We start from the raw sequence: 54,588 nt of genomic DNA on the forward strand, positions 1-54,588 counted from the left end.
GCCGCCGGTCAAGTGTACGACTCCGGCGCGTTCGCGCACATGATGCAACGCGCGTCCGATCTGGCGGATTGGGACGGTTTTGCCGCGCGCAAGAAGGCGGCGAGGAAAAAAGGCCTGCTCTACGGCCGCGGCCTCACCAGCTACATCGAATGGACCGGCGGGCGCGCGCACACCGAAAAGGTCTCACTGCACGCAACGGCCGAAGGCCGCATCATCCTGCATTCCGGCACCATGGCGATGGGGCAGGGGCTGCAAACCACCTACACCCAGATGGTGTCGGATACGCTCGGCATCCCCATGGACAAGATCGACGTCGTGCAGGGCGACACGGATTTGGCCACCGGTTTCGGCAGCGTCGGCTCGCGTTCGCTGTTCGTAGGCGGCACGGCGGTGGCGGTTTCCAGCAACGACATGATCAACAAGGCGCGCGAGAAGGCGTCGAACGTGCTGGAGACCGCGGTCGAGGACATCGAATATCGCGATGGCTTCCTCACCGTGGTCGGTACCGACAAGCGCATCAGCCTGTTCGAGATCGCGAAGAACGAAGCCGGCGCGCGGCTCAGCGTCGACTCGGAAGGCGAGGTCGACGGCCCGAGCTGGCCGAACGGCACGCATATCTGCGAGGTCGAGATCGATCCCGAAACCGGCGTCAGCAAGGTGGTGCGCTACACCACGGTCGACGACGTCGGCATCGCCGTCAATCCGATGCTGGTCACCGGCCAGGTGCATGGCGGTGTCGCCCAGGGTATCGGGCAGGCGCTGTATGAGGGCGTATCCTACAGCGAGGAAGGGCAGCTATTGACCGCGAGCTATCAGGATTACTGCGTGCCGCGCGCCGACGACATTCCGCCGATCGAGGTGACGCTGGATGATTCCGCGCCGTGCCGCACCAATCCCTTGGGCGCCAAGGGCTGCGGCGAATCCGGCGCCATCGGCGGCCCGCCCTGCATCGCCAATGGCGTGATGGACGCCTTGAGCGAACTCGGCATCAAGCAGCTCAACACACCGCTGACACCAGCCAAGGTCTGGCAGGCGATAAGGGATGCGAGGGGGGCGGGGGCGTAACCCACCCGTCGTCATTCCGGGATGCGCCTCTTGGCGCAGGCCCGGAATCCATACTCATTATCGTGGTTATGGATTCCGGGCTCGTGCTTCGCACGCCCCGGAATGACGGCTAGTAAGCGAGATGCGACTCGATGCAGCACGCCTCAAAAATCAGCAGCCCTCACCGTTGCGAGAATCCGCCGAATCAAGCCCAATACGCACAGCAAGAAGCAAAAAACGTCGTCAGACTCTCGGGAGCGATCCGATGTCGATTGAAGCTGCGATGCGCACACTGTCTGCTCGTGTGATCGTCGTCGGCAATGAAAAGGGCGGGTCCGGAAAATCCACCGTCGCCATGCATATCGCGATCGCCCTGATCAAATCGGGCCAGGCGGTCGCCACCATCGATCTCGATACCCGGCAAAAAAGCCTCACCCATCACATCGAGAACCGGCGCGCCTGGGCGCGTCGTGTCGGCCGCGACCTCGGCATGCCCCAGCATTTTTGCTTCCAGCAACTCGATTATCCCTCGGCCGACCAACAGGCCGCCGGCTGCCGGGCGCTGGAAAAGACCGTCGAGACGCTGGCCGGGCGATATGGCATCGTCATCATCGACACCCCCGGTCACGACGATTACCTGACGCATGTCGCGCACGCGATGGCGGACACCCTGATCACGCCGCTCAACGACAGCTTTGTCGATCTCGACGTGCTCGGCGCCGTCGATCCCGAAACTTTCCGCGTCACCGGCACCAGCCATTATGCCGAGATGGTGGAGGAGGCGCGCGGCAGGCGCCGGGTGCGCTATCTCGGCGTCACCGACTGGATCGTCCTGCGCAACCGGCTATCGACGCTCGGCTCGCGCAACAAGCGGCTCGTCGGCGAAAGCATCCAGCAATTGTCACAGCGGCTGAACTTCCGCTGCGTCGACGGCCTGGCGGAGCGGGTGATTTTTCGCGAGTTCTATCCGCGGGGTCTCACCGCGGTCGATGATCTCGACGAGATCACGCTCGGCAGCCGCCCCACCATGTCGCACGTCACGGCGCGGCTGGAGATGCTGAAGCTGCTCACGGCGATTGGACTGGGTAATGCTGTCACGGCCCATGAAATCGTCGGCCGCAGGTTGGAGGTGGCTTGAAAGTCACCTCGCCCCGCTTGCGGGGAGAGGTCGGCGCGAAGCGCCGGGTGAGGGGGACTCTCCGCGAGTCCGTCTCTCACCATTTTTGTGGAACGAGCCCCTCACCCCAACCCTCTCCCCGTAAGAACGGGGAGAGGGAGAAGACTCACAACCCCAGCACCATCTTCGCGACGATGTCGCGCTGGATCTCCGACGAGCCGCCGAAGATCGTGTAGGCCCGGCTGTTGAGATATTCCGGCACCACCGGCAGCATCGCTTCGGGAATCCCAGGTGCCTCGTTGAGCTTGTAGAACGGCCGCATCGGCTCGACATAGAGGCCGTCATGGCCGATCACCTCGACGCCCAATCGCGTCACCGCCTGGCGGATTTCGCTGACCCGCAACTTGAGCAGCGACGACACCGCGCCGGGATTCTGCCCGGTCTGCAGCGCCGACAGCACGCGCAATTCGGTCATCTCAAGCGTATCGATGTCGACCTCGATCTCGGACATCTGCAAGCAAATATCGGGATCGTCGATGGCACGGCCGGTGGCCTCGGATTCTGCAAGGTCCGATACCGTCTTCAGCGCGTCACGCAGTTTGGCCGAGGCGATGCCGGAGCCGCGCTCGAACTCCAGCAGATATTTGCCGTAGGTCCAGCCCTTGCCCTCCTCGCCGACCCGGTTGGCGACGGGCACGCGGACGTCGTCGAAGAACACCTGGTTGACCTCGTGGTCGCCGCCGATCGTGAGGATCGGCCGTGTCGTGATGCCCGGGCTCTTCATGTCGATCAGGATGAAGGATATGCCGTCCTGCTGCCGCTCGGTCTCGTTGGTGCGCACCAGCGCGAACATGCGGTTGGCGTGGTGGGCATGCGTGGTCCAGATCTTGGTGCCGTTGATGATGTAATCGTCGCCATCGCGCACCGCGCGGGTTTTCAGCGAGGCGAGATCGGAGCCGGAGCCGGGTTCGGAATAACCCTGGCACCAGTAATCCTCGCCGGAGCGGATCCGCGGCAGATAGAAATTCTGCTGTTCGGGCGAGCCGAATCCGATGATGACGGGGCCGACCATCTTGACGCCCATCACGTTGACGTTCGGCGCGCCGGCGCGCGCGCACTCGGCCTCGAAGATCCAGCGCTGCGCCGGCGTCCAGTTCGGCCCGCCATGCTCGACCGGCCATCCCGGCGCGCCCCAGCCCTTATTGTTCAGCGCCTTCTGCCAGGCGATGCCGATATCCGGATCGGAAAACACTGATGGCGTCAGCGATTGCGCGTGCTTGATTTCCGCCGGCAGATTCTGCGCGATGAAGTCGCGGACTTCCTGTTCGAAGGCGCGCTCTTCGGCGCTGAAGCTGAGATCCATGGTGCGCTCCCGCTAGATTTATACGGTTCGGCCGCCGAGTGCGGCGTGACGGCGATAATGATGGGCGCTGCCGCCGAACAAGGTGTCGAAGGCGAGCAGCCGCTTGAAGTAGGAGCCGATGTCGAGCTCTTCGGTGACGCCCATCGCGCCGTGCAGCTGCACGGATTGTTCGGCAACGAAGCGGGCACATTTACCGATCTTGGCCTTGGCGCCCGAGGCGGCGCGGCCGCGCGCGACCGGTTCGGCGTCGAGCATCAGTGCGGCGCGCAGCGCCATCGAGCGGGCCTCGTCGCAGTTCATCGCCATGTCGGCGAGCCGATGGCGGATCACCTGATTGGCGGATAGGGGACGGCCGAACTGCTTTCGAATTTTGGTGTATTCGAGCGTCTGATCCAGCAGCGTCTGCATGATGCCGACGGCTTCCGCGCCGAGCGCGGCCATCGCGCGGTCGACCACCGCCTCGATCGCCGACAGCGCATCGCTGACGTCGCCGAGCAGCGCATCGGTTGGCAGACTGACATCCCTGAGTTCGAGGTTGCAGGCCCGGCCGCCGCCGAGCCGCGGGAAGTCGCGCTTGGTGAGACCGGGCGCATCCGCCGGCACCAGGAACAGACAAAGCTTCCCCGCCGCGCGATCATCGTTCGCGACCCGCGCGGAAACGATGATCTGTCCGGCCGCGTTGCCGTCGAGCACCGCGGTCTTGCTGCCATCGAGGCGCCAGCCCTCCGGCGTCTTCCTGGCCGTGGCCGCAACCTCGGCCAGATCGAAACGCGCCGCGCGTTCCGAATGCGCGAAGGCGAGGTAGAGCGAGCCGTCGGCGATCGCAGGCAGCAGCGCCTGCTGCTGCGCCTCGCTGCCGCATTCGGCGATCAGTGCCGCGCCGATCACCACGGTGGAGAGATAGGGTTCGGAAACCAGCCCGCGCCCGAACGCCTCCATCAGGATGCCAATCTCGACCGCGCCGCCGCCAAGCCCGCCGTGCTCCTCGGCAATCGGCAGCGCCAGCCAGCCGAGGTCGGCAAACTGCTTCCAGATTTTGGCGCTGAAGCCGAGCGGATCGTTCGCCGACCGGCGGCGATGGTCGGCGGTATAGGTCTCGCTGACAAAGCGTTCGGCACTCTCGCGCAGCAGCCGCTGCTCGTCGCTCAATGTAAGGTCCATCTGATCTACTTCACCACAGCCGTTTTCCTCACCGATGGATGCAGCCCCGCAGGATCCACCACCATTCCGAATTCCTGAAGATTATGCGCGTGGCAGAGCTGATGCAGCGCGAATGCCTGCTCGATCGCCGCGGGCTGTCCCATCACGTCGACCGAGCGGTTGACGGCCTCCTTGGTCAGCTTCAGCGCGAAGGCAGGCTTCGCCGCGATCCTCTGCGCCAGCGCCATCACGAAGGAAGAAAGCTCGGCGCGGGGCACCACATGATTGACCATGCCGAGCCGGTGCGCCTCGTCCGCGCTCCAGGCATCCGCCGTGAACAGCAATTCCTTGGCCTTGCGCGGGCCGAGCTCCCAGGGATGCACGAACCATTCGACGCCGCAGACTCCCATCGTCACCACGGGATCGCAGAACTCGGCATCAGCGCTGGCGACGATCATGTCGCAGGCCCAGGCCAGCATCAGCCCGCCGGCGATGCACTTGCCGTGCACTTCGGCAATGGTCGGCTTGGCCAGGTTGCGCCAGCGCCGCGTGATCTGCAGATAGATCTCCTGCTCGCGGGCAAAGCGGCCATGGGCGTTGGGCTCGGCAAAGCCACCCCAATTTCCGACCGGCGGAAAATCGACCCCGGCTTCGTTTTTGGCGCCGGGGCGCAAATCATGCCCGGCGGAAAAATGCGGGCCGGCGCCGGCGAGAATGATGACCTTGACCGCGTCATCCTGCACGGCCGCATCGAAAGCGGCGTTGAGGTCGTAGGTCATCTGCAGGTTCTGCGCATTGCGCGCCTCGGGCCGGTTCATCACGATCCGCGCGATGCGCGGTTCCGGCCGCTCCACGACGATGGTTTCGAACGCGGTCATGGACCCTCCCATTATTATTATGCGGCCATGTGACTATTTCAGCTGACGATAGGCAAGGGCTAACCCGGAATGACTGTGTCAAAGCATGCCATTCTGATACCGTGCCGCGAAATTAGACCGGGAGAATACGATGCGCAGATTTTGGACCGTGCTGGCGGCGCTGGCGACGCTGAGCCTGACCAATTGCGGCTACAACGCGATCCAGAGCAATGATGAACAGGTCAAGGCGGGTTGGTCGGAGGTGGTGAATCAGTATCAGCGGCGCGCCGATCTGGTGCCCAACCTGGTCAATTCGGTGAAGGGTTTCGCGCAGCAGGAAAAGGACGTGCTGCTCGGGGTCACCAACGCCCGCGCCAAGGTCGGCAGCATCCAGGCCACGCCCGAGGTGCTGAATGATCCTGCCGCGTTTCAGAAATTCACGGCCGCCCAGAGTGAACTCTCCAGCGCGCTATCTCGACTACTGGTCGTGACCGAGAACTACCCGCAGTTGAAATCCGATGCGCTGTTTAAGGATTTGATGGCGCAGCTTGAAGGCACCGAGAACCGCATTACGGTGGCGCGCAACCGCTACATCAAGTCGGTGCAGGACTACAATGTCGGCATCCGCACCTTCCCGAACAACATGACGGCGATGATGTTCGGATACAAGGAAAAGCCGAACTTCTCGGTCGAAAACGAGAAGGAAATCTCGAAGGCGCCGAAGGTGGATTTCAATCCGACACCGGCTGCGCCCGCAAAGTAGCGGATCAAAAAGACCAATCGCAATGAACGCTGCAAGAGTTTCCATTCTTGCGCTGCTCGTGTTCTGGGCTGCGTCAGCCCTGGCCGTCGTCGCGGTGCCGCCGCTGGTCGGGCGGGTGGTCGACCGGACCGGGACGCTGAGCAGCGGCGATATCGCCTCGCTGAACCAGACCATCAGGACTTTCGAGGCGAGGAAAGGCAGCCAGATCGCGGTGCTGATCGTGCCGACGACGGACGGCGAGGCGATCGAGCCATTCTCGCTCCGGGTGGCGGAGGCCTGGAAGATCGGCCGCAACAAGATCGACGACGGCGCGTTGCTCGTCATCGTCAAGAACGATCGTCGCTTGCGAATCGAGGTCGGCTATGGCCTCGAAGGCGCACTGACCGACGCCACCACCAAGCGCATCATCGACGAGGAGATCACGCCGAAATTCAAGTCCGGTGATTTTGCCGGCGGCGTTTCGGCCGGCGTCAACAAGATGATCCGGATCATCGATGGCGAGAAACTGCCGGAGCCGGAGCCGCCGCATTGGCATCAACAGACCGGGTTGTTCGACGTCGACGCCCTGTTCAATCCGTTTCTCCTGATTCCGGTGTTCTTGTTCGGCGGATTGATGCGGACGATGCTCGGGCGGCTGGTCGGCGCCGCCGTCGGCGGTGGCGTGGTGACGCTGATCGCATGGTTCCTGTTCGGCTCCATCGTCGCGGCGATATTCGCGGGGCTGATCGCAGCGCTGTTCGTGCTGTTCAGCGACGCCATTACGTCGTCGACGTCAGGGGGCAGCGGCAGTTGGTCCGGCGGCAGCAGCGGCGGTTCATGGTCCAGTGGCGGTTCGAGCAGCAGCAGTGGCTCGAGCGACAGCGGCGGCGGGGGCGGCAGTTTCGGCGGCGGCGGCGCGTCGGGGAGCTGGTAGATATGGATATCAAACGCATCGGCAGGCATCTGCTCCAGCACCGCTGGCGGGAGCGGCGCGACTTTCCGCCGAGGGTGCTGGCCGCGATCGAGGCAGCGATCAAGGCGGGCGAGGCCACGCATTCCGGCCAGGTTCGCTTCGTCGTCGAGGGCGCGCTCGACGGCGCGCCGCTGTTCCGCAACCAGCCGGCGCGTGAACGCGCGCTGGATGTTTTCTCGCAACTGCGGGTCTGGGACACCGCGCACAACAACGGCGTGCTGATCTACCTCCTGCTCGCCGACCGCGACGTCGAGATCGTCGCCGACCGCGGCATCCACGCCCATGTCGGGACTGCCGGCTGGGAAAAAATCTGCGTCGAGATGGAAACGGAGTTTCGCGCGGGGAATTTCGAGCGCGGCGTGGTCAAGGGCATCGAGGCGGTGTCGCGGCAACTGGCAACGCATTTTCCGCGGCAGGGTGGCGGGACGAATGAACTGCCGGATAGTCCGGTGGTGATATGAGTCGTCATTCCGGGGCGCGCGCAGCGCGAACCTCAGATGCGCAATTGCGCATCGGGGAATCTCGAGATTCCCCAATGCGCAATTGCGCATCTGAGGTTCGATGCTTCGCATCGCCCCGGAATGACGAAAGGGTCTACGCCTTCACCGAAGGCCGCTCCGCAACCCGCGCCATCCATGCCACGATGTTGGCATTGGCATGGTCCAGCGGCTGGCCGACCGTGCCGGCGAAATCGAGCCAGCCATAGAGCAGGATATCGGCCAGCGTGAAGCGCTTGCCGCAGATGTAGTCCTTGCCGGCCATCTGGCCGTCGAGCCATTGCAGGCGGTTGGCGGCGATCATCTTCAGGCCGGGCGAGGCTTCGGGCGCGCAGGGAATGCGCTTCTCGAAGAACTTCAGGCCTTCGCCGAAGCGAAAACCATTGCCCATATGTTCGCAGATGTTGAGATCGACACGGCGCGTCCACATCCGGCATTCGGCGCGCTCTTCCGGTGTCGTTCCGATCATCGCCGGGCTCGGGTTCTTCTCCTCGAGATATTCGCAGATCGCGATGATTTCGGAGAGGTAGCTGCCGTCGTCGAGTTCGAGCGCCGGCATCTGGCCGTGCGGGTTGCGCTTCAGATGCTCGGCCTCGCGGTTTTCGCCCTTGCGCAGGTCGACCGTCTGTTTCGGCATCTCGATGCCCTTCTCCGCCATGAACATCCGGACGATGCGCGGATTCGGTCCGACCGAGTCGTAAAGTTTCATGGTGCCCCGCTCCCTGTGCCTCTTGGAGGCGTCATTGTTGCTGCTGTTGAACAGGCCGCCATGATTTTTGTCAAATGGCTGAATCGCGGCGCTCGCTGTCGGACGCGATCGGGGGCTGCATCCTTCGAGACGCATCGCTTCGCGACGCTCCTCAGGATGAGGTCTAGACCCTCATGGTGAGGAGCGCGGCAAAGCCGCGCGTCTCCGGACGATGCTGCGCATCGCCGTGCGAACCATGAGGCCAGCAGCGCCCTAACCGTCATCCAGCTTGTTGAGGTCGCGCACCGACTGCATGATCGGCTCGAAATTCGAGCGCGCGTCCAATGCGTCGAACAATTGCGCGGTGTCCGACAATAATCCGTGCGAGCGCTGGATCGCGATCCGCACGTCGTCCTGCGGCGTGTCGGACAGCCGGCCGTGGCCGGACAGCAGGATCTTCGAGTTCAAACCCTTCAGCCGTTCAAGCGACTGGATGTAATCGCTGATGCTGCCGGAGCCGAACACGCCGCCCATCACGCCGCCGGGCATCAGCGTGTCGGAGGCGAACAACAGGCCCTTGTCCGGCTCGAACAGCGTGATGCAGGCCGAGGTGTGTCCCGGCGTGTACATCACGTTGAGGCGGAAATTGCCGAGGTCGAGCAGATTGCCTTCCTCCAGCCAGATATCGACATTGATCGGCACATTTGGCTCGTTGAACATCTTGCGCAGCATCGAGAAATCGTCGCGCAGCATGATCTTGTTGGCAGCCAGCCGATGCGCGGCAATGAAGCTGCGGCCGGCGAATTGCCAGGCCGCGCCGATATGGTCGAGATGCTCGTGGCTCAGCACCACCATGTCGATCTTCTCGGGCGGGCACCCGACGTGCTGCATGCAGGTTACGAGATGCGGATAGTTCGACGACAGGCCGACATCGATCAGGATGGTCCGCGAACTGCCCCGCACCAGATAGGCGTTGGCTGCGCGGTTCTTGAAGCGGATCTGGTAGACGTTCTCGGCCGCTTCGATCAGCGTGCAGACGTCGCTGTCGAGCAGGGTCTTGAACGGGCTTGGTCGGCGCTCGCTCATGAGTTGGCCGCGGCGCGGAAGGTGACGGCGTTCGACGCGCGCAGCCGCTTGCTGAGCGCATCCATAATCATCAGTGCAAACGCCGGCTGCTGGCTGACCAGGTAGACGAAGCGGGCGTGATTGATCCGCATCACGCGGGTGTGCGGCGCGGCGGCAATCGCCGTCGCCGAGCGGGACGAGCCGTCGATCACGGCCATCTCGCCGAAGAACTCGCCCTTGCCGAGCGTGACGATGACGGTCTTGCTGGCGCCGTTAACCTTGGCGATCTCGACCTGGCCGTCGAGCACGACGAACAGCTCACGCCCGGTCGAGCCTTCCTCAAAAATGACGTCATCCACACCAAACTCGTTGATGCATTTTTCGATGGTCATGGTCGGCCCCCTGCCTTCTGGCTGGTCGGTCAGGCCATGTTAGTCGGGAAATGAACGGGTGGAAACCGAGCTGCCGGGGATTGCCGCAAGGCAGCATGGCGAGGGGTCAGAAACATCGGCCGCGCCGCCGTCATGTTGCAGCCGCAAACAGGCCCGGATGAACGTCTTAAATTTCGGTAAGGCGGAACCCGGTAACGATTTCGCAAGCAATAAAAGTTACCAAAAGGTCAACCCATTCTGGAGAATTGAACGTGAGCGAACAACAGCCCGAGCCCACCAAAGGTGAAACCGGTACCGTCGGCACCGGGCCGGCCGCTCCCGATATGTCGGCGGCCAGCGAGCAGTTGACGCCGGCCCTGGTCGAGTCGACGATGTTGGCGCCCGATCAGGAAGAGACTTCTCCCAAGCCGGACGCGCCCGAAGTGGAAGCGATCAAGGCCGAAACGTCGAGAGTTGAGGCTCCCAAGGCTGAGGCTCCCAAGGCTGAAGCTCACAAGGTTGAGGCTCCCAAGGCCGAAGCTCACAAGGCCGAAGCGGCCAACCCCGAACCGACCAAAGCTGAACCGCCGCGGATACCCGGCAAGCTGTTGATCATGTCGCCCGGTGAGCGCGCGTGGAACGGCGACGAAGCCGATGCGAAGCCGGAAGCCGAGGCCGCTGAAGGCCCGTCCGGCAAGCGCCGGATGTCGGCGATGGCGGCTGTGGTGGCACTGGCGACGGTGGCCGGTGCGCTCGGTGGTGCGCTGGCAACCGCGGGCCTTGGATACGTGATGGCCGGAAACTCCGCGGTCGCGAGCAACGGCGCGCTCGAAGCCTCCCGGCTCGAAGCTTCCGTGGCGCGGATCGATGCCGATATCCTCGCGCTGAAAGCCAGCGTCGAGCATACCTCCAAAACCGGGGTGAGCCAGTTCAACAAGACCAGCGACCGCCTCGACAAGATCGAGAAGGCGCAGGCCGAGCCTGCCGCCAAGCTCGCCAAGCTCAGCGAGGCCGTCGAAAAACTCCGCGCGCAAGCCGCACCCGCGCCCGCACCGGTCGCCGCCGCAACGCCGGCCGCCGCGCGGGACGTCACGGGGACGGTGTCGCCGCCCGCAACGGCCGCAGCCGTTCCGCTGCCCGCGCCCAAGCCCGAAGTGGCGCGGTTGCCGACCGTGGACGGCTGGGTGCTGCGTGACGCCGCCAATGGCAGCGCGCTGATCGAAGGCCGCCAGGGCATTTTTGAAGTCTACGCCGGCGATCCCGTCCCCGGTCTCGGCCGCATCGATGCCATCCGCAAGCAGGATGGCAGATGGGTGGTCGTGACCAGCAAGGGTCTGATCGTCGCCCGCTGATTCCTGACATCCGAAGAAGGGCGCTTCACCGTGATGTGAAGCGCCTTTTTACTTGAATAGGCGACTTGGCGCGGTGTTAGTGGGGACATGAACCCCGCGCTGCGATTTCTTGGCATCATATTCGCCCTGCTGTGCGGCGCGTTACCTGCGCGCGCTGCACCCGCCGCGGCGCTGGAGCGCGGAACTGCGATAACGGATCCGCTGGCGCTCCGCGAACTCGATGGCGGCAGGTTCGGCATCGGCCGTATGTTGTGGCCGGAGCGCTCGGCGAATATCCCGCTCACCAGCGCGCAGTCGTTCACCCTCGCGTCGATGGTTCCAGTCCGCCAGGCGATCGACGCCGAGTTCGATCGCTACATTGCGCGGCATAACAACAGCCTGCCGAACGAGACCATCGGTGTTGGCGATGGCTTTGCCTTTCAACTGTTCGACCGAATCCAGCTTGATGCTGCCGACACCCGTTTCGTGCTGGCGGGCATCGTCAACCGCATGGACCGCGCCTATCTCGACGAGGCCGGTTGCGGCGAGATCCGGCTGATCTATCGGCTGACGCGAACGAAAACGCCGGGAACCCAAGACACGGCAATTCTGGCGCGCCTGCCGATGACGCTGATTCTCATCCTCAAAGCGAAGGCCGGCGATGGGATCGATCGTAACGGCAAACCCATCACCTGTTCCGAAATCGCAAGGCGCTGGCTTGCCGCGGGCGAATTGTCGCTGACCGGCGCGCCGCTCGCGCAGAAGCTGCTCGGCGAAGACGGTCCGTTCGACCTGATCGACCATCGGAACATCGATCGCATCGAGACCAACCTTCAGATCGCGCATGCGCGGAAATCGGCGGTACGCGAATTCCGCACCGATTATCTGTTGAAGGTGTTTCGCTATGACGCGCGGTTGCGGGAATTTCAGGAAGCGCCGATGGAGAACCAGATCGATCGTGATCGTCTTCTGGCCGACGACAAGCTCGGGCGCGAGTTCAAGTCATGGCTGCTCGAGCCGAAGCATCTGGCCGAGTTCGATTCGGGTACGATCCTGATCCCGGAAAGATTTCTGGCCAACAGCGCCGTCGCCGCGACGCCGGCCGGATCTGGCAATTCCGGCCTGCAGCCGGAATTCGGCCTGATGCAGGGCGAGGGTGGCAAATCAGTGTTCAGCGAAGCTGACGTGGTCACAGCGCTGAAGAAGGCCGCGGCTGATGGCTTTAAGCTGCAAAACATCCGCTCGGCCGGCGGCTTCGAGCGCCGCCTCAACGATGTCACCTGTTCCGGCTGCCACCAGACGCGCGGCATCGGCGGCTTTCACTTCCCGGGTGTCGACTGGATGGCGGCTAAGCCCTCCAATTCAACGGTCGTGCCGGCCTCGCCGCACTTCTTCGGCGATCAGGTTCGCCGCCGCGATATCCTCATGGCGGTGCGGGATGGCAGGACGCCGGATTATTCCCGCGGCTTTGCCAGCCGTCCGCAATTGCGCGGCAGCACGGAGCTGGTCGGGACCGAATATAGCGATGGCTGGGGCGCGCATTGCTACGCTACCGGCAAGCCGGCCGCCAGCAACGACGCGAGCTTCCGCGCCTGGACCTGCGCCGAGGGGCTGGCCTGTCAGGTCAGCGGCAAGGCCACGCGCATCGGCATGTGCTTCGTCCAAAGCCGGTAGCCGGCCGCTGCGTAGCGATGCCCCGTCATGGCTTAACCGCTAGGGAGGATATCGCCATGATGGGTTCGTCATCCTGAGGTGCGAGCCTTGCGGTGCATTTGCACCGCTGGGTGAGCCTCGAAGGATGGGTCACGGGCCATACTCATCCTTCGAGGCGCGCAAGAGCGCGCACCTCAGGATGACGGAAGACAGTGCGAACGCCCGCCACTATGCGTAATGCGTCAGCCGTTTGCCGGGCAGCAGATCGTAGGCTGATTTCCAGCCGGGGAGGCCCGCCATGCGGCCGAGCCAGGCGCTGATGGCGGGGTGGCTTACCGCGAAATCATAGCCGGTCTCGTCGCTCGGATAATGCAGATAGGCCATCATGGAAATATCGGCGATGCTCGGTCGCGCGCCGATCGCGAACGCATTCCGTTGCAGATGGGTTTCCAGAATACCCAGAAAATCGTCGAGGCGTTTGCGATGATATTTCAGCACCGCGGGATCACCTGACGAGATGAACGTCCGCATGAACCGGTACGAGGCCATATAGCCGGTGAGCTTGTGGTTGTCCCAGAACAGCCAGCGCAGCAGCTCGAACTGCTCTTGTTCGGTCTCGCCGCCGAATCTGCCGAATTGCCGCGCGAGTTTTAGCAGGATCGGCGCGGTCTGGGTGAGACGGACGCCGTCCTCTTCCAGCACCGGAATTTCGCCCATCTCGTTGACGGTTCGGCGCCACTCCGCCGTGCGCGTGATACCGCCGCCGAAATCCGTCCAGACCGGCTCAAAGGCCTGGCCGCACAGCGTCAGCATCAACGCAAGCTTGTAGCTGTTTCCCGATTCCGGGAAGTAATGCAGGCGGTAGGTGGGCATGCCGGTATCCTTCCGCAGCCTTACGCCACCGCGCCGGACGCGCGCAGCGTCTTGATCGCAGCCTCATCATAGCCGGCGCTGCGCAAAATCTCGTCGCTGTGCTCGCCAAGGGCGGGCGGCTTGCGCGGCTGGACTTTTTTGCTGCCGTCGACCCAGATCGGGCTGCTGATGGTCATCATGGTGTCGTTCTCGAACGGCACCAGCACCTCGTTCTCGATCATCTGCTTGTCGCCTGGAATGTCGTCGAGGATGCCGACGACGCCGAACACCAGCCCGTTGCCGTCGAGAATCCTGCGCCACTCGGCGAGATCCTTGCTGGCAAAGATTTCGTCGAAAATCTTGATCAGTTCCAGCGAGCGCGCGTGGCGCTCCTTTTTGGTTTCAAAACGCGGGTCGCTCACTAGGTCTTCGCGGCCGAGGCAGCGCGCCAGTGTCGGCCATTGCCGGTCTTCGTTGAGCAGCGACAGGATCAGCCAGCGACCGTCCTTGCACTGGTAATGATTGGTCACCGCGTTCAGCGCGCGTTCGCGCGGCCGCCGCTCGCCGAATTTGGCCCCGACCAGTTTCGCCTGCGCCAGCACCGAGGCTGCCCAGACGCCGTTGGCCATCAGGTTGGAACTGACATGCGAGCCCTTGCCGGTCTTTTCGCGCTTGAACAGCGCGGTCACGATCGCGCCGTAAAACGCCATCGCGCAGGGGTGATCGCCCATGCCGGCGATCGAACGCGCCGGCGTCGTGTTCTCGTCGGCGCGGACCAGGTCCATCAGGCCCGAGCGCGCCCAATAGGCGTTGCTATCGAAGCCGGGCTTGTTGGCTTCCTCGCCCTTTTCGCCGTAGCCGGTGAACGATGCATAGATCAGCCGGTCGTTGAGATGCGCCAGATGGTCCCAGGTGATGCCGAGCTTGGCGCGGACCTGCGGTGGCATGTTGGTGATGAAGACGTCGGCCTCGGCAACCAGCTTGTACAGCACCGCCTGCGCTTCCGGCTTCGTCAGGTCGAGCGCGAGGCTCCGCTTGTTGCGGGCCTCCAGCATCCACGCGAAATTATGTTCACTGTGGGGATAGCCCGGTAAATTCGGCAGGTTGCGGTAGGGATCGCCGGTCACGGGCGGCTCGATCTTGATCACGTCGGCGCCGAAATCCGACAGCACCGTGGCGGCCGCGGGGGCTGCGATGAAACTCGCGCAGTCCAGAACCTTGAGGCCGTCAAAAATGCCTTTTTCCATGTCGAAGCCGCTCCCGTGACCTTTGTCGATTTTGCTTCCGCCGGAATATTGCGTGCCGCGCGTGAAGCACTTCGAACGCATTTGGCCCATCTCGGGCTGATGATGCAACTACTCCCCGCCCGACAGCAGGGCTGCATTGCCGCCGGCTGCCGCGGTATTGACGGTGACCGTCTGTTCGGTCGCAAACCGCGCCAGATAATGCGGGCCGCCGGCCTTCGGGCCGGTGCCGGAAAGGCCGTGACCGCCGAACGGCTGCACGCCGACGACGGCGCCGATCATGTTGCGGTTGACATAGATGTTGCCGACTTGAACGGCGTCGATGATGTCTTCCACCGTATCGTCGATCCGGGAATGGATGCCGAGCGTCAGCCCGTAGCCGGAACGCTCGATCGATTGCAGCACGGCCGCGAGCCCGTCGGCGCGGTAGCGCACCACGTGCAGCACCGGGCCGAACACCTCTTCCGTGAGTTGCCCGGCATCGGTCAGTTCAAAGATATGCGGCGCGACGAAATTGCCCTCCGGCGCGCTGCCCGCGAAGTGCACCCGCGCTTCCTGCTTCATGCGCGCGATGTGGGCGTCGAGGCGCCCTTTGGCCTCGGCATCGATCACCGGCCCGATATGGGTGGCGGGATCGGAGGGGTCGCCGATCCGCAGTTCGCGCGCGGCGCCCGCGATCATCTCGATCATGCGGTCGGCGACATCGTCCTGGAGCAACAGCAGCCGCAGCGCCGAGCAGCGCTGGCCGGCCGAGCGGAACGCCGAGGTGACGACGTCGTCGGCGACCTGCTCGGGCAGCGCGGTGGCATCGACGATCATCGCATTGATGCCGCCGGTTTCCGCGATCAGCGGCACGATCGCGCCGTCCTTGGCCGCCAGCGCCCGGTTGATGTTGCGTGCCACTTCCGTCGAGCCGGTAAAGACCACGCCAGATATCTCGGGATGTGCCACCAGCGCAGCGCCGACCTTGCCGTCTCCCGGCACCAGATGCAGGGCGGAATCCGGAACACCGGCTTCATGCAACAGTCGCACCGCTTCCGCCGCGATCAGCGGCGTCTGCTCGGCAGGTTTTGCGATCACGGCATTGCCCGCCATCAGCGCCGCCGTGACCTGGCCCATGAAGATCGCCAGCGGAAAGTTCCACGGCGATATCGCGACGAAGACGCCGCGGCCGCGCAAGGCGAGCACATTGCTCTCGCCGGTCGGGCCCGGCATCACCTTGCCGTCACCGAACTGTTCGCGGCCCTGCGCGGCGTAATAGCGGCAGAAATCGACGGCCTCGCGCAACTCCGACAGCGCGTCGTCCAGCGTCTTGCCGCCCTCGCGTTGCAGCAGCGCGATGAAACGTACCGCGCGCCGTTCCAGCAGGTCGGCGGTTTTTTCCAGCGCGCGGGCACGCGCCCCGGCCGGCGTTCGGCTCCAGCGCTTGAATCCGTCGCGCGCGGCCGCTATCGCAGCGTTCAGCGCCGCCGGCGTCGCATCGGCGATGCTGCCGGCCGCGGGCGTGGTCTCCGCGGCAATACCGGCAACGAGTTGGTTCAATGCCGTACGCTCACCGAATTCCAGCCCGCGCGAATTCGCCCGCTGTGGCGAATAAAGATCGCGCGGCAGCGGGATGTTCGGATGCATGGCCTTGTCGGCACTGCCGATAACGTCCGGCGGACGCCGCAACAGCGTTGCCACCGGCACGGCTTCATCAGCCGCGAGCGCGACAAACGACGAATTGGCGCCGTTCTCCAGCAATCGCCGCACCAGGTACGCGAGCAGATCGCGGTGGCTGCCGACCGGGGCATAGGTGCGGCAGGCGATGTCGGGGTGATCTTCGCCAAGTTGCGCATACAGCGCCTCGCCCATGCCATGCAGGCGCTGGAACTCGAACCCGCTCTCGCCATCAGCCAGTTCGAGAAGCGTCGCAACCGTCAGCGCGTTGTGGGTTGCGAATTGCGGAAAGATCCGCGGCCGCAAGCCCAGCAATTGTTGCGCGCAGGCGACGTAGTTCAAATCCGTCATCGCCTTGCGGGTGAACACCGGATAGCCGTCGAGCCCGCGCTCCTGGGCACGCTTGATCTCGGTGTCCCAATAGGCGCCTTTCACCAGCCGCACCATCATCCGGCGGTTCAGGCTGCGCGCCAGACCATCGACATGGTCGATCACCTCGCGGGCGCGCTTCTGATAGGCCTGGATCGCCAGCCCAAAACCGTCCCAGCCAGCCAGCGATGGATCGGCGAACGCCGCCGCGATCACGTCGAGCGACAATTCCAGCCGGTCGGCTTCCTCGGCATCGACGGTGAAATTCAGATCAAAGGTCTTGGCCTGCCGCGCCAGATCGATCAGGCGCGGCACCAGCTCGGTCATCACGCGCCGATGGCTGATCGCCTCGAAGCGCGGATGCAACGCCGAGAGCTTGACGGAAATGCCAGGCCGATCGGGCAAGGGACGATTATTGGCGGTGTGGCCGATCGCATCGATCGCGCGGGCGTAGGAATCGAAATAACGGGCGGCGTCTTCAGCCGTGCGCGCGGCTTCGCCGAGCATGTCGAAGGAATAGCGCTGGTGACGCGACGCATGCGCTTCGGCCCGCGCCAGCGCGGCCTCGATGGTCTCGCCGAGCACGAAATGGCTGCCCATCAGCCGCATCGCCTGGCGCGTCGCGGCGCGCACCGCGGGCGCGCCCAGCCGTTTGGTCAGCCGCCCGATGGTCCCCTGCGGCGTCTCGCCCGGTTGGATCACGCGCGCCGACATGCCGAGCGCCCACGCCGAGGCGTTGACCAGGAAGGCGCTGGATTTGGTCTCGTGATTGATGAAATCGCCCTGGCCGAGCTTGTCCTCGATGAACTGGTCGGCGGTGCGGGCGTCCGGCACGCGGAGCAAGGCTTCGGCAAGCACCATCAGCGCGAGGCCTTCTTTGGTCGACAACGCGAACTCGCGCAGCATGTCCTCGATGCCGCCGAGCGGATCGTCATTGGCCCTGATGGCCTCGATCAGGCGCGTTGCCGTGCGGTCGATCCGCGCCTCCTGGTCCGCGCTCAATCTAGCGGTGGCGAGCAGCCGGGCTGCGATTTCCGAATCGGGGGGCGCGTAAGGCGCGCTGAAGGGCGGGAGAGGTGGCGGGCGGTCGGCCATGGTGATTCCCTCGGGTTCACCTAATTTAGCGCTGCTCCTACCGTAGTTCGATAGACATATTGGCTGGTTTGCCTTAGTAAATATGGAATATGGGCAAGTCAGCCGGACAAATGATGGATATCGACAAGATTGACCGCAAAATCCTCTCCATCCTTCAGGGAGATGGCCGTATTGCCAACGTCGAACTGGCCGAGCGGATCGGGCTGTCGCCGACCTCGGTCGGCGAGCGGCTGAAGCGGCTCCAGCGCGACGGTTTCGTCGAGGGCTACGGTGCCCGGCTCAATCCGCACCGGCTGGGGTTGGGTTTGCTGGTGTTCGTCGAGGTGATGCTCGACAAGACCACGCCCGACGTATTCGAGCGTTTCGCCAGCGCCGTGCAATCGGCCCCCGAAGTGCTGGAATGCCACATGGTGGCGGGCGGCTTCGATTATCTGGTGAAGGCCCGTCTCGCCGACATGACGGCGTATCGGCGCTTCCTCGGCGAAACCCTGCTCGCGCTGCCGGGCGTGCGCGAGACGCGGACCTACGCGGTGATGGAAGAGGTCAAACGCGACGCGCCGCTGCCGGTCGGGTAGGGGCGTTTTCCGGTCTGGTCCGGGGGCAGTCATCCTTCGAGACGCGCCGCTCGCGCGTGGCACCTCAGGATGAGGAAGCAAGGTCCTAGACCCTCATGGTGAGGAGCGCGGCACTTCCGCGCGTCTCGAACCATGAGGCCACCGGCCCTGGCCGCGTGACCGAAACGCATCACGCCAAAAATAGCCGTGGCCTGTTCCACAGGTGGCGGTCTTGCAACTTGGCAGCGTGAGGGGCACGCGCTAATTCTCAGAGCCGCGCCATCGTCTGGATAGCAGGGACCATGAGAGACGCCGACCGACCGACACGGTTACGCCAAACGCGCGCCAGGCTTGCGGGCGTGCTTGGCGTTGTCGGGGCGGCGCTGTTGGGCGCGCCTTGCGAAGCAGCCGAAATGAGTTCGGCGGTCGCAGCGCTCTATACGTCGGTGTCGATATATCCGCCGTCGGCGAGATCGATGACGGTCTGCTACGGCTTCGTCTGCCGCCGCCGCCAGATCTTCGATTTCACGCCAGCAGACCGTAACGCGCTGACGCAGATCATGGCGGCGGGCCGGGCGTCGGCCGCAACCGAACGCGCGGCGGTGCAGAAGGCCGTGGTGTGGTTCGATCGCCGCATGGGACCGATCCTCGGCACCAACAAGCGGGTGGCGAAAGCCGATTTCCGCTACTTCGACGACAAGCACAATTACGATTGCTGGGACACCACCCGCAACACCACCAGCCTGCTGCTGGTGCTGCAGGACTGGGGCCTGCTGAAGCATCATGCGATCGGGGATCCCCGTTATCGCGGCAATACGCTGGTGCTGCAGACGCCGCACAACACCGCCGTGCTGGTCGACCGCGCGACCAAGGCTGAATGGGCCGTCGACCTCTGGCCGCGGGGCTATCTGCAGCCCCCGGACGTCATGCCGGTCGAGAAATGGGTGAAGGAAGATTGAGCGGTCGGTCGGTCTGAAGATGGTACGAGCAACTACGGTGCTCGCTCCGCCGAACGCTCACAGTTTTTTGAGAGTTTTTTCAAGCCCGGCCCCCGGAATGCTTCCGAGAGCGCGCCGTTGCCGATCGCGCGGTAGCGCTAAACCTTGAGGTTTTCGGCCGAAGTCTTGCCGCGATTGGCAATCTCTTCGTATTCGACGGTCTGCCCTTCGTTAAGCGTCGAAAGCCCTGCTTTCTCAACTGCCGAAATGTGAACGAAAACGTCCTTGCCACCGTTGCTGGGCTGGATGAATCCATAACCCTTGGTCGGGTTGAACCACTTCACCGTACCTTTAGCCATTCACGTCGTCTCCGCGGAATCAAAAAATAAAACGAGCGGCCGGTCCCCGCACATACCGGCATGCCCGAAGCATCAGGATACCCGGGTTGTTTCGGGCTGGGTAGCGCAAACGGCACCGTGGTTTCGGCAAAAATACGCCATATCGCACCGCATTTCCGCCTTTTTGGCTGTTTCGCGCGCATTTGACGCGGCAAAACCGGGGCGGGCTTCCGCTGTTCGGTGGACGGAATAACCGAAAATCGTCCCCGCGGGCGGGCAGGGGGTATGGGGTAACTTTACAACCGGACGCGCCAGGACGGAGCGTCCGCGCCTTCACCCGCCGCGATTTTCAGTCGTTCCTACCGAGATAATCGATGATCTCTGCGGCGTCCGCATCCTCGATCGGCGTGCCCAACAACAGAAAGCCCCGGCCGCGCGGGGCGACCGGGGCTTCTGAACCGAACGTGCGGTTCGATCAGTAGCAGATGTTGACGGTGCGGAACACGACGCCGTACGGGGTGAACACGCGGCGGCTCACGTAGCAGCCGTCATAGCCGCCACCGAAGTAGCCGACCTTGAAGCCGAAGCCATGGTGGTGGTGGCCGTGGTGGTGATGGCCATGGTGATGATGGTGATGGCCGATATGCTTGGGATGCCAGGCAGAGGCGGCGGTCGGAGCCAGCGCGACGGCGCTGAGGGTGGCGGCGGCAGCGATGGCGAGAGTAACTTTACGAAGCATGGTCTTTCTCCTTGAGTGATGCGCGCTGACATTGTTGTCCTGGCGCGGGTTGATGTTTCAGTTTCAGTCTTACCCATCGCCCATCAGTCGTGCGTGCGAGAAAGCCGGTTCGAGCAGGCCGCATTACAATTGCGAACAGGTACCTGAACGGCTGTTCAGATGTGAAATGGTTCACAACCGGGCGCGCGAAGCGCGAGCTCGAAATCCATCGGAGCGCACGTGCTGTCGCTTGATGGATTCCGGTCTGCGCCAAGCGGCGCATCCCGGAATGACATTTCAATTTAATGCCGTCTCTCCTCGTCATTGCGAGCGAAGCGAAGCAATCCATATTGCCCCACGCCGCGCCATGGATTGCTTCGCTTCGCTCGCAATGACGGCCGGCATGTGAGCCCGTAGCCCGTAGGGCGGGTTCTCTTTAACCCGCCGCATTCCATGCGAGATGGCGGGTTAAAGCGAACCCGCCCTACATACGGCGTCGCCTCGCAGGCAAGCGCAATCTCGCAACCTGGCTGCGACAAATCAACCCGACGGGCAAATCACTTCGGATTTATGGAAATCGTGTCAAGCCCCAGAATAAAAAATATTTCGCTTTTACAGAATGGCGACTCGGGGGCATAGTTTGGCCATCCCGTCCTACTCAGAAGGGCGTCGGCCGTGGTCACGGACGTTGGACGGGGTTGCGGTGGACGTGACGGTGCCCTTGACCAAAGGCGCCGAAGCGTACGGCATGAAGACGAGTGGTCCTGACGTCGCGGTGCTGGCGTCAATGCACCTGGAGGCAATAGTTTTCAGGGCGCTACGGAGGCAAAAGAGCCGTTCTCCGGGGAGAGCTCGTTATAAGCCGTAAAGCCCTTGCGCAGGGAAGGCCGGGTGTTCACCGCTGCGCTGTATGCTCGTGTGCAGCTTTCTATCTACAAACCGCACACGGGACCGCGGGTGCAGCGCGCACCCTGTCTTCCCTGCGCCCTCTTATTGGAGGGGGCGGGAAGTTTCCAGCAAGCCTCGGGCGCAATGCGTCGCGAGAATGCGAACACACATTCAACTGTCATCGCCCGGCTTGACCGATCCAATGAACGTGCCGAGTATGAACGATAGCTTGGAGGTGGAAGTCCTCTGTCCAGCCTGACGGCGAAGGACTAGCGAAGCGCAGGGCGTCATCGCGAGGTGGGGTCGAAGAAAGCGTGGAGCAAAGTCGCGGCCCGATGGACAAACACCGGATATCGAGGCCTACCCGGCCGGACGAGCGAGCTACTGGTCGCGAAGTCCACGGTCATCAATGGTCGGGTGGTAAATCCGGCGGGCGTGCGGTGAAGGCGATCGGTCTTACCTCCGGGAGGTCTGCACTGTCCCGGCTTTTGGGACTGAGGCCGTCGCAGGCGGCTGGCCGCAGCGCAGAAATCAGAGGGCATAGTAGGCGGCGGCTTGCCGCCGAAGGCCCAGGCGCTGGAGAACTAGAGCGACGATCTCGTGCGAGCCATGCGGCAGAAAAATCAGATCGAACTGAACTCGGGCACCAGGGCGGAGGGTGAAGCCGAAGCGCTGCCGCCGAGCCGAAAGCATGCACGGCGAAAGTCTGTCTCGAACGCCCGGCGGTCGCGGGACCGTCGATGGAAGACGTTGTCGAGCGTGAGAACCTGAAAGAAGCGTTGGCGCAAGTGAAGGCGCAACAAGGTGCGGCAGGCGTCGATGGGATGACCCATTGGCGAATTGCCCGCCTACCTGAAGGAGCACTGGCCTGCGATCGAACAGCTACTTGACGGCAACTACAGCCGCAACCGGTGCGGCGCGTGGAGCCACCGAGAGCGTCGGGCTGCTCGGCATTCCGACGTGCTCGACCACCCTGATCCAGCAGGCAGCGATGCAAGCACTACAGAGCCGAAAGGACAGAACGTTTCTCAAGGCAAACTTCGGCAAAGCCCGGCGCGCTTACATCAGGCGGTGGAACGGGCGCAGGCTATATTGCGTCGGATACGCCGTCGTCGTGGATATCGACCTGGAAAAGTTCTTCGACCGGGTCAACCATGACATCTGATGGGGCTCGTAGCCAAGCGGGTAGCTGACATCCTGAAGCTCATCCGCGGCTTTCTGACTGCAGGGGTGATGGAGGAGGACTGGTCAGTCCGACGGAGGAAGGCACGCCGCAAGGTGGGCCGCTCTCGCCGCTATTGTCGAACCTGATGCTGGACGTCTTGGACAAGGAACTGGAGAAGCGGTCACCCGCTTCGTGCGCTATGCCGACGACTGCAACATCTATGTGCGCAGCCAACGTGCGGGCGAGCAATGTGGAAGCCGGCATCGAACGGTTCCTTGCCCAGCGTCTCGGGCTAAAAGGTCAACAAGGCCAGAGTGCGGTCGCCAAACCGAGCGTCCGCAAGTTCCTGGGCTTTAGCTTTACCTATGAAGCGAACCGCGACGGCGCATCGCGCCGCAGGCGATCGCCCGCTTCAAGGCAAGGGTCGAGAACTGACGCGGCGCACATGCGGGCGCAGCCTGGCGCAGACTGTCAGAGGTTGTCCGCCTATCTCACCGGATGGCGCGGCTACTTCGGCTTCTGCCAAACACCGTCGATGTTGCGAGCGCTTGATGAGTGGCTCAGGCGGCGGTTGCGCCATCGTCTGGAAACAGTGGAAAACTGGGCGGGCTCGCTTTGCCGAGCTGCGACGCCGCGGCGTCGGCCGGGTCCTGTAGCAGCAACGCGGCTGGCCGGGAGTCAACATAATCGCGGCGGCTCACCAAGCAGTCGCGCGCTCCATGCAGCGCGCACCCGGTCTTCCCTGCGTCCTCTTATGAGAGGGCGGGAAGTTTCCAGCAAAGCTCGGGCGGAATACGCCGCGAGATCGCAAACACATATTCAGTGTCATCGTCCGCGAAGGCGGACGATCCAGTATCCAGAGACGGCAATGATAGAACCGAGAAGCCGCGGCGTACTGGATCCCCGCCTGCGCGGGGATGACAGCATTAGGTGGGGCTGCACCATTCCCGTCATTGCGAGGAGCGAAGCGACGAAGCAATCCATTCTTTCTTCGCGCGGCCCGATGGATTGCTTCGCTTCGCTCGCAATGACGAACCTCAAATCCCCGCGAGCTCCTTCTCGTGCTCGATGTCGGGCAGCGGGTTTAGGGCATCGCGCCACTACGCTACGCCGCGACCGGCTCGACGTCATCGATCAGCGCCACCAACTCCTTCGCGTCCGACACGCTCCGTACGATCATCGGCTCGTTTCGGCCGCGGATCGCGACTTCGTGTTCTGGCAGCGCATCGGCGGACAAGCCTGCGGTAGCGCGAACCTCGTCCGAGATCACCACCTCGCAAGTAAGGCTCTTGGTCATGTCCTGCAGCCGCGCGGCGACATTGACGGGATCGCCGAGCGCGGTGAACACCATATGGTCGCGGTAGCCGATGTCGCCGACGATCACCTCGCCGCCATTGATGCCGACGCCGAACCGGATTGGCTCGTGCAGATCATGTTCCAGAAACTTGTTCACCTCGTCGACATTGACCGCGATCATGGCTGCGGCCCGCAGCGCCTGCCGGCAGGCCTCCTGCCGGCTCACGGCCAGCCCGAACAGCGCCAGCATGCCGTCGCCGACGAACTGGTTCGGCCGGCCGCCGCTTTCGATCACCGCCTGCGACACCGCGCCGAGGAATCGATTGACGATGAAAACGGTGTCGAACGGCAGGCGTTTTTCCGCAAGCTTGGTCGAGCCGCGCATGTCCACGAACATGCTGACGAGATAACGCTCCTGTCCGATTCTGGTGGGACTCGACGACGGCTCATCGGCCGACATCGTGTGCGGCAGGAAGAGCTGGAAGAAGGAGAGGTCGTTTGCCGGCCGCAGCTGACAGGCGAGGCGGATCGACGGATCCGAGGTGCCGACGCGGCTGAGCACGAAGGCCTCGCGCTGCGAGGGCTCGGGCAGGTCGTGATGGTCGCCGATGATGCGGATGCGGCAGGTCGAGCACCGCGCCCGCCCGCCGCACACGCTGGCGTGCGGTACGTTGTTGCGCAGGCTGGCCTCGAGTACGCTGAGGCCCTTCGGCACCCGGACCGTCCGGCCATTGCCATACGACAGGTTGATCATGCCGCCGCGGCGCTCATGGATGGCGCGCGCGCCCTTGGCCAGCAGGGCAAGTCCGAGCAGGCCGAAATAACCGATCAGGAGATAGTCCGTGACGGCGTTCAAGACGGCCTTTTCGGCCGGTGTGCCGATCTGGTTGGGCTTGAGATTCTCCGCCCGCCACTCGACGCTGTCGCTGTCGACGACCATGCGTCCGCCCTGATAGAGACCCAGCATCGCCAGTGTCGGCACCAATATCGCCGCCGCCAGCAAATATGGTGCGGCGGCCTTGTAGAACGCCCTCATGCGCAGCCAGAAATACAGGCCGATGCAGCCATGCGTCCAGGAGATCACCAGGACCGCGAACAGCATCCACATTTTGAGCGGCGGCCACGAGATCCAGTAGGCAAACAGCACTTGCGGGTAGAGTATTTCCTGTCCGTACAGCGAATAACCGAGCCGCACGCCGACCACATGCGTGATGATCATCGCGGGAATGCTCAGCCCCAGCACCAGCTGGAGCGGTTCGATCGCCTTCCAGCGGAATTGCCGGCGCTCGTACAGCGCCCAGATGCCGAGCCCGGTGTGAACAAGACAGGACGCATAGAATACGAACGTGACAAGGAGGGAATGCCAGAACAGCGTGTGCCAATAGACGCCGCTGGCCAGCGCCTCCATCGAGATATTGCCGAGCGCGTGGTTGAGGAAATGGCTGACCAGATAGGCAAACAGCACCACGCCGGTGGCCAGCCGGATCTGCCGCAGGCTGATGCCGCGCAGGGTCGCTGCGATTTGTTTACGGGACAGGGAGGCCATGTGGTCCGTCAGTGATGCTGCCGGCGACAATATTGCCTAATTCGCTTGGTGAACACCCTGCAACGTGGTTCCGGCAACCACCTTTTCTGCCGCGAAACGTTGACACCCCCTTGGGAGTCGAAGAAAAAGCGCCGTGACGAACGCCCCCGACAACAGCAGCAAACCGGATAGCGCCGGCCGCCGGCGATGGCTTGCCGTGGTGGCGCTGATCGCCGCGATGACGGCGATGCGGCTGGTCTATGCCGGGGTCATCGAACTGCGCACCGACGAGGCCTATTACTGGACCTGGTCGAAGGAGAGCGCGCTGGCCTTCCTCGACCATCCGCCGGGGATCGCCTGGCTGATCTGGTTCGGGACTACGATTTTCGGCGACACCAATCTCGGCGTCCGCTTCGGCGGCATCGTCGCGATGCTGGTGACGCAGCTGCTGCTGGTCGATATCGTCCGCCGCGTCACCCATGACTTCCGCGCCATGGCGTTCGCCGCCCTGATGCCGGAGGCCGCGCTTTATTACGGCCTGCTGATGGCGAAGGTGGCGCCCGACACGGCGATGATCCCGCTCGCCGTCGCGATGCTGTGGTCGCTGGTCCGGCTTCACGAGAGCGGCAATGCGCGCTGGTGGCTCGCCGCCGGGCTGTTCGCCGGCCTCGCAATGCTGTCGAAATTCACCGTGGCCCTGCTGCTGCCGGCGGTGCTGGCGTTCGCGCTGGTGCCGGACTGGCGGCGGCGCTGGTTGCTCAGCCCCTATCCGTGGGCGGCGGCGCTGATTGCATTGACCGTGTTCGCGCCGGTGCTGGTCTGGAATTATCAGCACGACTGGGCGTCGTTCCGCTTCCAGTTCGTGCGCGCGGTCGCGACCCATCAATTGTCGTTTCGCACCGTCGGCGATTATCTCGGCCTGCAGTTCGGCCTGGTCGGCTTCGTGCTGCTGCCGGTGGTGCTGTCGGGCGTGACGCTGACGGCGTGGCGCGGCTATCGCCATCGCGAGCCGGTCGCGATCCTGCTCTCGACCGCGGTGATCGTGCCGTTCGGCTACTTTTTCTGGAAGTCGCTGACATTGCGCGTCGGCGACACCTGGCCGATGTTCCTGTGGCCGGCCGGATTTGCCGCCACCGCCATCAACCTCGCGATGCTGCCGCGCGAGGGCTGGCCGGAATGGATGATCGAATCCACCGTCAAATGGGCGAGGGTGGCGGTGATATCAGGCATCGCCTTCGTCGTCGGCGTGTTCTTCTACTATGTCGCCGCCCCCTGGAACCTGATCGGCCGCGCCGATCCGGTCGGCGGCGAGGCCGGCTATGAGCAGGTGGTGGCGCGGGCGCAGGCGCAACTGAAAGCGACCGGCGCGACCTGGATCGCGACGTCGGACTATCGCACCTACGCGATGCTGCGCTGGTATTTCAACGGCCGGGTGCCGGTCATTCAGATCAACGAGCGTGGACGCTTCCAGGGCTTTCGCGATCCCGGCATGAATCTCATCCGGAATCGCACCGGCCTCTACGTCGCGCGCGAGCCGGACAATCGCCTGCCAATCTGGGATCTCACCACGGCGAAACGGCAGCCGCTCGAACGGGTCGAGCGCAGCTGGCGCGGCGTGGTCATGGATACCTATGCGCTGGAGAAACTGACCGGCTGGACGCCGGAACTCTCGCCGCCGCCGGACACGCCGCTGTTTCGCTGGCGCGTGCTGGCAGAGTACCCTTCTCCCCTTGTGGGAGAAGGTGGCGCGAAGCGCCGGATGAGGGGGCTGTCTCCACAGATAGAGGTGTGCCTGCGGAGCGAACCCCTCACCCAAGCGAGCGAGCTGCTGGCACTGGAGCTGCCCTCTCCCACAAGGGGAGAGGGCGCAGTAACTGGCACCCTCCAGAATTTACTCCTCGCCGTCGCGCTTGCGCAAAAGGTCCTTGGCGAGATCGGCGAGCGCGGGGCGCGGCAGCGCGGTGAAGGGTAGCGGCCGCGTCACGTCGATGGCGGCGAGGCCGAGGCGGGCGGTGAGCAGCCCGTTGAGCACGCCTTCGCCGAGCCGCTGCGAGAGCTTTGCCGCGATACCATGGCCAAGCATCTGCTGCACCAGGCTGTCGCCAACAGCCATGCCGCCGGTGATGGCGAGATGACCGATCACGTGGCGCAGCAGGCTGAGCATGCCGAGCGTGCCCGGCCGGCCGCCGTAGAGCCGCGCCAGTTGCCGGATCAAGCGCATCGCGGCGACGAACACGAACAGCACGTCGATCAGCGCGCGCGGGCTGACCGCCGTCACGACCGAGACGCGTTGCGCCGCCGTCGAGACCAGCCGCCGCGCCTCCTCGTCGAGCGGCGCCATCAATTCGCGCTCCGCAAGCTTGATCATGTCGGCGCCGTCGATGATGTCGTCGGCGTGACCCACCAGCGTGGCGCGGGCGCGCGCCAGTTGCGGATTCTGATGCGCGAGCTTCAGCAAATCGTTGACGACCGCCCGGCTGGCGGCGCGATCGTCGCTGCGCAGCACCTCGGCCGCGCGCTGGTGCAGCTTCTCGATCGCGGCGAGCCGCGCCAGCCCGATGGCTTCGCGCCCGATCACAACCGCCAGCGCCAGCGCTGCGGCGACCGCAAACGCCAGCGCGACGTAACCCATTGTTTGGCTGCGCGCGAATAGATCCTCGATCAGGTTGACGATGCCGAGCCCGAGCCCGAGCAATACCAGCCCGCCGGTGGCGCTCCAGAACAGCGTGCCCCAGCGGAAGCCGCGCCTAGCCGGGACCAGCGGCCGGTCGATCGGCACCGGCAACTGCGCGGGATCTCGCTCCGGCGTGATATGCACCGTGCCGCGCGCGGGACGGCTGGCATCGTCCGGGTTCATCACGATCACGCCGGGATCGTCGAGCTTGAACGTCGCCGGCCGCCGATGAGGGGTCTTCTCGCTCATTGCAGTTTGTCTCCGATCAGGAACTGGAGGGCGCGGTCGAGGCGGATGTGAGGCAGCGCGGGTTCGTCATCGCCTTCGCGCTGCAGCAGCGGCGGCCGGTAGCGCAGGAAGCGATAGTCCGCCTGTTCGGAATGCGTGCTGGAGAGGCCACGAAAGGTGCCCTTGAACAGTTCCTCGGGATCGCTGGGCAAGTCGCCCGGAAAGGTCGCCACCTCGGTCTCGCCGTCGAACGTATCGCCATTGGCGACTTCGCCCGGGGCGGGCGTGCCGAGCAGCGAGGGCAGTTTGTCGCGGCCACGCGCCACCATCGCCTCGCGGGTGGCGCGCACGGCGGCCAGCGCCACCACGTCGATGGCGGCGCCGGCATATTCGGCGCGGTCGGCGGCCTTGGCGACCGCGCGGCGCAATATGGCCTCTAACCGGTCATGGCTCGAATGGTGCAGATGATCGGCCTTGGTCGCGGCAAACAGGATGCGATCGATCCGCGGCCGGAACAGATTGCTCAGGATCGTGCTGCGGCCGATCCGGAAGCAATCGAGGATGCCGGCGAGCGCGGCTTCGAGATCGTGCAGCGCCTCCGGCCCGGCATTGAATGCCGCGAGCGCATCGACCAGCACGATCTGGCGATCGAGCCGCGCAAAATGATCGCGGAAGAACGGCCGCACCACGACATCCTTGTAGGCCTCGTAACGCCTTCGCATCATCGCCCACAGCGAACCGTCGGGTGCGGTGCCGTCGGCCGCGACGTCGAGCGGGGCGAATGTGAGTGCCGGCGAGCCCGCGAGACTACCCGGCATCAGGAAACGTCCGGGCGGCAGCAGGCTCATCGCAAAGCGTTCGTCGCGGCAGGCGCGCAGATAATCCGTGAACAGCTTCGCGGCCATCCGCGCCGCCGGCTCGTCCTCGCGGGCTTCGGCGTTCAGCGTCGCTAGATGTTCGTGCCAGGGCGCAGCGAGCTTTTCGCGCGGGCCTTCACGCGAGAGGGCGAGGCTCTCGGCCGACCATTGCTCGAAACCCTTGTTGAGCAGCGGCAGGTCGAGCAGCCACTCGCCGGGATAGTCGACGATATCGAGCGTCAGCGTGCGGTCGGCGCCGTTCGGGCGCTGATAGTCCATCACCAGCCGGAGTTCACTGATGTCGACGGTGGAGGCCGGCCAGCGCCGCTCCTCGATCAGGGTGCGGACGTGGTTCTCGTAATCGAACCGCGGCACCGCATCGTCGGGCTGCGGTTCGAGCCTGGCGCGGGCAATGCGGCCGGTCGCGAACGCTTCGAAGACCGGAAAGCGGCCCCCGCGGGTGATGCCGTGGATCAGCGCCGTGATGAACACCGTCTTGCCGGCGCGCGACAGGCCGGTGACGCCGAGCCGTACCGTGGGATGGAAGAAGCTGTCGCCGTAATCCAATAGCGCCCGCGCCGACAGCCGCGCTTCCTCGACGATATCCTGAAAACTGGGGGCCATGCGGTCGCGGAGGGCTCGATGAGAGGGGCGATCAAGGAGGAAAAGTGGCGATTGGCTGGCCGAAATCAAGCTTCGGCTGCGACGTGGACAGGGGATCGGACGGCGCGTTGACCTCCCGAGGCCTATGTTTTATCGCTGCGTAACGCAATACAGCAGGCGGCATGACCATATTCAGATTGAAACAACTCGCGTCGACATCGGGCCATGCCGTAGCCGGCGCGGTGCGATGGAATTTCGACCGCAGCGAACTGATCGCCGACGGCGTCGTGCATATCGTCGGCATTTGCTTCGGCCTGGTGGCGGCGACCGCTCTCATCGTGCTGTCGGCGGTTTACGCCTCGGCGATCGATATCACCGTGGCTTCGGTCTATGCCACCGGACTGTTGGCGATGTTGATGCTGTCGGCAGCCTATAATCTCTGGCCGGTATCGCGCGCCAAATGGATGCTGCGCCGTTTCGATTGTTCGGCGATCTACCTTCTGATCGCGGCGACCTACACGCCTCTCGTCATGGAATTGAAGGACAGCTATTTCGCGATCGCACATCTGGTCGCGGTCTGGTGCGTTGCCATCATCGGCATCGTGATCAAGTTGGCGCTGCCAGGCCGATATGACCGGCTCGCGCTCGGGCTCTATCTGGCGATGGGCTGGAGCGGCATGATGCTGTACGACGCCGTGGCGAAGGCGCTACCGGCTCTGGCGCTGTGGTGCATCATCGCGGGCGGGGTGCTGTATAGCCTGGGCGTGATCTTCCACGCCTGGCATCGGCTGCGTTTTCAGAATGCGATCTGGCACGGTTTCGTGCTATCGGGAGCAGCCTGCCATTACACGGCGATTGTCGATGTTGTCCTGACCTGAAAACGAGGGGAGAGCGGCCATGCAGGTGACCGGAAAAGTCGTGGTTGTCACCGGCGGCGCCAGCGGCATCGGCCGGGCGCTGTGCGAAGCCTTCCACCGCGCCGGCGCGGCCAGGGTCGTGGTCGCCGATATCGATCCGGACGGCGCGCGAACCGTCGCCACGCCGATCAACGGGGCGGCCTTCAAATGCGATGTCGGCAAGGAAAAGGATGTCCTGCACGTCATCGAGGAGACCGAGCGGCAGTTCGGCCCGATCGCGCTGTTCTGTTCCAATGCCGGCATCGGCGGCGGCTTCGATCCGCTGTCCACCAATGCGGGCGGAACCTCGGATGAGCCGTGGCAACGAAGCTGGGCGGTTCATGTCATGGCGCATGTCTATGCCGCGCGGCACCTGATCCCGCGCATGAAGGCGCGCGGCGGCGGCTATTTCCTCAACACGATTTCCGCAGCGGGGTTGCTCTCGCAGATCGGCAGCCCGGCCTATTCGACCACCAAACATGCCGCGGTCGGCTTTGCGGAAAATCTCGCGATCTCGCACAAGGCCGACGGCATCAAGGTTTCAATCCTGTGCCCGCAGGGCGTCGATACCGCGATGCTCAGGTCGATTCCAAAAGGTCCGCAATCCGGCGACGGCGATCTGTCGCCGGAGCAGGTGGCGCAGGACGTGCTCGGGGGCCTCGAGCAGGAAACGTTTGTCATTCTCCCGCATCCGCAGGTGCTCGGTTACATGCGCAAGAAGACCGAAAATTACGATCGCTGGATCGCGGGCATGGCGAAGATCCAGGCCAAGATGCGGGAAGCGTATGGGAAGTGACGGAGCGCTCGCTCCGTCATTCCGGGGCGGTCCGAAGGACCGAACCTCAGATGCGCAATTGCGCATCGGGGAATCTCGAGATTCTCCGATGTGCAATTGCACATCGTAGTTCGCTTCGCGCCCCGGAATGACGGCTACGCCGTCAATCCTTTTTCGTGTAAAGCAGCGGCACCGCCGAATCCACCATCACCTCGATCAGGCTGGCGCCTTCAAGCGCGAGCCCGCGCTTCAGTGCAGCGCCAAGCTCCGATGCCTTGCTGACGCGGACGGCGCTGCAACCCATGCCTTCCGCAATCTTGACGAAGTCGATGTCGGGCAGTTCGAGCCCCGGTACGTTGCGGACCTGCATCACCTGGCTGAACGAGCGCATCGCGCCGTAGCCGGAATTGTTGATCACCACCACCGTCAGCGGGAGCTTGCGCCGGGCGGCGGTCCACAGCGCCTGGATCGAATACATCGCCGAGCCGTCGCCGATCAGGCAGACGGTGCGCACATCCGGGCGTCCCAGCGAGATTCCGACCGCGGCGGGCAGGCTGTAGCCGAGGCCGCCGCTCGCCATGGTGTAGAAACTGTCCTGGCCGCGCATCGGCATGAATTTCTGCATCGCCTGCCGATGCGACGGCGCTTCCTCGACCAGCGCAGCATCCTTGGGCATGGCGTGGAACAGCGCATCCAGCAGGAATTCGGTCGGGATCGGATCGGCCGCCGTGGGCGCTGGCGGCAGCGGGCGGACTGCCGGGATTATGCGTTTGGTGTCGGGCAATAGTTCGAGCAGCATCGCCAGCGCCGGCTTCATCGTTGCGACGATGCTGGTGCCTGACGGCGTCACCGCCGCCGCGGTCGGATCGTCGGTGATCTGGAAGATCGTCGTGTCACCGTCGAAGATCGAGGCGTGGCCTTCGACATGGAAGGTGAAAACCGGCGCACCGATCACGACCACGAGGTCGTGTTCGCGCAGCGCGTCGGAAACCTGTCCCGGCGAGGCGTGCAGGAAGCCGGCGAATAGCGGGTGCCGTTCCGGAAACGAACAGCGCGCCGAGAACGGGCTGACCCACACCGCGGCCCGCGTTTTCTCCGCGACGCGAACCATCAGGTCAACCGCCTCGGCGCGATCGACGCCGGGGCCGACGACGAGGGCAGGGCGCTTGCTGTCGTTAAGCGCGGCTACCAGCGCGCTCATCGCGGCCGGATCCGGCCCGAGTTCGCGGCTGACCTTTCGAGCTTCGACCGGCTGCGTCGGACGGGTCCAGTCGTCGACCGGCACCGAAACAAAGGTCGGTCCGCAAGGCGGCTGCATCGCCACGTAATAGGCGCGCGCGATCGCGGCCGGCACGTCTTCCGGCCGCGCCGGCTCGATGCTGTACTTCACATAAGGCTGCGGAAACTCGGTCGCCCGTTCGGCAAACAGGAACGGCAGCAACGGCATGATCGAACGCGCCTGCTGGCCGGCGGTGATGACGATCGGCGTCTGGTTGCGGTAGGCGTTGAAAATATTGCCCAGCGCATTGCCGACGCCGGCGGCGGAATGCAGGTTGACGAAGCCGACGTTGCGGGTGGCCTGCGCATAGCCGTCGGCCATCCCGACCACCGAGGCTTCCTGCAGCCCCAGCACGTAGTCGATGTCATCAGGCCAGTCGCTGAGGAACGGCAGTTCGGTCGAGCCGGGATTGCCGAACACCTTTTTGACGCCGAACGCGCGCAGCAGGTTGAAGGTGGCGTCCTTGACGGTGGTGGATTTGGTCTTGGAAGAATTTTGAGACAACGTCGGGCCCTCAGAAAGGGAAGCCGTCATTCCGGGATGGTGCGTAAGCACCAGACCCGGAATCTCGAGATTCCGGGTTCGATGCTTTGCATCGCCCCGGAATGACGTCAACCTTTTACCACGCCGCCGTCCCCTTCATCGTCGGCTGGCCTTCCGAATTGGCGGTCCACAATTCCATGCCGGCGCCGGTGTCGTTGGCATTGATCGAGAACTCGCTGCCTTCGAACAGCGGCTGCACCCCGCGATAGCTGAACCTCTTCGGCGCTGCACCGCCGTGCAGTTTGGCCGCGAATTCGACGATCAACGCCGCCTGCAGCGGGCCGTGGAACACGAGGCCCGGATAGCCCTCGACCTTGGTGACATAATCGCGGTCGTAATGGATGCGGTGGCCATTGAAAGTCAGTGCCGAATAGCGGAACAGCAGCACGGGATCAGCCATGTGGCTTTCGCGATGTTTGGCGACCGGCGGCGGCGGGGCCGGCTTGCCGGAAGCCGCCGGCCCAGCACCGGACATGTCGCGATAGACGATGTCCTGGCGCTCGCGGATCGCCACCCCGCGCGGCGTCGTGATGGTGTGCTCGATGGCGACGAAACACAATGCGCCGGTGCTGCCGGTCTTCATCGTAACGTCGGCGATGCGCGACGTGCGCCTGGCTTCATCGCCGACGCGCAAGGCGTCGAGGAATTCGAGTTCGCCGCCGGCCCACATCCGGCGCGGCAGCGGCACCGGCGGCAGGAAGCCGCCGCGGGTCGGGTGGCCGTCGGGGCCCAGCATCGACATCGGAAACACCGGCTGCGCCAGGCACCAATGCGTGGTCCAGGGCGCGGCGTCGCCGGCCTTGGGCTCGCCGATCTCCTGAAACAGCGTCGCGCGCAAGCCTTTCACGAGCTGCGCGGTGACGATGTCTAAGGCCTCGGTCGATTTTCCAATCCAGCTGCGCAAATGATCGAGGTCGAGTTTTTCCGTCATGGCTATTTGGCCTGCGCGCGGGGAGTCTTGGGAATTTCGATGTGCTCGCCGATCGCGGGCACGGCGCCGTAATGCCTGTTCTCGCCGACGAAGATCGCGGCCGGCGCGGCGTAGCTGATCTTGCCCTTCGGCGTATCGACTTCGATCCGGCGCAGATGCGGATGCACGGCAAGGTCCGCCATGGTATTGACCTCGGCAAACGCGATGTCGGCGTCAGCCAGCCGCTTCAGCAGATCGACGCGATCCATCTTGGCAAAACTGTCGGCGACGATCCTGTCGGTGACGGCACGGTTTGTCACACGTGCGACCATGTTGGCGAGCCGTGGATCGCTTGGCAGGTCGGGTTGATCCAGCACCTCGGCGCAAAGCTTCTTCCACTCGCGTTCGCTCTGGATCGAGATCAGGATGCCCTTGCCGTCCTTCGACTGGAACACGCCGTAGGGCGCAATGGACGGATGCGCCAACGCCATCCGCTTCGGCGGATTGCCGGCTTCCGAATTCAAGAGCGGCACCGCCATCCAGTCGGCCATCACGTCGAACATCGAAATCCGGATATCGGCGCCCTTGCCAGTGCGCCCACGGGCGATGAGCGCCTCGAGGATGGAAGCATGTGCGGTGGCGCCGGTCGCGATATCGACCACGGAAATGCCGACGCGGGAAGGTCCTTCCGGTCCGCCGGTGATCGAGGCCAGCCCGCTCTCGGCCTGGATCAGGAGATCATAGGCCTTGCGGTCGGCATAGGGACCGTCATCGCCATACCCGGAAATAGTACAACAGATCAGCGCCGGATAATCCTTGCGCAGGCGCTCCAGCGAGAAGCCGAGCTTGTCCATCGAGCCGGGCTTTAGATTTTGCAGCAGCACGTCGGCGCTGGCGATCAGCTCTTCCATCGCAGCGCGGCCTTCCTTGGTCGCGAGATCGACCACCACGGAGTTCTTGCCGCGGTTGAGCCAGACGAAATAGCTGCTCTGTCCCTTCGCCGCGGCATCATAGCCGCGGGCAAAATCGCCCTCCGGACGCTCCACCTTGATGACATGGGCGCCGGCATCGGCCAGCCGCGAGCTGCAAAACGGCGCGGCGACCGCCTGTTCGACGGCGACGACGATCAATCCTTCGAGCGGCAGCATCGGTTGTTCTCAGTAGGAGCGGGGCATGCCGAGCACATGCTCGGACACGAACGACAGGATGAGGTTGGTCGAGATCGGCGCTACCTGATAAAGCCGCGTCTCGCGGAACTTGCGCTCGACGTCGTATTCCTCGGCGAACGCAAAGCCGCCATGGGTCTGCACGCAGGCGTTCGCCGCTTCCCAGGAAGCGTCGGCCGCCAGCATCTTGGCCATGTTGGCCTCGGCGCCGCAATCGAGCCCGGCTTCATATTTGCGGGTGGCTTCCTTCACCATCAGTTCGGCCGCACGCATTTGCGCGTAGGCCTTGGCGATCGGGAACTGAACGCCCTGGTTCTGGCCGATCGGCCGGCCGAACACCACGCGCTCCTTGGCATAGGCGGTGGCCTTCGCAATGAACCACTTGGCGTCGCCGATGCATTCGGCGGCAATCAGGATGCGTTCGGCGTTCATGCCGGAGAGGATGTAGCGGAAGCCCTTGCCTTCCTCGCCGATCAGGTTTTCGGCCGGCACCCGCATGTCCGTGAAGAACACTTCCGTGGTGGCGTGGTTCATCATGGTGCGGATCGGGCGGATCTCCAGCCCCTTGCCCTTGGCCTCGCGCATGTCGACGATGAACACCGACAGACCGTCGGTGCGCTTCTTGGCGTCCTCCTTCGGCGTGGTGCGTGCCAACAGGATCATCAGGTCGGAATATTCGGCGCGGCTGGTCCAGATCTTCTGGCCGTTGACGACGTAGCTATCGCCGTCGCGCTTGGCAAAGGTCTTCAGCGAGGAGGTGTCGGTGCCGCTGGTCGGCTCGGTGACGCCGAACGCCTGCAGCCGCAACTCGCCGCTGGCGATCTTGGGCAGCCATTTCGCCTTCTGCTCGTCGCTGCCGTGCCGCAGCAGCGTTCCCATCGTGTACATCTGGGCATGGCAGCCGCCGCCATTGCACCCGGCGCGCTGGATCTCTTCGAGGATCGCGGCCGCGGCGGAGAGCTTCAGCCCGGCACCGTTGTATTCCTCGGGGATCAGCACCGAGAGATATCCGGCCTGCGTCAGCGCGTCGACGAACTCGCTGGGATACTTCATCTCGCGGTCGAGCTTGCGCCAGTATTCGCCGGGGTATTGCGCGCAGAGTTTTGCTACCGCGTCGCGGATGTCGGCGTATTCGTCGGGCTGTTCGTGTGCGGTCATTTGAAGTGCCGGCGTTGCGTTTGCGGATGGGCTTGCAGTTGTGAAACCACCGTGAAGTCCCTATGCTCAATTGTTATAGCGTATTAACCTGCATTCCAAGATTGGCAAGCATGGATTTCCGACAGCTGAGGACGTTCAGTTGCGTGGCTGAGCTCGGAAGCCTCAGCAAGGCCTCCGACACGTTGCGGGTCGCGCAGCCGGCGCTCAGCCGCCAGATCAAGCTGCTCGAACACGAGCTGCGCGCCGAGCTGTTTACCCGCAACGGCCGCGGCATGGTGCTGACCGACGCCGGCCGCCTGCTGCTGGCGCGGACGGCGGGCATCGTCCGGCAGATCGATCAAATTCGCGACGATATCCAGTCCTCCGGCGGACCGCCCTCGGGACGGGTGGTGCTGGGGCTGGTTCCGACCGTGAGCTGCGTGATTTCCGCGCGCCTCGCCCGGCGCACCGTCGAAAGCTATCCCGGCATCTCGCTCTGCATCGTCGAGAGCTACAGCGGGCATTTGATCGAATGGCTGCACCGCGGCCAGATGGATCTCGCCGTGATCTATGGGCCGTCGGCCGATCTGCATCTGACCGTTCAACACCTCGGCCGTGACAAGATCGTGGCGGTCGGCCCGCGCGGTTGCGGGCTGACGCGGAAGAAGCAGGTCGATATCGGCTGGCTGCTGCGGCAGCGGCTGGTGCTGCCCAGTCATTCGCACGGGCTCCGGACGCTGATCGAGCAAGCGGCAGCGAAGAAGAAACTGAAACTCGACGTCCAGGTCGAGGCCGATTCGTTTCGGGTGCTGACCAGCCTGGTCGAGGAGGGGCTCGGATATGCGCTGCTGCCGCCGTCCTCGCTGCGCGCGGAAATCGCGGACGGACGGCTGGAAGTTGCCACGATTGCCAAACCCTCGCCGATGCGCGAACTCACCATCGCTTCACCCATTGAGCATCCCGGTTCGACCGCCATCACGCTCGTCACTGATCTGCTCCGCAAGGAGGTCGACGCCTGCCGCAAGGAAGGCTTGTGGGATATCCAGGTCGGCTGAAGCGAATTACGTAACCGCAAATCCCAGATTTTCCCGAAACCGGTTTTTCAGATACACGCCATCCCGCGGTGGCAGCGCGCGGTCGACATGGCCGGTAGCGATACGAATGCGCGCCAGCCGCGGCCCCTGGTCGATGCGCTGCAGCGTGGGCCGATAATCATTGATGCCCTTGATGTCTGTGATCTCGGTGACCGAGCGAAAGCCCGCGCCGGTGGCGATCACGTCGAGCTGAGCGCCGAGGCCGGAATGGCTGACCTGCATGCCCGTCTCGCCGAAATGGCCATTGTCGAGAATGACGATGGTCAGATTGCCCGGCGTCTTGGCGGCGATGGTCAGCAGGCTGCCGATGCCCATCAGTTGCTCGCCGTCGCCGGTAATGACGGCGACCGGCCGCTTCGGCTGCGCCAGCGCGAGGCCAAGGCCGACCATGCCGGCGCCACCCATCGCGCCCCACAGATAGAAGTTGGCAGGGTTCTCGCCGGCATCGAACACGTCGTAGGACGCCGAGCCGAGACCGGTCACCACGAGCAGATCCTTGCGGTCGGCGAGCAGGGCCTTGACGGCCTCGCGGCGACCAAGCGTGAAATTCTGGACCATCACTTCGTCTCCGTCCATTTCTTGCGGCCGAGCATGCGCTGCGAAATCAGCACCGCGATCTGCTGGTCGCTTTCGAACGCGAGCGCGCAGGCGGCCGAGATGACCTCTTCCGCATCCTCGGGACGATCGAGCCTGAACACGGTGACGCCCATGATCTCGAAGGCCTGTTGCGTCGCTTTTCCCATCGGGATCTGCCACGGATTGAACTCGGCCCATTCGCCGCGCATCGTCACCAGGGTCAGGAACGGCAGGCGGCAGGATGCCGCCAGCGAAAACATGTTCACGCAATTGCCGACGCCGCTCGACTGCATCAACAGGACCGCGCGGTCGCCGCCGAGCCAGGCGCCGGCACTGAGCGCGACGCCCTCCTCTTCGGTGGTCAGCACGGTGGTCTGGATCGAAGGATCGGCGTGCGACAGCTCGATCAGCCGGGAGTGGCCGGCATCGGGCACGTAGGAGATTTGCGAGACGCCCGATGCTTTCAGCGTCTGGTAAATCTGGAGCGGCCAGTCCTGGCCGATTTTGGCATCGTTCCCGACAACATCGTCCATAGCGGCCCCGGTTTTGGGTCATGTCTCATGCCTGACCACGCGCAAGGCTTAGACCAGAACGTAGCAGTGCCGCCTTCACATCTGGTTCAACCTGCCATGCCGCTATTCTATAGGGGGCTAGCGGATCGCTCCCGCCGGCAGGTCGAGCGCGCGCATCGTGGCGGTGCAGAACGCGCAAAGCCGCTCGGACCTGTCGTCCCTGGCGAAGACTTCCACGGTGGCGACGCCGATCGAGCCCGACATTTTCAGGATACTGGCGCGGGCGATCAGCTCATTGCCGTCGGCGGGCGCGAGGAAGTTGACCTTGATCTCGACGGTGACCCCGATCTTGCCCTGCGGCAGCCCCGATGTGACGGCGATCCCGGCGGCCTGATCGGCCAGCGCCGTGATTACACCGCCATGGAAATGGCCGAAGAACTGCACGAGATCGTCGCGGCGCGTCAAAGCGAGTTCCGCGTGCCCCGGCGTGATCGTGACGATGCGAAAGCCCGCCGCGCCGGTAAAGCCCTTGGCGTTGATGGCCTCGGCGAAGCTGGGCGGGTTAAGCTCGCTCAAGAAATACGCACCGGCAAGGATTCGATGCCGCGCACAAAACTCGAATAGACCCGCTTCGGCTCGCCGACCACCTCGATGCGATCAAACCGCTTCAGCATTTCCTGCCACACGATCTTGAGCTGCAGCTCGGCCAGCCGCATGCCGACGCAGCGGTGGATGCCGAAGCCGAACGAAAGGTGGGTGCGGGGCCGGGCGCGGTCGATGATGAACTCATCAGGCTTGTCGATGCCCTCTTCGTCGCGGTTGCCCGAGACGTACCACATCACGACGCGGTCACCCTTCTTGATCTGCTTGCCGCCGATTTCGGTGTCGACCAGCGCGGTGCGCCGCATATGCGCCAGCGGCGTCTGCCAGCGGATCACTTCCGGCACCATGGAATCGATCAGCGCCGGATTGTCGCGCAGCTTCTGATACTGCTCGGGGTGCTCGTTCAGCGCCAATACCGAGCCGCTCATGGTGTTGCGGGTGGTGTCGTTGCCGCCGACGATCAACAGGATGATGTTGCCCATCAGATTGTCGGGGTCCATGTGCCGCGTCGCTTCGCTGTGCGCCATCATGGACAGCAGGTCGTTGCGCGGCTCGCTGTTGACGCGCTCGTTCCACAGCTTGGAGAAATAGGCGTAGCATTCGTCCATCTCCCGGCGTCGCTGCTCCGGCGATTCCACCACGCCGCTCTTGGGCAGCGCGGTCGAGACGTCCGACCAGCGCGTCAGCTTGCGGCGCTCTTCCCAGGGGAAGTCGAACAGGGTTGCCAGCATTTGCGTCGTCAGTTCGATCGAGACGCGGTCGACGAAGTTGAAGGTTTCGTTGCGCGGCAGATTGTCGAGCACCTTGCAGGCCCGCTCGCGGATCAGGATTGCCAGTTCATCGAGATGGGTCGGCGTAAACATCGGCGACACCGTCTTGCGCTGCGAGGAGTGCCGCGGCTGGTCCATCGCGATGAAACTCGGATAGTCATAGCCGGGCGGCACGTCGCGGATCGAAATGCCGCCGAGTGTCGAGTCGGAGGAGAAGATGCCGTGGTTGGTGTCGACATGCATGATGTCGTTGTATTTGGTCACCGACCAATAGGGCTCGATCGGCGAGTTGGTGCAGTAGTGCACCGGCTCTTCCTTGCGCAGCCGCTCGAACCATGGCCACAGCGTGTCGTTCTGGAACAGTCTTGGCGCACCCGGGTGGAATTCCCTGAGTGGCGTCGAATAGGCTTCCTCGCGCGCAGCGCGCAGAAGCTCTTGTCTGTCGGCTCGGATCGCGCTCTGGACGTTCATCGTCAGTCATCCCCGGGGGTGCAAGGAACCGTAACGGTAATGTATTAGACTATAACTTGTGCGCGCTCGATGCGCAAAGCCCGTGCAGATGGCTGATGGAACGCCCGCCTAATTCGCGATGCGGGCCGGCAGGGTTTCGTAACCCTTGACAAAACTTGAATAAACCCGCTTCGGCTCACCCATCACCTCGATCTTGTCGAAGCGCTTGAGGATCTCCTCCCAGATAATTTTCAATTGCAATTCCGCAAGGCGGAGACCGACACAGCGGTGGATGCCGAAGCCGAAGGAGATGTGGGTGCGGGGCCGGGCGCGGTCAATGATGAACTCGTAGGGGCGTTCGATCATCTCCTCGTCGCGGTTGCCCGAGACGTACCACATCACGACCTTGTCGCCCTTCTTGATTTGCTTGCCGCGGAACTCAATGTCCTCGAGCGCGGTGCGCCGCATATGAGCCAGCGGCGTCTGCCAGCGAATCACCTCGGGGACGAAGCTGTCGATCAGCGCGGGATTGTCGCGCAGCTTGCTGTACTGATCCGGATTTTTGCTCAGTGCATAGATGCTGCCCGACAGCGTGTTGCGGGTGGTGTCGTTGCCGCCGACGATCAGCAGGATCAAATTGCCGAGGAAATTCTTCGGGTCCATGTCGCGCGTGGCTTCGCTGTGCGCCATCATCGACAGCAGATCGCTCTTCGGCGGCTGGTTGATGCGGTCCTTCCAGAGGTCGGCGAAATACGCCGCGCATCCCAGCAGTTCAGCCTGTCGCTCTTCCTCGGTGGCGACGAGGCCGCCGGGTCCGGGAAGCGTCGTTGCGATGTCCGACCAGCGCGTCAGTTTGCGGCGGTCCTCCCAGGGGAAGTCGAACAGCACGGCCAGCATCTGCGTGGTCAGTTCGACGGAAACGCGGTCGACCCAGTCGAACACTTCGTTTCGCGGCAAATTGTCGAGGCATTCGGTCGAGCGCTTGCGGATGTTGATCGCAAGCTGGTCGAGATGGGTCGGCGTGAACATCGGCGCCACGGTCTTGCGCTGCGCCGAGTGGCGCGGCTGGTCCATGGCGATGAAGCTTTCGCGGCGGAAATCGTTTGGGACATCGCGGATGGTGATGCCGCCGAGCGATGCGGCGGATGAGAACACCGCGTGATTGGTCTCGATGTCCATGATGTCGTTGTATTTGGTGATCGACCAATACGGCCCGAACATGCTGTCCTTGCAGTAGTGCACCGGCTCTTCGCGGCGCAGCCGGTCGAAATACGGCCAGAATGAATCGGTCCTGAACAGTTCGGGATCGCCGGGATCGAATTCCGCCAGCGGCAGCGAATAGGCGCGCTCGCGCGCCGCCTTCTGCCAGGAGTCCAGTTCGGTGGATTCCTGGGTGAGTTCGATGGTTCCATGCATGGAGCGGCTCCCTGACTGTTTTTCCGCACGCCGGGATAGGGTCCGGCTGGCGGTATTTTGGGGCCGATTACAGCCGTTCGTACGTGCCGGGGCAAGGGACAGTTTTCGATTGCTTCGGCCGCCTGAACTCTACGCCGACCGAGGCCGATACGGAGCCGTATCAATCCCCGTGACAAGCGCGTCGGCAGGCGTTAAGGCTTATCCCAACAACGATATTTCGCCGGAGGCCGCCCGACCATGATTCCCAATTCATATCGGATGTTCAATTTCGATCTCGGTGAAACCGCGGATGCCATTCGCGAGACCGTGTTTGCCTTTTCGAGCAAGGAGATCGCGCCGCGCGCGGCCGAGATCGACAGGAGCAACCAGTTTCCAAGGGATCTCTGGCCCAAGATCGGCGCGCTCGGCCTGCACGGTATTACCGTCGAGGAGGAATATGGCGGCACCGGGCTCGGCTACCTCGAGCACTGCATCGCGGTCGAGGAAATGTCGCGGGCCTCAGCGGCGGTCGGGCTGTCCTACGGCGCGCATTCCAACCTCTGCGTCAACCAGATCCGCCGCAATGGCAGCGATGCGCAGAAGCGCAAATATCTGCCGAAGCTGATCTCGGGCGAGCATGTCGGATCGCTGGCGATGTCGGAACCCAATTCCGGCTCCGACGTGGTGTCGATGGCGACGCGCGCCGACAAGAAGGGCGATCGCTTCGTGCTGAACGGCAGCAAGATGTGGATCACCAACGGGCCTGAGGCCGACACGCTGGTGGTCTATGCCAGGACCGACGCCAATGCCGGCCCGCGCGGCATCTCGGCGTTCATTGTCGAAAAGGGCATGAAGGGATTTTCGACCGCGCAAAAGCTCGACAAACTCGGCATGCGTGGCTCCGATACCTGCGAACTGGTGTTCGACAATTGCGAGGTGCCGGAAGAGAACGTGCTCAGCGACGTCGGCCGCGGCGTCAACGTCTTGATGTCGGGCCTCGACTATGAACGCGCGGTGCTGGCCGCGGGTCCGATCGGCATCATGCAGGCCTGCATGGATGTGGTGCTGCCTTACGTGCATGAGCGCAAGCAATTCGGCCAGCCGATCGGCACCTTCCAATTGGTGCAGGGCAAGCTCGCCGACATGTACACCACGATGAACGCCTCGCGTGCCTATGTGTACGCGGTGGCGAAGGCCTGCGACCGCGGCGAGACCACGCGCGAGGACGCCGCCGGTGCCATCCTCTATTCCGCCGAGAAGGCGACGCAATGCGCCCTCGACGCCATCCAGCTGCTCGGCGGCAACGGCTACATCAACGATTATCCGACCGGGCGGCTGTTGCGGGACGCCAAGCTCTACGAAATCGGCGCCGGAACCAGCGAAATCCGGCGTATGCTGATCGGGCGCGAATTGTTCGACAAATCGGCGTAAATGAACCGGATCACACTCCAGCCGACAAATCCGTGATCTAAACCCGATTTGTTGCCCGCGAGCTGGGAGTTGATCCGTGAACGAGATGAGTTGGACCCCGCTGGGGCCGCCATCGCTACCGCCCTTGCCTAAACCGCCGCCGATGCCGGTGGGGTTTTCCGGCAGCCGTGGTGAGTTCTTTCAACTGGTCAAGCGCGGCGCCGGGCTGGAATTGGTGACGCTGGGCTTCTACCGGTTCTGGCTCACCACCGACATCCGCCGCCATCTCTGGAGCAATACCCAGATCGACGGCGACGGCGCCGAATATACCGGCCGGGGCCGCGAATTGCTGATCGGGTTCCTGGTCGCGCTGGCGATCCTGGTGCCGATCTATCTGGCCTACTTTCTCGCCGGCCTCGAGGCCGAGCATTACAAGGCGTTCGCCAGCATTCCGCTGGTCGCCTTCTTCTATCTGTTCGGGCAGTTCGCGATTTTTCGCGCCCGCCGCTATCGCCTGACGCGCACGGTGTGGCGCGGCGTGCGGTTCTGGATGAGCGGCTCGGGCTGGGTCTATGCCTTGCAGGCGTCGCTATGGGGCCTTTTGAGCATGGTGACCTGCGGCCTCGCGCTGCCATGGCGCACGGCGGCGCTCGAGCGCTACAAGATGCGCCATTCCTATTACGGCGATCTGCAGGGAAGCTTTGAGGGACGCGGCTGGGAGTTCTTCAAGCGCGGCTGGTGGCTGTGGCTGCTCGCACCGATGGCGTTCCTGATGCCGTTCCTGGCACCTTTCATCTACGGCGCGTTCAAGGCGGTGGAATGGCGCTGGTGGCTGTCCGGAATCCGGATCGGCGGCGTGCGTCTGGAATCAGGATTGCCGCGCGGCCGCCTGATCGGCCTGTACTGGAAGGTGGTCGGCTGGATCGTCGTGCTCGGGCTCGTCTTCACGCTCTATCTCGCGGCTGCCGCGGCGCTGGTGGGCAGCATGAGCGGCGACGGCTTCGCCGAGTTCTTCAGGTCGCAGGAGTTTTCGAAGAGCATTCCGCTGCTGGTGCTCGCCGGCATCGGCTACCTGATGTTCGCGCTGGCGATCAACATCGTGATCCGCGTCTATCTGATGCGCGATCTCTGGCTGCGGGTGCTGGAATCGATCAACATCCACGGCATCGAGGCGGCCGCCAATGTCTCGGCCAAAGGTGAATTGGCCAATGCGCTCGGTGAAGGCTTTGCCGATGGCCTCGATGTCGCGGGTTTCTAGCTCATGACCGGTATTGCCATGGACAGTGACGCGCCGAAATCGGGTCCGGCGATCTACTTCGATGGCAAATCGAACCAGCGGCGCGCCGTCACGCTGCATCTTGCTGACGGGCTCGACATTCGCGACGGTGAAACGACGCTTGCGGTGTGGGCCTATGCCGATATCCGCCGCGCCGACGGTCCCTCCGGCATGCTGCGTCTCAGTTCTCTGACGGCGCCTGGATTGGCGCGGCTGGAGATTCGCGATGCCGCGTTCGCGGCCGATCTGGTCTCGCGCTGCGCCAGCCTGGATGAGAACACCCCCGGCCGCCGCGGTGTTGCGGCGATCGTCGGCTGGTCGCTCGCCGCCACGGTCTCGATCATCGCGGTGGTGTTGTTCGGTGTCCCGCTCGCCGCCGATCGTTTGACGCCGCTGGTGCCGGATGCCTTCGAGCGGCGGCTCGGCGAGGCCGCGGACAGTCAGATCAAGACGCTGTTCGACGCCAGGGTTTGCGACAATACGGCCGGAGAAAAAGCCTTCGCCAAGCTCATGACCGCGATCCGCGAATCCGCAGGGATGGATACCTCCGTTCAATCCAGCGTGCTGTCTTCCGCTGTGCCCAACGCCTTCGCGCTGCCGGGCGGCCGGGTCTACATGTTCAACGGATTGCTGGAGAAGGCCGAGAACCCCGACGAGATCGCGGGCGTGCTGGCGCATGAACTCGGCCATCTCAAGCATCGCGACAGCATGCGCGGATTGATCCGCGACGGCGGCACGTCGTTTCTGGTCGGATTACTGTTCGGCGACATCACCGGCTCCGGCGCCCTGATCTTTGCTTCCCGCACGCTGGTCACCTCGTCGCATTCGCGCGAAGCCGAGCAGGATGCCGACAGCTTTTCGATCGACGTGATGCACAGGCTGGGCCGGCCGACCAAGCCGATGGGCGAACTGCTGGTTCGGATCACCGGCAAGGGAGGCAAGGGGCTGTCCATCATCTCCAGCCATCCCATGAGTGAGGATCGGCTGGCGCGGATGACCCGGGAAGACCGGCCGGCCACCAAGCCGCCGCTGCTGACGCCCGTGGAATGGCGCGCGCTGAAATCGATCTGCGTGTCCGATGGCAAGATCTGACGGCTGGAAGAATCTGATGGCTGGTCAGCCAGGTCTGATTAGCTTTGCGCGCTTTTGCGCGGTCGTGGGGCGGCCACCTGCGCCGGCAGGGTATCGGTCGGCTTCAAATCCCATACCGTCCGCATGACCGAGAAGGCGTGCGAGATCACCGGTTCGTGCCGCCGCGATGTCAGGCAGGCAAAGCTGAGATCGCAGGTCAACGTCAGCTTGTCGGCGACGACGAAATTCCGCTTGCGGGTGACGCGATCGAGGATGCAGTCGCGCACGAGGCTGAGGCAGATGCCGGATTCGACGAAGCCGATCATGGCTTCTTCCTGCTCGGTATAGGCAACGCGCTTCGGCAGCGAGCCCATGGGGCGGAAGATATTGTCGAGCAGGCGCCGATGCGCCGAGTGCGGCGGCGTTGCAAGCCAGGGCAGATCGATCAGGTCGGCCCAGTCTTTTCCGAGCACCCTGTCGCTCCATTCCGCGGGGGCAATCACCAGGTACGAGTAGCGCTTCAGCGGCGCGATCTGGTATCTTCCGTCGTCGATGTGGCGCTCCGAAAAGCCTGGAGACGCCATGGATTCGGCAGGCGTGGCATCGACATAATATCCGGCGTCGAGCTCGCCCTTGCCGATCTGCGCCAGCACGTCGTCGGTCATACCGTAGCGAAGGAAGACTTCGGTCTTTTTCGAGGAGGTGGCCAGGCTCCGCACGAAAGGTCCGAGCCGGATGAACTCGGGATCCAGAATCGTGCCGACCCGAAGCGATGCCCGCACCGACTCGCGCAAGGAATCTGCCATCGTCTTGAAGTCAGATGAGGCCGATATCGCCTTGTGCGCCAGCGGCAGCAGGGCAGCGCCGGCTTCGGTCAGGGTAAAGCCGCCAGGTGTTCGGTTGAAAAGCTGCAGACCGGTACTTTCCTCCAGACCTTTCAGCTGCAGACTGACCGCCGGCTGGGTCAGGTTCAACAAACTGGCCGCACGCGACACAACGCCTTCGCGCGCCACGGTAATGAAGCAGCGCAATGCCTGGGTGCGGGGGAGGTCATTCATTTGAAAAGCTTATATCGATTTCCTTGATCTCATAGACCGGATTCACCCCCGCAAGTAACAATTTTACACTGGAATAACTCTACGTTGTTGTCTGCCAAAACCTTGAGCACAACTCTGGCCGGCCCCTTCCCGGGCTGATGATAAGAGTTCGCTGACATGATTTGGCTCCCTTGGCCCCGCGCCGCCTAGCGGGTTCGGCGCATCGGCGAGCCATGCATATTTGCGGGAAACTTCCCGAGCGGCCCGTCCAGCTGGCAGTTTGGCCGCTGGGTGACAGCATCGCCTCGGTGCGCGTCACGCAAGGGCTGATCTGGCGGGGTGCGCGTCTCGCCTCCCGGGTGATTCAATCCGTCAGATTATTGACCTTGCGCACCCATGCCCGGACGTCGGCGAGCACGTCCGGCAATATCGCCCGGACCTCCTGCACGGTCATGCCGGCCTTGATCCGGGGATCGTAGAGCAGGTTGAGCAGGTACTGGTCGTAGACGCCGAAATAGCCCATCGACACATTGTCGTTGAACATGGTCCAGGGCACGGTCGGGGTGTCGTTGATCGGGCCGAGCGATTGCAGCAATTCCTCATAGGCGCAATCGAGGAAGACGAAGTCGCCATTGTCGACGGTGAGGATGACGTCGGAATGCTCGATCTCGAACCTTTCGTTCTTGCGGAATCCGCTCAGGCATTGCGGATCGAGCGAGGAACGAATTTCGCGCGCGCGTTCGCTGCCGTAGAAGGTTGTAATGGTGCGGTTGAGGTCGCGGTCCCGCACCAGTTTGACCAGCACATTGGCATCATCGTTGCTGGCAGCCATCGCGATATCGAGGTGCTGAACCCGTGCCGCGATGTCGGCGACGATCTTTGCGAGCTGGGCCTTGCGGTCGGCGCGGGTGCCGTCGGCGAATACCCGCACCGGCGCTTCGTACTTCCGGATGCGGTCGACGCGGCCGGCGAGATGATATTCGGCGCCGAAGGCAATCTTGAAAAAGCCTTCGATGATCTCACGGTCGGTGAAGATCTTCTTCTGAACGCGCTGACGCTGGGCGACCGCGGGAATTTCGGCCCATACCGTGCCGGGCAGGGCCACCTCGCCGAGCGCTACGGCGGCCAGAGCGGCTACGAGCATTTGCGAAAATCGAGACCGGCCAATTGCGCTCATTATGGCTCGACGCTGCCGCAATCGGCGCGTGCGCGCAAGACCTGGTCACGCCAAACGAGGCTTGCCTGGGTCAACAAGTCTTGTTCGCGCGTTCACGTAGAACGCCGCTGGCGCCCCGGCGTTGCGCGCGGCTAGTTTCGCACGATTACCGGGGTGCCGACCGAGACGCGGCTATACAGATCGGTCACATCGTCATTGGTCATGCGGAAGCAGCCGGAGGAGACCGCCTGTCCGATCGTCTCGGGCTCGTTCGATCCGTGGATGCGATAGAGCGTCGATCCCAGATACATCGCGCGGGCGCCGAGCGGATTGTCGATGCCGCCTTTCATGTGGCGCGGCAGATCAGGCCGCCGTGCCAGCATCTGCGATGGCGGGGTCCAGCTCGGCCATTCCTTTTTCGCGGTGATGCGGTGGGTTCCGCTCCAGCGGAAGCCGTCGCGGCCGACACCGATGCCGTAACGCAGCGCCTGGCCGTTGCCAACCACGAGATAGAGCCGCCGCTCGGCGGTGTTGATGTAGATCGTGCCCGGGGCATAGTTGCCCGCAAAGCTTACGGTCTGCCGCGAGATCGGGCCCGATCCGCCGCCGCCACTTCGGAAATTTGGGCCGCCGCCCAGGATGTCGCGCATGTCGAAGAAGCCCCCGAACTCCTGGGCTTGCGCCTGGCCGACACCGGCCAGCACCGTCACCGCCGCCAACAACAAAGCAAAAACCCGGATCATTTTTCTTCCTCGTGAAAAATCAGAATATGCAACGAGACAGGCCATAACTGCCGCGATTTCGCAAGCAAAGAGCCCGTGAGCCGGTGATTTTCAAACGCGGCGGTTAAAAAAGGCAACACATCGGAGGCGATGGCTGCATTGTGCGGCTAAACCTTTGACGAAACGGGTGAAGAATGATTGATCTGGAAGTCTCGAAAGAACAGTCGCGAACGGGAGCGAGACCATGAACGGTGCGGAAAGTCTGGTGCGGACACTGGTCGCGGGGGACGTCGATGTCTGCTTCACCAATCCCGGCACCTCGGAAATGCATTTCGTCGCCGCGCTGGACCGGGTCGAGGGTATGCGCTGCGTGCTGGGCCTGTTCGAAGGGGTGGTGACGGGCGCTGCCGACGGTTATTTCCGCATGAAGGGCACCCCGGCTTCGACGCTGCTGCATCTCGGGCCCGGGCTCGCCAACGGCCTTGCCAATCTGCACAACGCCAAGAAGGCCAATTCCGGCATCGTCAACATCGTCGGCCAGCACGCCACTTACCACATCGAATACAATGCGCCGCTGACCTCCGACATCGAAGGCCTGGCGCGGCCGATGTCGTCCTGGGTCCGGACGTCGCCGGATGCGAAATCGGTCGCCCGTGACGGTGCTGCCGCCATCGCCGCGGCGAGCGGTGCGCCGGCGCAGATCGCAACCTTGATCCTGCCGGCCGACACCGCGTGGAACGAAGCCGACGGCGTCGCCGAGGTGCCGGTGGAATCGCAGCGTCAGAGCTACTCCCCGCAGGCCGTCGAGAACGCGGCCAGGGTGCTGCTGCGCGGAGGCGAACAATCCTTGCTGTTGATGACCGGCAGCGCGGTCACGGAGAAGGGACTGGCGCTGGCGGCGCAAATCGCGGGCAAGACCGGCTGCAGGGTGATGGGGCCACTGGCCAGTCCGAGGATGGCGCGCGGACGCGGACGGTTTTCGATCGAACGGGTGCCTTACGTGATCGAACAGGCGCAGGCGGCGCTGAAGGGTTTTCGGCACATCGTGCTGGTCGAAGCCAACGATCCCGTGGCGTTTTTCGCCTATCCGAACAAGCCCAGCCTGCTGAAGCCTGAGGGGTGCGAGGTCCATCGCATGACCCAAAGCGGCGAGAATTCGGTGGCGGCGCTGGAAGCGCTGGCCGGCGCGCTGGGCGCCAGGCCCGCGGATGTGAAGCCGCAGCCCAAGGTCGAACTCGTCAAGCCGACCGGCGCCCTGAACCATGCGTCGATTGCCCAGGCGATCGCCATGGCGGTTCCGGACAACGCCATCCTCGTCGACGAATCCATCACCACAGGACGTGGCTTCTTTCCGCTGACGGCAGGGGCCGCGCCGCACGACTGGATCCAGAATCTGGGCGGCTCGATCGGATATTCGACCCCGGTCGCGACCGGCGCGGCGATCGCCTGCCCGGACCGCAAGGTGATCTGCATGGTCGGCGACGGCAGCGCGATGTACACGCTACAATCGCTGTGGACGCAGGCGCGCGAAGGCCTCAACGTCGTCACGATTGTGTTCGCTAATCGGATCTACCAAATCTTGCGTGGCGAGTTCGACGGCGTCGGCGCCGGCGAGCCGGGACAGCGCGCGCTCGACATGCTCAAGATCGATCGTCCGACCATCGACTTCGTCGCGCTCTCCAAAGGCATGGGCGTGCCGGCCCGCGCGGTCGACAATGTCGATGATCTCGTCAAGGCGCTGGCGGAAGCCGTCGCCGAGCCGGGGCCGCGGCTGATCGAAGTGCAGATGTGACGGCTTTGAAGCCGTCATTCCGGGATGGTGCGCTAGCACCAGACCCGGAATCTCGAGATTCCGGGTTCGATGCTTCGCATCGCCCCGGAATGACGATCCGGAGGCGACATGCAGACCGAGCTGAACAAGGTCGTCGCGGCGCTGTCAGAGTTTTACGCGCAGGAAACTTTCCTGCTGGAGAAGGACGTCGGTGAGCGTGCGCTGACGCACCGGCTGGCGGTGCATTTCGAAAAGCAGTTCCAGGGTTGGCAGATCGATTGCGACTACGACCGGCTCGGTGAGCGAACGCTGCGGCTGCCGCATGGCTCGATCATCTCGACCGACGACCACCTCGGCAAATCCATCTACCCCGACATCGTCGTGCACCAGCGCGACATCCCCAACAATCTGCTCGCGGTCGAGGTCCGGAAATCAACCAATCACCAGCCGCTTGAACATGACCAGCACAAGCTGCGGGCGCTGACCGATCCGCATCTGTGGTTCGCCTACTGGATCGGCGTGTTCGTGACGCTCGGCAGGAAGCAGGTCACGATGTCGGAAGTCTATAGCGGCGGCGTGATCGACCCGGTCCTGTCGATCTGGTTCGCCGAGCGGCTGAAGGATACGGGTTTACGTGCGGGCTGAGGCCTGCGAGACGAGAGGAAAATCATTGATGGGTTTCAAATGCCTGGGTTTCAAACATTTGGGTTTCAAACGCGCGATCCTGACGGTCGCCTTCGTCACGGCAGCTTCGCAGGCCTTCGGCCAGGCCGCTCCCGCGCCGGCGCTTGAGCCCATCCTCGCCCATCCCAAAATCGTCAAGACGCTCGACGACATCAAGGCCGATGACGGCAGGACCTTCGAGGAGCAGAAGCGCATCACCGAAATTCCGGCGCCGCCCTTCAAGGAGAAGGTGCGCGCCGAATATTACCAGAAGCGGATGCAGGAACTCGGCCTCAAGGACGCCGCGATCGACAGCGAAGGCAACGTCATCGCGCTGCGCAAGGGTTCGGCCGGCGGCCGTCCCAAACTCGTGGTGTCGGCGCATCTCGACACGGTCTTTCCCGAAGGGACCGACGTGACGGTGAAGGAAAAGGACGGCGCCATTGTCGCGCCCGGCATCGGGGACGATTCCCGCGGGCTGGCGGCGCTGCTGTCGCTGGTGAAGGCAATGAACGGCAACGACGTCGCGACCGTCGGCGATATCCTGTTCGTCGGCACCGTCGGCGAGGAGGAACTCGGCAATCTCAGAGGGGTCAAGGCGCTGTTCCGCGATCACAGGGATATCGACGGCTTCATCTCGATCGACGGGCTCGGCATCACCCGCGTCGTCAATCAGGCGACCGGCAGCCACCGCTTCGAGTTCGTGTTCAAGGGCCCCGGCGGCCATTCGTTCCAGGAGTTCGGCCTGCCGAGCGCGATCCACGCCATGGGCCGCGCGATCGCCAAGATCTCCGAGCTGCAGCCGCCGCCCGATCCCAAAACCACTTTCACTGTCGGCACTGTCATCGGCGGCACCTCGGTCAATGCCATCGCCGCCGAGGCGCGGATGGCGGTCGACATGCGCTCGAATTCGACGGAGGAACTTCTAAAACTCGAGGCGCGCCTGCTCGATCTGGTCAAGGAGGCGGTGGCCGATGAAAACGCGCGCTGGAAATCCGACAAGCTCAGCGTCGAAGCGAACATGATCGGCGACCGCCCGGCCGGAATCGTGTCGATGGATTCCCCGATCGTGCAGGCGACGCAGCGCGCGGTCGCCGCCGTCACCCGCGCGCCGCGTGTGACCTTTGCGGGCTCCTCAACCGACTCCAACATCGCGATGTCGCTCGGCATTCCCGCGGTGACGATCGGCGGCGGCGGCGAGGGCGGCAATTGGCACTCGCGCAACGAATGGTTCAAGCCGACCGACGCCTGGTACGGCCCGCAAAACGCGCTGCTGACGGTCTTGATGCTGACCGGGCTGGACGGCGTGACCAAGCCGGCGCTGGCGGTGCGGCAGGGGGCGAAGTAAGCGTCGGGCCACATGGTTCGAGACGCGCGGCATTGCCGCGCTCCTCACCATGAGGAACTAAGTCCTCGTCCTGAGGAGCTACGGGTAAGCGTGGCGTCTCGAAGGATGAAGCCACCGAACTGGAATCAGCTACGCGCCAATCCCCGGGAACGACAATTCGCAGGCGAGCCCGTCGGGCTTCCACTGCCGCATGATCCGGCCGCTCAATGTGCGGACCATGCCGTCGATCGCATCTATGCCAAATCCCTTGCGGGTGGGCTCCGCAACTCCGGGGCCGCCGGATTCGGTCCATTGCAGCACCAGGCTGTCGGCCGCATCGACCTGCCAGCTAATCTCGATCTTGCCCTTGGGCCCCGAGAGCGAGCCGTATTTGGCGGCGTTGGTCGCGAGTTCATGCACGGCCACCGCGATGGCCTGCGCGAGTGAAGCCGGAAGCCGGACGTCGGTCCCGCTCATGCTGACCCGCGTCGAGCCATAGGGCCGCAGCTCTTCATGAATGATGGTCTGGATGCTCGCGCCGGTCCAGCGCGACACCGAGAACAGCCGCTGCACGTTGGCGAGCGCGCGCAGCCGGCCCTGGAACGCGGTCTGGAACTCTTCGGCGGTATCGGCCTTGGTCAGCCGCAGCATGGCCTGGATCACGGCGAGCAGGTTGTTCGAGCGATGATCGACTTCGCCGGTCAGCAGCATCATGTGCTCTTCGGCCTGCTTGCGGGTGGTGATATCCACCAGCATGTTGACGGCGCCGAGCAGCCGGCCTTCGTCGTCGCGCAGCGGCGTCGGATAGGGCATGAAGCAGATGCGCGAGCCGTCGGGCCGTTCGGCGATCGCCTCGACGTCGCGCACCGGGCGATTTTCCTTGAGTGCGATCGCCATCGGACAGTCTTCGTGGCGCAGCGGCGTTCCGTCCGGCCAGAACAGTTTCCATGTCACGCACCACATGTCGCCGATCTCTGGGGTGCGACCGGCGAATTCGATGCAGGCCTGGTTGAAGAACGTGATCCGGCCTTCGGCATCGGTGGTGTAGATGGCGGCGGGCAGCGCCTGCAGCAGATCGCGGAACTGCTTCTCTTGCGATGCCGTGTCGGCAGGGGCCGCGGTGTTCCTGATGGCGTGGTGCGCCAGGATGCTTTCGAGATCGGCTTCTTCGGAGCGCCTGAGCAAATTCAACATAAATAATTCCTTCCCCGCCCGCGACTCCAATTCGTCACAAAGTCAAACGTTCCCGCGGTCCACGAATATGGCCTTTTTGCCGCCGGTGCCGTTCGGCCGGCCGCCAATTGGACAAATTGTCAGCAAATTGCGGTCAAAGCCGCACTCAAATGTCCTGGCCAGTTTTCAAGTGTGTAAGGGGAACTTGCATGGCGTACAGGATCGTGGCGGAGCGGGAAAACGAAACCGTCAGGATGGACAGGATGAGTTCGCTGATGGCACTCGCCAAGGCGCGGGTGTGGGCCAGCGAAGGTTGGGACGTCACCATTATCGTCAAGGATGAGGATGAACTGGCGCCCGCGAAGATGGACCGTCTGTTGCCGGTGTGACGTGTGCGATGGATGTTCGCGCCGACAGCGCGCAGCAATGAAAAAAAGGCCGCCGGTGGGCGGCCTTTTTTGTGATTGTCGCGTGGTTTACTTCGCGGCGTCGGTCTTCGCCTTGCTGACCTTCTTCGTGGTCTTCTTGGGCGCCATCTTGTCGCCCTTGCCGGTGGCGTCGCCACTCTGCGCTGCGGTTCCGGTGGTGCCGCCCATCTTGTCCTGGGCAACAGCCGGGGCGAGGGCGGCCGTTGAGACAAAGGCTAGCGCTGTGGCGGCGACGATCAGTTTACGCATCGGATGCATCTCCTTTTTTGAAGCAGTTATTCCGGCGCCCTTCAACGGAGGCCACGCCGCATCCGTTCCCTTGCCGGGATCAGCTGTCCGTGAGTTGGACGTGTTCAGCACGATGAAGCGTTCTCGTCTGGCGTGACGGAACCGGGAACCTCGGCCGGCGTTATCGCAGGCAGGGCAGGGTTCTCAAGGAGATGCGCCATGCATTGGCGATCAGCGATCGCGGATGCCGACGTGATGCGCGGCACCGGCCAGGACAATATCCTTTACGCAACCGGATGGACCATCAGCGGGCTCGCGACCCTGGCCACCATCGTCGCGGTCTGGGTATTCGGGATCTGATTTAAGCGACGGCTCA

The 54,588-nt window shown here is 63.7% G+C and carries 51 protein-coding genes and 1 pseudogene (1 of these 52 cut by a window edge); 24 read left to right on the forward strand and 28 right to left on the reverse strand.

The annotated features are described in order from the left end of the window. On the forward strand, positions 1-1,065 hold the 3' end of the coding sequence (locus ACSQ84_RS27270; RefSeq protein ID WP_436214805.1) for a xanthine dehydrogenase family protein molybdopterin-binding subunit. It extends 1,260 nt beyond the left edge of the window; the window shows 1,065 of its 2,325 coding nt (coding positions 1,261-2,325); its start codon lies off the left edge, out of view; it ends in the stop codon at positions 1,063-1,065. A gap of 244 nt (positions 1,066-1,309) precedes the next feature. Beyond that, positions 1,310-2,182: a division plane positioning ATPase MipZ gene (locus ACSQ84_RS27275; protein WP_436214806.1), complete on the forward strand. Its 873-nt coding sequence runs from the start codon at positions 1,310-1,312 to the stop codon at positions 2,180-2,182. Positions 2,183-2,327: 145 nt separating this feature from the next. On the opposite strand, the gene ACSQ84_RS27280 is transcribed toward ACSQ84_RS27275, so the two are convergent. Genes ACSQ84_RS27280 through ACSQ84_RS27290 form a run of 3 tightly spaced genes read right to left on the reverse strand, consistent with a single transcriptional unit; the run spans position 2,328 to position 5,542 of the window. Beyond that, on the reverse strand, positions 2,328-3,524 hold the full coding sequence (locus ACSQ84_RS27280; protein ID WP_436214807.1) for an acyl-CoA dehydrogenase family protein: 1,197 nt from the start codon (positions 3,522-3,524) through the stop codon (positions 2,328-2,330). A gap of 18 nt (positions 3,525-3,542) precedes the next feature. Further along, on the reverse strand, positions 3,543-4,685 hold the full coding sequence (locus ACSQ84_RS27285; RefSeq protein ID WP_436214808.1) for an acyl-CoA dehydrogenase family protein: 1,143 nt from the start codon (positions 4,683-4,685) through the stop codon (positions 3,543-3,545). A 5-nt stretch (positions 4,686-4,690) separates the two neighbouring features. After that, positions 4,691-5,542 (reverse strand): enoyl-CoA hydratase, encoded by an 852-nt coding sequence (locus ACSQ84_RS27290; protein WP_436214809.1) that lies wholly within the window; start codon positions 5,540-5,542, stop codon positions 4,691-4,693. A gap of 130 nt (positions 5,543-5,672) precedes the next feature. Between ACSQ84_RS27290 and ACSQ84_RS27295 the strand changes: the two genes are divergently transcribed. The 3 genes from ACSQ84_RS27295 to ACSQ84_RS27305 are packed head-to-tail and all read left to right on the forward strand — an operon-like array spanning position 5,673 to position 7,697. Beyond that, positions 5,673-6,284, forward strand: a complete 612-nt coding sequence (locus tag ACSQ84_RS27295) for a LemA family protein (RefSeq protein ID WP_436214810.1) — start codon at positions 5,673-5,675, stop codon at positions 6,282-6,284. 22 nt (positions 6,285-6,306) lie between these two features. Further along, on the forward strand, positions 6,307-7,197 hold the full coding sequence (locus ACSQ84_RS27300) for a TPM domain-containing protein (RefSeq protein WP_436214811.1): 891 nt from the start codon (positions 6,307-6,309) through the stop codon (positions 7,195-7,197). Between the two features lie 2 nt (positions 7,198-7,199). Beyond that, positions 7,200-7,697: a TPM domain-containing protein gene (locus tag ACSQ84_RS27305; RefSeq protein WP_436214812.1), complete on the forward strand. Its 498-nt coding sequence runs from the start codon at positions 7,200-7,202 to the stop codon at positions 7,695-7,697. A gap of 133 nt (positions 7,698-7,830) precedes the next feature. On the opposite strand, the gene ACSQ84_RS27310 is transcribed toward ACSQ84_RS27305, so the two are convergent. The 3 genes from ACSQ84_RS27310 to ACSQ84_RS27320 all read right to left on the reverse strand — a co-directional run bounded on the left by ACSQ84_RS27310 (position 7,831) and on the right by ACSQ84_RS27320 (position 9,878). Beyond that, entirely contained in the window at positions 7,831-8,442 is a 612-nt protein-coding gene (locus ACSQ84_RS27310; protein ID WP_436214813.1) for a glutathione S-transferase family protein, read from the reverse strand. Positions 8,443-8,694: 252 nt separating this feature from the next. Continuing rightward, entirely contained in the window at positions 8,695-9,507 is an 813-nt protein-coding gene (locus ACSQ84_RS27315) for an MBL fold metallo-hydrolase (RefSeq protein WP_436214814.1), read from the reverse strand. Further along, the gene (locus ACSQ84_RS27320; RefSeq protein ID WP_436214815.1) at positions 9,504-9,878 is read right to left on the reverse strand and encodes a Crp/Fnr family transcriptional regulator; all 375 of its coding nucleotides are present in this window, start codon (positions 9,876-9,878) and stop codon (positions 9,504-9,506) included. The genes ACSQ84_RS27315 and ACSQ84_RS27320 overlap by 4 nt, the downstream gene beginning before the upstream one ends. A 251-nt stretch (positions 9,879-10,129) precedes the next feature. Between ACSQ84_RS27320 and ACSQ84_RS27325 the strand changes: the two genes are divergently transcribed. Together ACSQ84_RS27325 and ACSQ84_RS27330 are read left to right on the forward strand one after the other, a co-directional pair. Further along, complete coding sequence (locus ACSQ84_RS27325; protein ID WP_436214816.1) at positions 10,130-11,209, forward strand: hypothetical protein; 1,080 nt, start codon at positions 10,130-10,132, stop codon at positions 11,207-11,209. Positions 11,210-11,296: 87 nt separating this feature from the next. Further along, entirely contained in the window at positions 11,297-12,862 is a 1,566-nt protein-coding gene (locus tag ACSQ84_RS27330) for a hypothetical protein (RefSeq protein ID WP_436214817.1), read from the forward strand. Between the two features lie 207 nt (positions 12,863-13,069). On the opposite strand, the gene ACSQ84_RS27335 is transcribed toward ACSQ84_RS27330, so the two are convergent. The 3 genes from ACSQ84_RS27335 to putA all read right to left on the reverse strand — a co-directional run bounded on the left by ACSQ84_RS27335 (position 13,070) and on the right by putA (position 18,060). Continuing rightward, positions 13,070-13,714, reverse strand: coding sequence for a glutathione S-transferase family protein (locus ACSQ84_RS27335; RefSeq protein ID WP_436214818.1), 645 nt, complete (start codon positions 13,712-13,714; stop codon positions 13,070-13,072). Positions 13,715-13,734: 20 nt separating this feature from the next. Continuing rightward, entirely contained in the window at positions 13,735-14,940 is a 1,206-nt protein-coding gene (locus tag ACSQ84_RS27340) for a CaiB/BaiF CoA transferase family protein (protein ID WP_436214880.1), read from the reverse strand. 108 nt (positions 14,941-15,048) lie between these two features. Continuing rightward, complete coding sequence (gene putA, locus ACSQ84_RS27345) at positions 15,049-18,060, reverse strand: bifunctional proline dehydrogenase/L-glutamate gamma-semialdehyde dehydrogenase PutA (RefSeq protein ID WP_436214819.1); 3,012 nt, start codon at positions 18,058-18,060, stop codon at positions 15,049-15,051. A gap of 113 nt (positions 18,061-18,173) precedes the next feature. Here putA and ACSQ84_RS27350 point away from each other — a divergent pair, with 113 nt between their 5' ends. Both ACSQ84_RS27350 and ACSQ84_RS27355 read left to right on the forward strand, forming a co-directional pair. After that, a complete protein-coding gene (locus tag ACSQ84_RS27350) occupies positions 18,174-18,635 on the forward strand; it encodes an Lrp/AsnC ligand binding domain-containing protein (protein ID WP_436214820.1) in 462 nt (153 codons plus the stop codon). A 281-nt stretch (positions 18,636-18,916) separates the two neighbouring features. Then, entirely contained in the window at positions 18,917-19,573 is a 657-nt protein-coding gene (locus tag ACSQ84_RS27355; protein WP_436214821.1) for a hypothetical protein, read from the forward strand. A 137-nt stretch (positions 19,574-19,710) separates the two neighbouring features. On the opposite strand, the gene ACSQ84_RS27360 is transcribed toward ACSQ84_RS27355, so the two are convergent. Both ACSQ84_RS27360 and ACSQ84_RS27365 read right to left on the reverse strand, forming a co-directional pair. Continuing rightward, positions 19,711-19,911 carry a cold-shock protein gene (locus tag ACSQ84_RS27360; protein WP_027539571.1) on the reverse strand — a complete coding sequence of 67 codons (201 nt, stop codon included), beginning with the start codon at positions 19,909-19,911 and terminating at the stop codon, positions 19,711-19,713. 454 nt (positions 19,912-20,365) lie between these two features. After that, complete coding sequence (locus tag ACSQ84_RS27365; RefSeq protein ID WP_436214822.1) at positions 20,366-20,629, reverse strand: hypothetical protein; 264 nt, start codon at positions 20,627-20,629, stop codon at positions 20,366-20,368. 1,607 nt (positions 20,630-22,236) lie between these two features. Between ACSQ84_RS27365 and ACSQ84_RS27370 the strand changes: the two genes are divergently transcribed. The 3 genes and pseudogenes from ACSQ84_RS27370 to ACSQ84_RS27380 all read left to right on the forward strand — a co-directional run. Beyond that, on the forward strand, positions 22,237-22,386 hold the full coding sequence (locus ACSQ84_RS27370) for a hypothetical protein (protein WP_436214823.1): 150 nt from the start codon (positions 22,237-22,239) through the stop codon (positions 22,384-22,386). After that, positions 22,383-22,661 (forward strand): hypothetical protein, encoded by a 279-nt coding sequence (locus ACSQ84_RS27375; RefSeq protein ID WP_436214824.1) that lies wholly within the window; start codon positions 22,383-22,385, stop codon positions 22,659-22,661. The genes ACSQ84_RS27370 and ACSQ84_RS27375 overlap by 4 nt, the downstream gene beginning before the upstream one ends. 445 nt (positions 22,662-23,106) lie before the next feature. Continuing rightward, a pseudogene (locus ACSQ84_RS27380) lies at positions 23,107-23,190 on the forward strand (hypothetical protein); the annotation flags it as partial. 576 nt (positions 23,191-23,766) lie between these two features. Here ACSQ84_RS27380 and ACSQ84_RS27385 read toward each other — a convergent pair. After that, positions 23,767-25,503: an adenylate/guanylate cyclase domain-containing protein gene (locus ACSQ84_RS27385; protein WP_436214825.1), complete on the reverse strand. Its 1,737-nt coding sequence runs from the start codon at positions 25,501-25,503 to the stop codon at positions 23,767-23,769. A gap of 217 nt (positions 25,504-25,720) precedes the next feature. Between ACSQ84_RS27385 and ACSQ84_RS27390 the strand changes: the two genes are divergently transcribed. Next, the gene (locus ACSQ84_RS27390; RefSeq protein ID WP_436214881.1) at positions 25,721-27,454 is read left to right on the forward strand and encodes a glycosyltransferase family 39 protein; all 1,734 of its coding nucleotides are present in this window, start codon (positions 25,721-25,723) and stop codon (positions 27,452-27,454) included. Here the strand turns inward: ACSQ84_RS27390 and ACSQ84_RS27395 are convergent. Beyond that, positions 27,374-28,405 (reverse strand): YcjF family protein, encoded by a 1,032-nt coding sequence (locus ACSQ84_RS27395; RefSeq protein ID WP_436214826.1) that lies wholly within the window; start codon positions 28,403-28,405, stop codon positions 27,374-27,376. The two genes, ACSQ84_RS27390 and ACSQ84_RS27395, sit on opposite strands and share 81 nt — an antisense overlap. Beyond that, positions 28,402-29,865, reverse strand: a complete 1,464-nt coding sequence (locus ACSQ84_RS27400; RefSeq protein ID WP_436214827.1) for a YcjX family protein — start codon at positions 29,863-29,865, stop codon at positions 28,402-28,404. Before ACSQ84_RS27400 ends, ACSQ84_RS27395 begins: the two co-directional genes overlap by 4 nt. A 161-nt stretch (positions 29,866-30,026) precedes the next feature. Here ACSQ84_RS27400 and trhA point away from each other — a divergent pair, with 161 nt between their 5' ends. Next, the gene (gene trhA, locus ACSQ84_RS27405) at positions 30,027-30,722 is read left to right on the forward strand and encodes a PAQR family membrane homeostasis protein TrhA (protein ID WP_436214828.1); all 696 of its coding nucleotides are present in this window, start codon (positions 30,027-30,029) and stop codon (positions 30,720-30,722) included. A 19-nt stretch (positions 30,723-30,741) separates the two neighbouring features. Next, positions 30,742-31,536: an SDR family oxidoreductase gene (locus tag ACSQ84_RS27410; RefSeq protein WP_436214829.1), complete on the forward strand. Its 795-nt coding sequence runs from the start codon at positions 30,742-30,744 to the stop codon at positions 31,534-31,536. 142 nt (positions 31,537-31,678) lie between these two features. Here the strand turns inward: ACSQ84_RS27410 and mdlC are convergent, their stop codons facing one another. The 4 genes from mdlC to ACSQ84_RS27430 all read right to left on the reverse strand — a co-directional run bounded on the left by mdlC (position 31,679) and on the right by ACSQ84_RS27430 (position 36,571). Continuing rightward, the gene (gene mdlC / locus ACSQ84_RS27415; protein ID WP_436214830.1) at positions 31,679-33,298 is read right to left on the reverse strand and encodes a benzoylformate decarboxylase; all 1,620 of its coding nucleotides are present in this window, start codon (positions 33,296-33,298) and stop codon (positions 31,679-31,681) included. 115 nt (positions 33,299-33,413) lie between these two features. After that, positions 33,414-34,268: an FAS1-like dehydratase domain-containing protein gene (locus tag ACSQ84_RS27420; protein WP_436214831.1), complete on the reverse strand. Its 855-nt coding sequence runs from the start codon at positions 34,266-34,268 to the stop codon at positions 33,414-33,416. A 2-nt stretch (positions 34,269-34,270) separates the two neighbouring features. After that, on the reverse strand, positions 34,271-35,395 hold the full coding sequence (locus ACSQ84_RS27425) for a CaiB/BaiF CoA transferase family protein (protein ID WP_436214832.1): 1,125 nt from the start codon (positions 35,393-35,395) through the stop codon (positions 34,271-34,273). A gap of 9 nt (positions 35,396-35,404) precedes the next feature. Next, positions 35,405-36,571 (reverse strand): acyl-CoA dehydrogenase family protein, encoded by a 1,167-nt coding sequence (locus ACSQ84_RS27430; protein ID WP_436214833.1) that lies wholly within the window; start codon positions 36,569-36,571, stop codon positions 35,405-35,407. 110 nt (positions 36,572-36,681) lie between these two features. Between ACSQ84_RS27430 and ACSQ84_RS27435 the strand changes: the two genes are divergently transcribed. Next, positions 36,682-37,605, forward strand: coding sequence for a LysR family transcriptional regulator (locus tag ACSQ84_RS27435; protein WP_436214834.1), 924 nt, complete (start codon positions 36,682-36,684; stop codon positions 37,603-37,605). A 6-nt stretch (positions 37,606-37,611) separates the two neighbouring features. Here ACSQ84_RS27435 and ACSQ84_RS27440 read toward each other — a convergent pair whose 3' ends face one another. The 5 genes from ACSQ84_RS27440 to ACSQ84_RS27460 form a co-directional block, all read right to left on the reverse strand. Next, positions 37,612-38,202 (reverse strand): thiamine pyrophosphate-dependent enzyme, encoded by a 591-nt coding sequence (locus ACSQ84_RS27440; RefSeq protein WP_436214835.1) that lies wholly within the window; start codon positions 38,200-38,202, stop codon positions 37,612-37,614. Then, entirely contained in the window at positions 38,202-38,753 is a 552-nt protein-coding gene (locus tag ACSQ84_RS27445) for a phosphonopyruvate decarboxylase (protein WP_436214836.1), read from the reverse strand. The genes ACSQ84_RS27440 and ACSQ84_RS27445 overlap by 1 nt, the downstream gene beginning before the upstream one ends. Positions 38,754-38,870: 117 nt before the next feature. Continuing rightward, positions 38,871-39,308: a PaaI family thioesterase gene (locus tag ACSQ84_RS27450; protein ID WP_436214837.1), complete on the reverse strand. Its 438-nt coding sequence runs from the start codon at positions 39,306-39,308 to the stop codon at positions 38,871-38,873. Beyond that, positions 39,305-40,576, reverse strand: coding sequence for a cytochrome P450 (locus tag ACSQ84_RS27455; RefSeq protein WP_436214838.1), 1,272 nt, complete (start codon positions 40,574-40,576; stop codon positions 39,305-39,307). Before ACSQ84_RS27455 ends, ACSQ84_RS27450 begins: the two co-directional genes overlap by 4 nt. Before the next feature lie 108 nt (positions 40,577-40,684). Continuing rightward, the gene (locus ACSQ84_RS27460) at positions 40,685-41,971 is read right to left on the reverse strand and encodes a cytochrome P450 (RefSeq protein WP_436214839.1); all 1,287 of its coding nucleotides are present in this window, start codon (positions 41,969-41,971) and stop codon (positions 40,685-40,687) included. 237 nt (positions 41,972-42,208) lie between these two features. Here ACSQ84_RS27460 and ACSQ84_RS27465 point away from each other — a divergent pair, with 237 nt between their 5' ends. The 3 genes from ACSQ84_RS27465 (at position 42,209) to ACSQ84_RS27475 (ending at position 45,728) form a co-directional block, all read left to right on the forward strand. Continuing rightward, positions 42,209-43,381 carry an isovaleryl-CoA dehydrogenase gene (locus ACSQ84_RS27465; protein WP_436214840.1) on the forward strand — a complete coding sequence of 391 codons (1,173 nt, stop codon included), beginning with the start codon at positions 42,209-42,211 and terminating at the stop codon, positions 43,379-43,381. 85 nt (positions 43,382-43,466) lie between these two features. Beyond that, positions 43,467-44,618, forward strand: coding sequence for a DUF898 family protein (locus ACSQ84_RS27470; RefSeq protein ID WP_436214882.1), 1,152 nt, complete (start codon positions 43,467-43,469; stop codon positions 44,616-44,618). A gap of 3 nt (positions 44,619-44,621) precedes the next feature. Next, positions 44,622-45,728 carry a M48 family metallopeptidase gene (locus ACSQ84_RS27475; RefSeq protein ID WP_436214841.1) on the forward strand — a complete coding sequence of 369 codons (1,107 nt, stop codon included), beginning with the start codon at positions 44,622-44,624 and terminating at the stop codon, positions 45,726-45,728. Between the two features lie 38 nt (positions 45,729-45,766). On the opposite strand, the gene ACSQ84_RS27480 is transcribed toward ACSQ84_RS27475, so the two are convergent. The 3 genes from ACSQ84_RS27480 to ACSQ84_RS27490 all read right to left on the reverse strand — a co-directional run bounded on the left by ACSQ84_RS27480 (position 45,767) and on the right by ACSQ84_RS27490 (position 48,643). After that, positions 45,767-46,765: a LysR family transcriptional regulator gene (locus ACSQ84_RS27480; RefSeq protein WP_436214842.1), complete on the reverse strand. Its 999-nt coding sequence runs from the start codon at positions 46,763-46,765 to the stop codon at positions 45,767-45,769. Between the two features lie 343 nt (positions 46,766-47,108). Beyond that, positions 47,109-47,921, reverse strand: coding sequence for a DUF2927 domain-containing protein (locus ACSQ84_RS27485; RefSeq protein ID WP_436214843.1), 813 nt, complete (start codon positions 47,919-47,921; stop codon positions 47,109-47,111). A 131-nt stretch (positions 47,922-48,052) separates the two neighbouring features. Next, a complete protein-coding gene (locus ACSQ84_RS27490) occupies positions 48,053-48,643 on the reverse strand; it encodes a L,D-transpeptidase (protein ID WP_436214844.1) in 591 nt (196 codons plus the stop codon). A 223-nt stretch (positions 48,644-48,866) separates the two neighbouring features. Between ACSQ84_RS27490 and ACSQ84_RS27495 the strand changes: the two genes are divergently transcribed. The 3 genes from ACSQ84_RS27495 to ACSQ84_RS27505 all read left to right on the forward strand — a co-directional run bounded on the left by ACSQ84_RS27495 (position 48,867) and on the right by ACSQ84_RS27505 (position 52,404). After that, positions 48,867-50,414, forward strand: a complete 1,548-nt coding sequence (locus tag ACSQ84_RS27495) for an acetolactate synthase large subunit (protein WP_436214845.1) — start codon at positions 48,867-48,869, stop codon at positions 50,412-50,414. A 108-nt stretch (positions 50,415-50,522) separates the two neighbouring features. Then, entirely contained in the window at positions 50,523-51,038 is a 516-nt protein-coding gene (locus ACSQ84_RS27500) for a hypothetical protein (RefSeq protein ID WP_436214846.1), read from the forward strand. A gap of 28 nt (positions 51,039-51,066) precedes the next feature. Beyond that, positions 51,067-52,404, forward strand: a complete 1,338-nt coding sequence (locus tag ACSQ84_RS27505; RefSeq protein WP_436214847.1) for a M20/M25/M40 family metallo-hydrolase — start codon at positions 51,067-51,069, stop codon at positions 52,402-52,404. A gap of 129 nt (positions 52,405-52,533) precedes the next feature. Here the strand turns inward: ACSQ84_RS27505 and ACSQ84_RS27510 are convergent, their stop codons facing one another. Further along, positions 52,534-53,577, reverse strand: a complete 1,044-nt coding sequence (locus ACSQ84_RS27510; protein WP_436214848.1) for an HWE histidine kinase domain-containing protein — start codon at positions 53,575-53,577, stop codon at positions 52,534-52,536. A 188-nt stretch (positions 53,578-53,765) separates the two neighbouring features. On the opposite strand from ACSQ84_RS27510, the gene ACSQ84_RS27515 reads away from it, so the two are divergent. After that, positions 53,766-53,945 (forward strand): hypothetical protein, encoded by a 180-nt coding sequence (locus tag ACSQ84_RS27515; protein WP_436214849.1) that lies wholly within the window; start codon positions 53,766-53,768, stop codon positions 53,943-53,945. A gap of 87 nt (positions 53,946-54,032) precedes the next feature. Here ACSQ84_RS27515 and ACSQ84_RS27520 read toward each other — a convergent pair whose 3' ends face one another. Then, positions 54,033-54,233: a hypothetical protein gene (locus tag ACSQ84_RS27520; protein WP_436214850.1), complete on the reverse strand. Its 201-nt coding sequence runs from the start codon at positions 54,231-54,233 to the stop codon at positions 54,033-54,035. A 198-nt stretch (positions 54,234-54,431) separates the two neighbouring features. Here ACSQ84_RS27520 and ACSQ84_RS27525 point away from each other — a divergent pair, with 198 nt between their 5' ends. Further along, positions 54,432-54,572 (forward strand): hypothetical protein, encoded by a 141-nt coding sequence (locus ACSQ84_RS27525; protein ID WP_436214851.1) that lies wholly within the window; start codon positions 54,432-54,434, stop codon positions 54,570-54,572. Positions 54,573-54,588: the final 16 nt, after the last annotated feature.

It is taken from the genome of Bradyrhizobium sp. LjRoot220 (assembly GCF_964252915.1).
Classification (GTDB): Bacteria; Pseudomonadota; Alphaproteobacteria; order Rhizobiales; family Xanthobacteraceae; genus Bradyrhizobium.

Bases quoted from the DNA above. Each gene is read 5' to 3' on its own strand.
- ACSQ84_RS27275 (WP_436214806.1), top strand. From the start codon at position 1,310: ATGTCGATTGAAGCTGCGATGCGCACACTGTCTGCTCGTGTGATCGTC.
- ACSQ84_RS27280 (WP_436214807.1), bottom strand. From the start codon at position 3,524: ATGGATCTCAGCTTCAGCGCCGAAGAGCGCGCCTTCGAACAGGAAGTC.
- ACSQ84_RS27285 (WP_436214808.1), bottom strand. From the start codon at position 4,685: ATGGACCTTACATTGAGCGACGAGCAGCGGCTGCTGCGCGAGAGTGCC.
- ACSQ84_RS27290 (WP_436214809.1), bottom strand. From the start codon at position 5,542: ATGACCGCGTTCGAAACCATCGTCGTGGAGCGGCCGGAACCGCGCATC.
- ACSQ84_RS27295 (WP_436214810.1), top strand. From the start codon at position 5,673: ATGCGCAGATTTTGGACCGTGCTGGCGGCGCTGGCGACGCTGAGCCTG.
- ACSQ84_RS27300 (WP_436214811.1), top strand. From the start codon at position 6,307: ATGAACGCTGCAAGAGTTTCCATTCTTGCGCTGCTCGTGTTCTGGGCT.
- ACSQ84_RS27305 (WP_436214812.1), top strand. From the start codon at position 7,200: ATGGATATCAAACGCATCGGCAGGCATCTGCTCCAGCACCGCTGGCGG.
- ACSQ84_RS27310 (WP_436214813.1), bottom strand. From the start codon at position 8,442: ATGAAACTTTACGACTCGGTCGGACCGAATCCGCGCATCGTCCGGATG.
- ACSQ84_RS27315 (WP_436214814.1), bottom strand. From the start codon at position 9,507: ATGAGCGAGCGCCGACCAAGCCCGTTCAAGACCCTGCTCGACAGCGAC.
- ACSQ84_RS27320 (WP_436214815.1), bottom strand. From the start codon at position 9,878: ATGACCATCGAAAAATGCATCAACGAGTTTGGTGTGGATGACGTCATT.
- ACSQ84_RS27330 (WP_436214817.1), top strand. From the start codon at position 11,297: ATGAACCCCGCGCTGCGATTTCTTGGCATCATATTCGCCCTGCTGTGC.
- ACSQ84_RS27335 (WP_436214818.1), bottom strand. From the start codon at position 13,714: ATGCCCACCTACCGCCTGCATTACTTCCCGGAATCGGGAAACAGCTAC.
- ACSQ84_RS27340 (WP_436214880.1), bottom strand. From the start codon at position 14,940: ATGGAAAAAGGCATTTTTGACGGCCTCAAGGTTCTGGACTGCGCGAGT.
- putA (WP_436214819.1), bottom strand. From the start codon at position 18,060: ATGGCCGACCGCCCGCCACCTCTCCCGCCCTTCAGCGCGCCTTACGCG.
- ACSQ84_RS27350 (WP_436214820.1), top strand. From the start codon at position 18,174: ATGGATATCGACAAGATTGACCGCAAAATCCTCTCCATCCTTCAGGGA.
- ACSQ84_RS27355 (WP_436214821.1), top strand. From the start codon at position 18,917: ATGAGAGACGCCGACCGACCGACACGGTTACGCCAAACGCGCGCCAGG.
- ACSQ84_RS27360 (WP_027539571.1), bottom strand. From the start codon at position 19,911: ATGGCTAAAGGTACGGTGAAGTGGTTCAACCCGACCAAGGGTTATGGA.
- ACSQ84_RS27365 (WP_436214822.1), bottom strand. From the start codon at position 20,629: ATGCTTCGTAAAGTTACTCTCGCCATCGCTGCCGCCGCCACCCTCAGC.
- ACSQ84_RS27370 (WP_436214823.1), top strand. From the start codon at position 22,237: ATGGAAGACGTTGTCGAGCGTGAGAACCTGAAAGAAGCGTTGGCGCAA.
- ACSQ84_RS27385 (WP_436214825.1), bottom strand. From the start codon at position 25,503: ATGGCCTCCCTGTCCCGTAAACAAATCGCAGCGACCCTGCGCGGCATC.
- ACSQ84_RS27390 (WP_436214881.1), top strand. From the start codon at position 25,721: ATGACGGCGATGCGGCTGGTCTATGCCGGGGTCATCGAACTGCGCACC.
- ACSQ84_RS27395 (WP_436214826.1), bottom strand. From the start codon at position 28,405: ATGAGCGAGAAGACCCCTCATCGGCGGCCGGCGACGTTCAAGCTCGAC.
- ACSQ84_RS27400 (WP_436214827.1), bottom strand. From the start codon at position 29,865: ATGGCCCCCAGTTTTCAGGATATCGTCGAGGAAGCGCGGCTGTCGGCG.
- trhA (WP_436214828.1), top strand. From the start codon at position 30,027: ATGACCATATTCAGATTGAAACAACTCGCGTCGACATCGGGCCATGCC.
- ACSQ84_RS27410 (WP_436214829.1), top strand. From the start codon at position 30,742: ATGCAGGTGACCGGAAAAGTCGTGGTTGTCACCGGCGGCGCCAGCGGC.
- ACSQ84_RS27420 (WP_436214831.1), bottom strand. From the start codon at position 34,268: ATGACGGAAAAACTCGACCTCGATCATTTGCGCAGCTGGATTGGAAAA.
- ACSQ84_RS27425 (WP_436214832.1), bottom strand. From the start codon at position 35,395: ATGCTGCCGCTCGAAGGATTGATCGTCGTCGCCGTCGAACAGGCGGTC.
- ACSQ84_RS27430 (WP_436214833.1), bottom strand. From the start codon at position 36,571: ATGACCGCACACGAACAGCCCGACGAATACGCCGACATCCGCGACGCG.
- ACSQ84_RS27435 (WP_436214834.1), top strand. From the start codon at position 36,682: ATGGATTTCCGACAGCTGAGGACGTTCAGTTGCGTGGCTGAGCTCGGA.
- ACSQ84_RS27440 (WP_436214835.1), bottom strand. From the start codon at position 38,202: ATGGTCCAGAATTTCACGCTTGGTCGCCGCGAGGCCGTCAAGGCCCTG.
- ACSQ84_RS27445 (WP_436214836.1), bottom strand. From the start codon at position 38,753: ATGGACGATGTTGTCGGGAACGATGCCAAAATCGGCCAGGACTGGCCG.
- ACSQ84_RS27455 (WP_436214838.1), bottom strand. From the start codon at position 40,576: ATGAACGTCCAGAGCGCGATCCGAGCCGACAGACAAGAGCTTCTGCGC.
- ACSQ84_RS27460 (WP_436214839.1), bottom strand. From the start codon at position 41,971: ATGCATGGAACCATCGAACTCACCCAGGAATCCACCGAACTGGACTCC.
- ACSQ84_RS27465 (WP_436214840.1), top strand. From the start codon at position 42,209: ATGATTCCCAATTCATATCGGATGTTCAATTTCGATCTCGGTGAAACC.
- ACSQ84_RS27470 (WP_436214882.1), top strand. From the start codon at position 43,467: ATGAGTTGGACCCCGCTGGGGCCGCCATCGCTACCGCCCTTGCCTAAA.
- ACSQ84_RS27475 (WP_436214841.1), top strand. From the start codon at position 44,622: ATGACCGGTATTGCCATGGACAGTGACGCGCCGAAATCGGGTCCGGCG.
- ACSQ84_RS27480 (WP_436214842.1), bottom strand. From the start codon at position 46,765: ATGAATGACCTCCCCCGCACCCAGGCATTGCGCTGCTTCATTACCGTG.
- ACSQ84_RS27485 (WP_436214843.1), bottom strand. From the start codon at position 47,921: ATGAGCGCAATTGGCCGGTCTCGATTTTCGCAAATGCTCGTAGCCGCT.
- ACSQ84_RS27490 (WP_436214844.1), bottom strand. From the start codon at position 48,643: ATGATCCGGGTTTTTGCTTTGTTGTTGGCGGCGGTGACGGTGCTGGCC.
- ACSQ84_RS27495 (WP_436214845.1), top strand. From the start codon at position 48,867: ATGAACGGTGCGGAAAGTCTGGTGCGGACACTGGTCGCGGGGGACGTC.
- ACSQ84_RS27500 (WP_436214846.1), top strand. From the start codon at position 50,523: ATGCAGACCGAGCTGAACAAGGTCGTCGCGGCGCTGTCAGAGTTTTAC.
- ACSQ84_RS27505 (WP_436214847.1), top strand. From the start codon at position 51,067: ATGGGTTTCAAATGCCTGGGTTTCAAACATTTGGGTTTCAAACGCGCG.
- ACSQ84_RS27510 (WP_436214848.1), bottom strand. From the start codon at position 53,577: ATGTTGAATTTGCTCAGGCGCTCCGAAGAAGCCGATCTCGAAAGCATC.
- ACSQ84_RS27515 (WP_436214849.1), top strand. From the start codon at position 53,766: ATGGCGTACAGGATCGTGGCGGAGCGGGAAAACGAAACCGTCAGGATG.
- ACSQ84_RS27520 (WP_436214850.1), bottom strand. From the start codon at position 54,233: ATGCGTAAACTGATCGTCGCCGCCACAGCGCTAGCCTTTGTCTCAACG.
- ACSQ84_RS27525 (WP_436214851.1), top strand. From the start codon at position 54,432: ATGCATTGGCGATCAGCGATCGCGGATGCCGACGTGATGCGCGGCACC.